The 46,978-nt window shown below is 45.0% G+C and carries 48 protein-coding genes and 1 pseudogene; 29 read left to right on the top strand and 20 right to left on the bottom strand.

The annotated features are described in order from the left end of the window. The 4 genes from rsxC to metG form a co-directional block, all read right to left on the bottom strand. Positions 1-1,644 (bottom strand): electron transport complex subunit RsxC (gene rsxC / locus A3739_RS12240; RefSeq protein WP_068501546.1); only part of this gene is annotated, 1,644 nt, incomplete at its 3' end. After that, positions 1,644-2,213 carry an electron transport complex subunit RsxB gene (rsxB, locus tag A3739_RS12235; protein ID WP_068482863.1) on the bottom strand — a complete coding sequence of 190 codons (570 nt, stop codon included), beginning with the start codon at positions 2,211-2,213 and terminating at the stop codon, positions 1,644-1,646. The genes rsxC and rsxB, both read right to left, overlap by 1 nt. Next, on the bottom strand, positions 2,213-2,794 hold the full coding sequence (gene rsxA / locus A3739_RS12230; RefSeq protein WP_068476022.1) for an electron transport complex subunit RsxA: 582 nt from the start codon (positions 2,792-2,794) through the stop codon (positions 2,213-2,215). Before rsxA ends, rsxB begins: the two co-directional genes overlap by 1 nt. Before the next feature lie 21 nt (positions 2,795-2,815). Continuing rightward, positions 2,816-4,849: a methionine--tRNA ligase gene (gene metG / locus A3739_RS12225; RefSeq protein WP_068482867.1), complete on the bottom strand. Its 2,034-nt coding sequence runs from the start codon at positions 4,847-4,849 to the stop codon at positions 2,816-2,818. Between the two features lie 231 nt (positions 4,850-5,080). Between metG and apbC the strand changes: the two genes are divergently transcribed. Continuing rightward, entirely contained in the window at positions 5,081-6,178 is a 1,098-nt protein-coding gene (gene apbC / locus A3739_RS12220; protein WP_068501543.1) for an iron-sulfur cluster carrier protein ApbC, read from the top strand. On the opposite strand, the gene A3739_RS12215 is transcribed toward apbC, so the two are convergent. Then, complete coding sequence (locus A3739_RS12215) at positions 6,175-8,211, bottom strand: bifunctional diguanylate cyclase/phosphodiesterase (protein ID WP_068483266.1); 2,037 nt, start codon at positions 8,209-8,211, stop codon at positions 6,175-6,177. The two genes, apbC and A3739_RS12215, sit on opposite strands and share 4 nt — an antisense overlap. A 168-nt stretch (positions 8,212-8,379) precedes the next feature. On the opposite strand from A3739_RS12215, the gene dcd reads away from it, so the two are divergent. Then, positions 8,380-8,946: a dCTP deaminase gene (dcd, locus tag A3739_RS12210; RefSeq protein WP_068479760.1), complete on the top strand. Its 567-nt coding sequence runs from the start codon at positions 8,380-8,382 to the stop codon at positions 8,944-8,946. Positions 8,947-9,028: 82 nt separating this feature from the next. On the opposite strand, the gene A3739_RS12205 is transcribed toward dcd, so the two are convergent. Further along, entirely contained in the window at positions 9,029-10,300 is a 1,272-nt protein-coding gene (locus A3739_RS12205) for an O-acetylhomoserine aminocarboxypropyltransferase/cysteine synthase family protein (protein WP_068483269.1), read from the bottom strand. A gap of 122 nt (positions 10,301-10,422) precedes the next feature. On the opposite strand from A3739_RS12205, the gene A3739_RS12200 reads away from it, so the two are divergent. Next, complete coding sequence (locus A3739_RS12200) at positions 10,423-11,040, top strand: DUF416 family protein (RefSeq protein WP_068483271.1); 618 nt, start codon at positions 10,423-10,425, stop codon at positions 11,038-11,040. Between the two features lie 6 nt (positions 11,041-11,046). Continuing rightward, entirely contained in the window at positions 11,047-11,934 is an 888-nt protein-coding gene (locus A3739_RS12195) for a TraB/GumN family protein (RefSeq protein ID WP_068483274.1), read from the top strand. Here the strand turns inward: A3739_RS12195 and A3739_RS12190 are convergent. After that, on the bottom strand, positions 11,918-12,715 hold the full coding sequence (locus A3739_RS12190) for a GGDEF domain-containing protein (protein WP_068483278.1): 798 nt from the start codon (positions 12,713-12,715) through the stop codon (positions 11,918-11,920). The two genes, A3739_RS12195 and A3739_RS12190, sit on opposite strands and share 17 nt — an antisense overlap. A gap of 160 nt (positions 12,716-12,875) precedes the next feature. Here A3739_RS12190 and A3739_RS12185 point away from each other — a divergent pair, with 160 nt between their 5' ends. Continuing rightward, positions 12,876-13,841, top strand: a complete 966-nt coding sequence (locus A3739_RS12185; protein ID WP_068483281.1) for a TAXI family TRAP transporter solute-binding subunit — start codon at positions 12,876-12,878, stop codon at positions 13,839-13,841. Positions 13,842-13,879: 38 nt separating this feature from the next. Here A3739_RS12185 and glyS read toward each other — a convergent pair whose 3' ends face one another. From glyS to A3739_RS12170, 3 genes are all read right to left on the bottom strand, one after another. Next, positions 13,880-15,949 (bottom strand): glycine--tRNA ligase subunit beta, encoded by a 2,070-nt coding sequence (glyS, locus tag A3739_RS12180; protein ID WP_068483285.1) that lies wholly within the window; start codon positions 15,947-15,949, stop codon positions 13,880-13,882. A 2-nt stretch (positions 15,950-15,951) separates the two neighbouring features. After that, positions 15,952-16,920, bottom strand: coding sequence for a glycine--tRNA ligase subunit alpha (glyQ, locus tag A3739_RS12175; protein ID WP_068475658.1), 969 nt, complete (start codon positions 16,918-16,920; stop codon positions 15,952-15,954). Between the two features lie 102 nt (positions 16,921-17,022). Then, positions 17,023-17,463, bottom strand: a complete 441-nt coding sequence (locus tag A3739_RS12170; RefSeq protein ID WP_068483288.1) for a YtoQ family protein — start codon at positions 17,461-17,463, stop codon at positions 17,023-17,025. Between the two features lie 128 nt (positions 17,464-17,591). Between A3739_RS12170 and A3739_RS12165 the strand changes: the two genes are divergently transcribed. Continuing rightward, the gene (locus tag A3739_RS12165) at positions 17,592-18,164 is read left to right on the top strand and encodes a hypothetical protein (protein ID WP_068483291.1); all 573 of its coding nucleotides are present in this window, start codon (positions 17,592-17,594) and stop codon (positions 18,162-18,164) included. Here the strand turns inward: A3739_RS12165 and A3739_RS12160 are convergent. From A3739_RS12160 to def, 5 genes are read right to left on the bottom strand one after another with little or no spacing between them, the layout of a single operon-like run. Further along, complete coding sequence (locus A3739_RS12160) at positions 18,161-19,609, bottom strand: TrkH family potassium uptake protein (RefSeq protein WP_068483295.1); 1,449 nt, start codon at positions 19,607-19,609, stop codon at positions 18,161-18,163. The two genes, A3739_RS12165 and A3739_RS12160, sit on opposite strands and share 4 nt — an antisense overlap. A gap of 18 nt (positions 19,610-19,627) precedes the next feature. After that, a complete protein-coding gene (gene trkA, locus A3739_RS12155) occupies positions 19,628-21,001 on the bottom strand; it encodes a Trk system potassium transporter TrkA (RefSeq protein ID WP_068483299.1) in 1,374 nt (457 codons plus the stop codon). A gap of 44 nt (positions 21,002-21,045) precedes the next feature. Then, positions 21,046-22,332, bottom strand: a complete 1,287-nt coding sequence (gene rsmB / locus A3739_RS12150) for a 16S rRNA (cytosine(967)-C(5))-methyltransferase RsmB (RefSeq protein ID WP_068483302.1) — start codon at positions 22,330-22,332, stop codon at positions 21,046-21,048. A gap of 19 nt (positions 22,333-22,351) precedes the next feature. Then, on the bottom strand, positions 22,352-23,281 hold the full coding sequence (gene fmt / locus A3739_RS12145) for a methionyl-tRNA formyltransferase (RefSeq protein WP_068483305.1): 930 nt from the start codon (positions 23,279-23,281) through the stop codon (positions 22,352-22,354). A gap of 22 nt (positions 23,282-23,303) precedes the next feature. After that, entirely contained in the window at positions 23,304-23,819 is a 516-nt protein-coding gene (def, locus tag A3739_RS12140; protein WP_068483225.1) for a peptide deformylase, read from the bottom strand. Between the two features lie 224 nt (positions 23,820-24,043). Here def and A3739_RS12135 point away from each other — a divergent pair, with 224 nt between their 5' ends. The 8 genes from A3739_RS12135 (at position 24,044) to A3739_RS12100 (ending at position 30,637) form a co-directional block, all read left to right on the top strand. Continuing rightward, positions 24,044-25,072 (top strand): LysM peptidoglycan-binding domain-containing protein, encoded by a 1,029-nt coding sequence (locus tag A3739_RS12135; RefSeq protein ID WP_068483308.1) that lies wholly within the window; start codon positions 24,044-24,046, stop codon positions 25,070-25,072. 74 nt (positions 25,073-25,146) lie between these two features. Beyond that, positions 25,147-26,265, top strand: coding sequence for a DNA-processing protein DprA (gene dprA, locus A3739_RS12130; RefSeq protein ID WP_197472291.1), 1,119 nt, complete (start codon positions 25,147-25,149; stop codon positions 26,263-26,265). A 79-nt stretch (positions 26,266-26,344) separates the two neighbouring features. After that, positions 26,345-26,911, top strand: a complete 567-nt coding sequence (locus A3739_RS12125) for an L-threonylcarbamoyladenylate synthase (RefSeq protein ID WP_068476815.1) — start codon at positions 26,345-26,347, stop codon at positions 26,909-26,911. Then, positions 26,908-27,819: an oxygen-dependent coproporphyrinogen oxidase gene (hemF, locus tag A3739_RS12120; protein ID WP_068483314.1), complete on the top strand. Its 912-nt coding sequence runs from the start codon at positions 26,908-26,910 to the stop codon at positions 27,817-27,819. Before A3739_RS12125 ends, hemF begins: the two co-directional genes overlap by 4 nt. Positions 27,820-27,826: 7 nt before the next feature. Further along, positions 27,827-28,654, top strand: coding sequence for a shikimate dehydrogenase (gene aroE / locus A3739_RS12115; protein ID WP_068483317.1), 828 nt, complete (start codon positions 27,827-27,829; stop codon positions 28,652-28,654). 30 nt (positions 28,655-28,684) lie between these two features. Next, positions 28,685-29,452 (top strand): MotA/TolQ/ExbB proton channel family protein, encoded by a 768-nt coding sequence (locus A3739_RS12110; protein WP_068483321.1) that lies wholly within the window; start codon positions 28,685-28,687, stop codon positions 29,450-29,452. Positions 29,453-29,461: 9 nt separating this feature from the next. Next, positions 29,462-30,304: a flagellar motor protein MotB gene (locus A3739_RS12105; RefSeq protein ID WP_068483324.1), complete on the top strand. Its 843-nt coding sequence runs from the start codon at positions 29,462-29,464 to the stop codon at positions 30,302-30,304. 33 nt (positions 30,305-30,337) lie between these two features. Continuing rightward, on the top strand, positions 30,338-30,637 hold the full coding sequence (locus A3739_RS12100; RefSeq protein ID WP_068483328.1) for a PA4642 family protein: 300 nt from the start codon (positions 30,338-30,340) through the stop codon (positions 30,635-30,637). Between the two features lie 44 nt (positions 30,638-30,681). Here the strand turns inward: A3739_RS12100 and A3739_RS12095 are convergent, their stop codons facing one another. Continuing rightward, positions 30,682-31,236, bottom strand: coding sequence for a gamma carbonic anhydrase family protein (locus A3739_RS12095; protein WP_068483331.1), 555 nt, complete (start codon positions 31,234-31,236; stop codon positions 30,682-30,684). A gap of 103 nt (positions 31,237-31,339) precedes the next feature. Here A3739_RS12095 and A3739_RS12090 point away from each other — a divergent pair, with 103 nt between their 5' ends. From A3739_RS12090 to A3739_RS12065, 6 genes are all read left to right on the top strand, one after another. Beyond that, a complete protein-coding gene (locus A3739_RS12090) occupies positions 31,340-33,361 on the top strand; it encodes a M3 family metallopeptidase (protein ID WP_068483334.1) in 2,022 nt (673 codons plus the stop codon). A gap of 3 nt (positions 33,362-33,364) precedes the next feature. Beyond that, on the top strand, positions 33,365-33,610 hold the full coding sequence (locus A3739_RS12085) for a YheV family putative zinc ribbon protein (protein ID WP_068475886.1): 246 nt from the start codon (positions 33,365-33,367) through the stop codon (positions 33,608-33,610). Positions 33,611-33,824: 214 nt separating this feature from the next. After that, positions 33,825-34,946 carry a cytochrome c oxidase subunit II gene (coxB, locus tag A3739_RS12080; protein WP_068483416.1) on the top strand — a complete coding sequence of 374 codons (1,122 nt, stop codon included), beginning with the start codon at positions 33,825-33,827 and terminating at the stop codon, positions 34,944-34,946. An 8-nt stretch (positions 34,947-34,954) separates the two neighbouring features. Then, positions 34,955-36,544, top strand: a complete 1,590-nt coding sequence (gene ctaD / locus A3739_RS12075; RefSeq protein ID WP_068483337.1) for a cytochrome c oxidase subunit I — start codon at positions 34,955-34,957, stop codon at positions 36,542-36,544. A gap of 19 nt (positions 36,545-36,563) precedes the next feature. Next, entirely contained in the window at positions 36,564-37,139 is a 576-nt protein-coding gene (locus A3739_RS12070; RefSeq protein ID WP_068483340.1) for a cytochrome c oxidase assembly protein, read from the top strand. Between the two features lie 59 nt (positions 37,140-37,198). Continuing rightward, a complete protein-coding gene (locus tag A3739_RS12065; protein ID WP_068483344.1) occupies positions 37,199-38,089 on the top strand; it encodes a cytochrome c oxidase subunit 3 in 891 nt (296 codons plus the stop codon). 8 nt (positions 38,090-38,097) lie between these two features. Here A3739_RS12065 and A3739_RS12060 read toward each other — a convergent pair whose 3' ends face one another. Beyond that, positions 38,098-38,304 carry a twin transmembrane helix small protein gene (locus A3739_RS12060; protein ID WP_068483347.1) on the bottom strand — a complete coding sequence of 69 codons (207 nt, stop codon included), beginning with the start codon at positions 38,302-38,304 and terminating at the stop codon, positions 38,098-38,100. 91 nt (positions 38,305-38,395) lie between these two features. On the opposite strand from A3739_RS12060, the gene A3739_RS12055 reads away from it, so the two are divergent. Genes A3739_RS12055 through cyoE form a run of 4 tightly spaced genes read left to right on the top strand, consistent with a single transcriptional unit; the run spans position 38,396 to position 41,782 of the window. Then, positions 38,396-39,172, top strand: coding sequence for an SURF1 family protein (locus A3739_RS12055; RefSeq protein WP_156493079.1), 777 nt, complete (start codon positions 38,396-38,398; stop codon positions 39,170-39,172). A 24-nt stretch (positions 39,173-39,196) separates the two neighbouring features. Beyond that, a complete protein-coding gene (locus A3739_RS12050) occupies positions 39,197-39,796 on the top strand; it encodes a hypothetical protein (RefSeq protein WP_068483353.1) in 600 nt (199 codons plus the stop codon). Positions 39,797-39,806: 10 nt separating this feature from the next. Then, the gene (locus A3739_RS12045; protein ID WP_156493078.1) at positions 39,807-40,850 is read left to right on the top strand and encodes a heme A synthase; all 1,044 of its coding nucleotides are present in this window, start codon (positions 39,807-39,809) and stop codon (positions 40,848-40,850) included. Positions 40,851-40,867: 17 nt separating this feature from the next. Next, on the top strand, positions 40,868-41,782 hold the full coding sequence (gene cyoE, locus A3739_RS12040) for a heme o synthase (RefSeq protein WP_068483358.1): 915 nt from the start codon (positions 40,868-40,870) through the stop codon (positions 41,780-41,782). Positions 41,783-41,843: 61 nt separating this feature from the next. On the opposite strand, the gene A3739_RS30870 is transcribed toward cyoE, so the two are convergent. The 3 genes from A3739_RS30870 to A3739_RS12025 all read right to left on the bottom strand — a co-directional run bounded on the left by A3739_RS30870 (position 41,844) and on the right by A3739_RS12025 (position 44,198). Continuing rightward, positions 41,844-42,062 carry a hypothetical protein gene (locus A3739_RS30870; protein WP_231876576.1) on the bottom strand — a complete coding sequence of 73 codons (219 nt, stop codon included), beginning with the start codon at positions 42,060-42,062 and terminating at the stop codon, positions 41,844-41,846. A 201-nt stretch (positions 42,063-42,263) separates the two neighbouring features. Beyond that, positions 42,264-43,592 carry a hypothetical protein gene (locus A3739_RS12030; RefSeq protein WP_068483362.1) on the bottom strand — a complete coding sequence of 443 codons (1,329 nt, stop codon included), beginning with the start codon at positions 43,590-43,592 and terminating at the stop codon, positions 42,264-42,266. A gap of 111 nt (positions 43,593-43,703) precedes the next feature. Beyond that, complete coding sequence (locus tag A3739_RS12025; RefSeq protein ID WP_197468887.1) at positions 43,704-44,198, bottom strand: exonuclease domain-containing protein; 495 nt, start codon at positions 44,196-44,198, stop codon at positions 43,704-43,706. A 172-nt stretch (positions 44,199-44,370) separates the two neighbouring features. Between A3739_RS12025 and queC the strand changes: the two genes are divergently transcribed. From queC to A3739_RS12000, 5 genes and pseudogenes are all read left to right on the top strand, one after another. Next, positions 44,371-45,027, top strand: a complete 657-nt coding sequence (queC, locus tag A3739_RS12020; RefSeq protein WP_068483367.1) for a 7-cyano-7-deazaguanine synthase QueC — start codon at positions 44,371-44,373, stop codon at positions 45,025-45,027. After that, entirely contained in the window at positions 45,027-45,830 is an 804-nt protein-coding gene (locus A3739_RS12015) for a symmetrical bis(5'-nucleosyl)-tetraphosphatase (protein ID WP_068483370.1), read from the top strand. The genes queC and A3739_RS12015 overlap by 1 nt, the downstream gene beginning before the upstream one ends. A gap of 35 nt (positions 45,831-45,865) precedes the next feature. Then, positions 45,866-46,276, top strand: coding sequence for a DUF423 domain-containing protein (locus A3739_RS12010; protein ID WP_068479599.1), 411 nt, complete (start codon positions 45,866-45,868; stop codon positions 46,274-46,276). A 7-nt stretch (positions 46,277-46,283) separates the two neighbouring features. Beyond that, positions 46,284-46,484 carry a sulfur carrier protein ThiS gene (gene thiS / locus A3739_RS12005; RefSeq protein ID WP_068479597.1) on the top strand — a complete coding sequence of 67 codons (201 nt, stop codon included), beginning with the start codon at positions 46,284-46,286 and terminating at the stop codon, positions 46,482-46,484. A 9-nt stretch (positions 46,485-46,493) separates the two neighbouring features. Continuing rightward, a pseudogene (locus A3739_RS12000) lies at positions 46,494-46,978 on the top strand (thiazole synthase); the annotation flags it as partial.

The following is a 46,978-nucleotide window of genomic DNA, read 5'->3' as shown; positions in this document are numbered from 1 at the left end:
TAAGTTGCCTTGTAATTCTTCAACGGAGACTTGTGCCGAAACGGTTTCTGCTTTGCTCGCGTTTTTGCGCGCTAATGCTGCTTCAATAGCGGCTTTTTTTGGATCAACAGATTCGGCATTGGCTGCCGCTGCTTTTTTCTCGGCTTGTAATTTCGCTGCTGCTTCTGCGCGTGCTTTTCGTTTCGCTTCTTTTTCTTGCGCTTCACGTTCTAAACGTTCTTGGCGTGCTTCAAAACGAATACGGGCTTTTTCTGATTTGTCTGTGTCCAGGCGTTTTGCTTTTATCTCACCTTTTGCGTGTCGGTAGTGCTGAACGAGTGGAATGGAACTAGGACAAACATAGGCACAGGCGCCACATTCGATGCAATCAAATAGATTGTGCTGTTCAGCTTTTTCATACTCGGCAGAACGAGAGAACCAATATAGTTGCTGAGGCAATAACTCTGCTGGGCAGGCTTCTGTACAAAGGCCACAACGGATGCAGGCTTGAGCTTGATCTTCAAATGGCAACTCTTTGGCAGACGGCGCAAGAATACAGTTTGTTGTTTTAACGACCGGCGTATCGAGCTGTTCGATGGTGTAACCCATCATTGGACCGCCAATGATTAAGCGCGCATCGCGACTATCTTGAAACTGAAATTCCTGGAGCAAGTGCGACATCGGTGTACCGATAAGCGATTCAACATTGCATGATTTTTTGAACTGATCACCGGTGAGCGTTGTGATGCGCGAGATCAATGGCTCTCCGTAGCGAACTGCGCGATACACTGCACGAGCCGTTGCGACATTTTGGCATACGACGCCGATATCGGCAGGGATGCCGCCGCTAGGCACTTCTTCACCTGTCAGAATATAGATAAGCTGTTTTTCACCACCAGATGGGTATTTAGTGGGGATGACTGCAAGTTCAATCGTGTATTGGCTGGCACTAGTATGGCCTTGATGTTCGGCAAGTGCTTCTTGAATTGCGGTATAAGCTTCAGCCTTGTTGTCTTCGATCGCTAATACGATATGTTGCGGCTCAAGTAGGCGCGCCATGATCTCTATGCCGCGTAGCATTTCGTCGGCATAGGTGCGCATTAACATGTCATCGGAGGTGATATACGGCTCGCACTCCACACCATTAATGACCAGTGTCTTGAGTTTCTTTTGGTTTGCTGGGTGGAGTTTTACTTCACTTGGAAAGCCAGCTCCGCCCATGCCAGCAACGCCCGCACGACGAATACACTTAAGGACTTTTTCGCGCTCAAGATTTAGATAATCTTCATGTGCTTCTAGTTCGCACCATTGATCTTCGCCGTCGGTATCAATGACAACACATGGAGCGCTTAATCCTGATGGGTGTGCAATGGCTTGATCGCTTATTTCTCGAACCACACCAGAGCTTGGTGCGTGCACACAGGCGCTGATTACACCATCTGCGTCTGCAATTAATTGGCCTTTCAGAACTCGGTCGCCAGCGTTCACAAGGACCTTTGCGGACTTCCCTACGTGTTGTTGAAGCGGAACGATGAGTGTCGAAGGTAGACTCGCTTTTTGTATACCTAGTTGGGTACTTTGTGTCTTGTTTTCTTCAGGGTGTATACCGCCGTGAAAATCATGCAGTGTGCGTGAATTATTATGCGCAATACGAAGCTTTGCCATTATGCTGCACCTTTATCTGTCGTTATGATCGACGACTGCGGTGCTGACCAGTGCCAACCTGCAATGCCATTGTCTACTTCAACCATGTCGATACAGTCGACTGGGCAAGGCTCAATACACAGATCACAGCCTGTGCATTCTGATGCGATGACCGTATGCATGTGCTTGGCTGCGCCTAATATCGCATCGACCGGACACGCCTGAATGCATTTGGTACAGCCAATGCATTCGTCTTCGCGAATGACGGCGACTTGCTTCGCTTTTTCTTCACCATGCTCTGCATCGAGTGGTAAAGGCTCGACATCTAAAAGATCTGCAAGAGCTTGGATCGTTGCTTCACCACCAGGCGGACACTTATTAATGTCTTCACCATTTGAGATGGCTTCAGCATATGGGCGGCATCCTGGGTGACCACATTGTCCACATTGAGTTTGGGGTAGTAGATCATCAATTTGATCAACGATAGGGTTGCCTTCTACACGAAAACGTATCGCTGCAAATCCTAAAATCGCACCAAAGACTACGGCTAAGCTTAATAAAACGATAATTGCGGTTACTGCAATGGACATTAGAACGCCACCAATCCGGTAAAGCCCATAAATGCTAATGACATAAGACCAGCGGTGATCATTCCGATAGCTGAGCCTTTAAATGCATTCGGAATATCAGCGAACGCAAGACGTTCTCGCATCGCCGAAAACAATATCATAACGAGAGAAAAACCAATCGCTGCGCCGAAGCCATACAGAATGGATTCGACAAATCCGTTTTGCTTTTTGATGTTGAGTAAAGCAACGCCAAGTACTGCGCAGTTTGTTGTGATCAACGGAAGGAAAATACCCAGTACGCGGTACAACAAAGGGCTTGTTTTGCGTACAACGAGTTCTGTGAATTGCACGACAACTGCAATAACTAGAATGAAAGAGATCGTCTGCAAATACGCAAGATCGAAAGGTTCTAGTAGATAGGTGTATACGAGATACGCACACACTGAAGACAAAGTAAGCACGAAGGTTGTCGCAAAGGACATCCCCATTGCCGTTTCAAGCTTATTCGATACACCCATGAATGGGCATAAACCGAGGAACTGCACGAGCACAAAGTTGTTGACCAAAATTGTGCTCACTAATATGAGTAGATATTCCGTCATGCTGCTTACTTCTCAGGCGTCTTACATAATTCGCATGCCAGGCTGAGCGCCTTCATGAGGTTCAAGAAGCCAAATGTCTTTGCCACCAGGGCCAGCTGCTAGAACCATACCTTCAGACATACCGAACTTCATTTTTCTTGGTTTGAGGTTGGCAACCATCACCGTATGCTTACCAACGAGATCTTCAGGCGCATAGGCAGACTTGATACCTGAGAACACTTGTTTTTCGGTGAAGCCTAAATCAAGCGTTAGCTTGAGTAGTTTTTTCGCACCATCAACGTGTTCAGCGTTTTTGATAAGGGCTACGCGTAAATCAACTTTGGCGAAGTCATCAAACTCAATTTCGTCTGCAATCGGCTCGGCATTATTTTCTTGTTTGGCCGGCGCATCGTATTTCTTACCTAATTGCGCTTCGGCAGCTGCCGCTTCTTTTGAAGCCTCAAGCATAGAATCGATTTTAGGCATTTCGACACGTGTCATAAGTGGCTTGAACTTCGTAATAGCATGCGCTGTCAGGAGAGTTTCTCGTGCATCCCACGATAATTCTGTATTAAGAAAGGCCTCTGATTTTTCACGCATGACAGGCAAAATTGGGCCAAGATACGTCATTAACTGGCGGAACATGTTGATGCCGTTGGAGCAGATTTCGTGCAGAAGCTCGCTCTGCTCAGGATCTTTTGCAACAACCCATGGTGCCTGTTCATCGATATATTGGTTTGCGATATCTGCAAGCTCCATAATTTTACGTACGGCTTTACCAAACTCTCGGCCTTCATAGAAATCAGCGATTTGATCACCGGCTTCGATGAATTGCTGCAGCAGCTCGTTGTTTGCTTGAGCAGCCAATTGTCCATCGAACTTTTTAGTGATAAATCCTGCGCAACGGCTCGCAATATTGACGACCTTGCCAACCAAATCCGAATTAACTCGCTGAGCAAAATCTTCGAGGTTTAAGTCGAGATCATCGACATTCGACGTTAATTTTGCCGCGAAGTAATAACGTAAGTACTCTGGATCTAGATGTTCAAGATAGGTGCTTGCTTTAATAAATGTCCCACGAGATTTCGACATTTTTTTGCCGTTAACAGTGACAAAACCGTGCGCATGAACGGCAGTAGGCGTTCTATAGTCAGCGCAGCTCAGCATTGCTGGCCAGAACAAAGCATGGAAGTTGATAATGTCTTTACCAATAAAGTGGTATAGCTCTGTGATTGAGTCTTTCTTCCAATATTCGTCAAAATCCAGATCGTCACGACGATCACAGAGATTTTTGAAACTCGCCATGTAACCGATCGGAGCATCTAGCCAAACGTAGAAGTACTTGCCTGGTTGCTCCGGAATTTCAAAACCGAAATATGGCGCATCACGCGAGATATCCCACTCTTGAAGTCCGGCATCTAACCATTCAGAAAGCTTATTTGCGATTTGATCTTGCAGCGTGCCACTGCGTGTCCATTCGCTTAAAAAGTCTTGGAATTCAGGAAGTTTGAAAAAGAAGTGTTCAGAGTCTTTTTCAATTGGTGTAGCACCAGAAATTACAGAAACAGGGTTGATCAACTCCATTGGTGAATAGGTTGCACTGCAGTTCTCGCAGTTATCACCATATTGATCTTCAGCGCCACATTTCGGGCAGGTTCCTTTAACAAAACGGTCTGCTAGGAACAGTTCTTTTTCAGGGTCGTATGCTTGCGTAATGCTACGACGGGCGATCTTTCCGTTTTTGTCTAGTGCGGTGTAGATTGATTCTGCGAGCGTTTGGTTTTCAGGTGAATGCGTTGAATAGTAGTTATCAAAACCGACTGAAAATCCAGCAAAGTCGCGCTGGTGCTCTTGGTTGATGCGATCAATTAGTTGTTCTGGTGTAATGCCTTCTTTTTCGGCGCGTAACATGATGGCAGTGCCATGCGCATCATCGGCACACACATAAGTACATTGTTCTCCGCGGCTCTTTTGAAAACGTACCCAAATATCCGTTTGAATATACTCAAGTAAATGGCCTAAGTGAATCGGGCCGTTCGCATAGGGTAGAGCACTAGTAACAAGAATTTTACGCACTGAATAAGTCTCTCAAACATTCAAAAGGAGGTTGTGATCGCACTGCTAAGCTGCATGAGCCTAGCACAGAAAAATGCGGCGCTATCATACCGATCTAAGCGATACTTTTCATCTTTCTTACGCTTATATGCTTAGATTCGCTTTATAAGCTTGAATTTTTTTTATCTGCCTCGATTTAGTGGAGGGGTGAAGCCAACTTTCAAGTCAGTGCTATGTATAAGGGGATAAGTTATGAGTCAGGTCAACGCTGAAGAATTAAAGGATGCGATTGCGCAATACATCGACCCTTATTTACAACAAAATTTGTATGACATTGGTGCAGTTAAATCGGTTGAGGAGATAGACGGAAAGGTCTCGGTTCGTATAGAACTGCCCTATGCAAGCTTAGGGTTACACGGCGCAGTGCAGCAACTGCTCAGTACTCAGATTGAATATTTAGATGGGGTAGCGAGTGTAGATGTCCAAGTGGGACAACGCGTGCTTGCGCACGAGGCCCAGAATAACTTGCCGAGTTTAAGCAATGTTAAAAACATTATTGCGGTTGCCTCTGGTAAAGGTGGGGTAGGTAAGAGTACTAGTGCTGTGAATCTAGCATTAGCGCTTGCACAGGAAGGTGCTAGTGTTGGCATCTTGGATGCGGACATTTACGGCCCGAGTGTTGGCATGATGTTAGGCATTGCTGAAGATGCACGCCCAGAAACCTACGAAGATAAAATGTTTGTGCCGATCGAAGCGCATGGTATTCAGTCGATGTCCATGGCTTACCTTGTGACAGATAAAACTCCAGTTGTATGGCGAGGACCAATGGTAAGTGGCGCGCTGATGCAATTATTAACGCAAACACGTTGGAACGATTTAGATTACCTGATCATTGATATGCCACCTGGAACGGGTGACATCCAGTTGACCTTGGCGCAAAAAGTACCCGTGACAGGATCGATTGTCGTAACGACGCCTCAAGATATAGCGTTGTTAGATTGTAAAAAAGGAATCGAAATGTTCCGCAAAGTGAACATTCCAGTCTTTGGCGTTATTGAAAATATGAGTATGCATATTTGCAGTGCGTGTGGTCATCATGAACCATTATTTGGTGAAGGTGGTGGTCGACGCATTGCGGAAGCTTATGACACAACTGTGTTGGGTGAAATGCCTCTGCATCAAACCATTCGTGCACATATGGATGCTGGTGCTCCGACAGTGACAGCAGAACCAGATAGTGAAGTCGCTCTGCTATATAAAGACATTGCGCGAAAAGTTGGGGCCGAAATCTCGAAACAAACGCAAGATGCTAAAGGAAACTTCCCCGAAATTATTGTATCGACCGATTAATAGCTACGAACGACACGTGGTGTTTTCAGCCATGTATCTAAAAACTCGGGAATATCATCAACGCCCAAGGGTTTTTCATAAATAAATCCTTGGGCGTAGTCGCAGCCTAATTGAATAAGTACGTCTTCTTGGCGACGAGACTCTACCCCTTCTGCTAATACTTCTATATTCAAGCTTTTAGCAAGCGTCACGATACTTTGCACTAATGCGCGGTCAGAGCTGTGATTGATGATTTCGTGCACGAATAAGCGATCAATTTTGATCTTCGACAAAATATGACTGAACTTTTTGATGTAACCGAGTGATGAGTAGCCTGTCCCAAAGTCATCAATACTGAAGCTGATACCAAGTTTCAGTAGTTCCTCCAAACCTTGTATTACGTTGTCATCGTAATTAAGAACCAGACGTTCGGTTACTTCTAATTCGACCCACTCAAGCCCGCTTTCTTGGGCGAGATCGTTATGAATCCAAGGCATCATCTCACGATGATGGAAGTTCGTTGGGCTGAAGTTTACGGATAAATTGAAGGGTCGATCGAATTTGTCGCGCCAGATTTTGACTTGCTTTGATGCGGTCCTTAATACCCAGCGATCGAGATGGAATATCAATCCAGTTTGTTCAGCAATGGGAATAAAAAGATCGGGTCTCACTTCTCCTAAGTCTTCATCTTCCCAGCGCAATAATGCCTCAAAGCCACTAATCGACATGTCTCTGAGATTAATCAGTGGCTGATAATAAATTTCGAGCTTTTCGTCGCGTAGCGCATTTTGGAGTTTGTTCTTGATCGTGTTTTTGAGCATGACGTCTTGCAACATGCTGGGTTCAAAAAAGGCGAAAGTATTACGTCCTGAGTTTTTGGCGTGATACATCGCGGTATCTGCTTTGCGAATCAATTCTTCTGTTGTTACACCATCATCAGGGAAAAACACTGTACCTAAACTACACCCGAGCTGCAGTTGTGCATTGTTATGCGCAAAGTTTTCACGAAATGAATGAATGATTGATTCCGCAATATCTTCGGCTTCGCGCTTTGTATTGCAGGAGCATGTAGCGATGAATTCATCGCCCCCAAAACGCGCGACGTAGCCATTGTTATTATTGGCAATAAGTTCTTTTAAACGTTTCGCACTTGCTTGAAGAACGCGGTCGCCAACACTGTGGCCTAGACTGTCATTCACTTCTTTGAATCCATCTAAGTCAATAAAGAATAAGGCTAAGCGATTTGCTCCTGTTTGTTTCGAGATTTTTTCCATTTCATTGGTGAGATGTTTTTCGATATGACGTCGATTAGGCAAATGAGTGAGAGCGTCATTACTTGCCTGATATTCCAATTGATTCTCATATGACTCGCGTGCTTGGCGGAATTCAATCGCTTGCTGCTGTGCCTGATTCAATGCCTGAACTAGATCGGTTAATTCATCGTTGATCGGGGAACGATTCAGCTTAATAGGCGTATATTGATTTTGTTTCGTTCGCTCTATATCTCGTGTGGCGGTACTAATTGTGACCAAGTGATCGGTCACAAGTCGACGAACGATGATTTGAAGAAAGCATGCGAATAAGCCGATAAAAATTGCGGCTGCGATGCCTAGCAGTTTAATTCTGTCGACAAACTCGTGGTTTAAATAGGAATTGCTTGTTTGTACTTGAAGGGTGCCTAGGTATTGTTGTTCGTAGTAAAGGACTTGCTCAAGGTCGGCGTCAGTATCTTCAAAATTACCTGAACGTTTTGCAAAACCATTTTCGTCTGTTAATTGAACTCCGGTAATTGCTGGAGATCTAGATAAACCATCAAGAAGTGTTTGAACGCCTTCATCGTCGACATTCCATAAGTTGCGTTCTAATTGCGCTTTGATTGCGCCGACGGCTTCTTTACTGCTACTTTGGCTTTTTTCGGTATGTATTCGGTTTTCGTATTCAATGAGGGTAATGAAGACGGCGAGTGTGAAAATTAAACCGATGGAAATGAAGTACCACGCTAAACGGTCACCTAGCTTTTGAGGGCGTAGTAGTTTGATGCCTTTTTTGTCCATTATATCGCCTTTGGCATGAGCATTGACGTGTCTCGAATACATCCTGTTCCGTATCACTGATTATTGCGCGTTTTTTGAGCAAGTTCCAGTTTTGTGCACGGCGGGAGTCTTTTTTCTCGCATGCTCTCGCTGTATGATTGCTCGCAATTTGAATAGTGGGGAAAACCGATGGCGATTAAGTCTGATAAGTGGATTCGTCGAATGGCTGAGCAAGAGGGCATGATTGAACCTTTTGAGCCGAGACAAGTACGTGAAGGAAATGATGGTCGTATCATTTCTTATGGCACATCTAGCTACGGGTATGATGTACGTTGCTCGAGCGAATTTAAGATCTTTACGAACGTACATTCTGCAACGGTAGATCCGAAGAATTTCGATGAAACGAGCTTTGTTGATATCGATAGTGACGTTTGTATTATCCCTCCGAACTCTTTTGCATTAGCGCGTACCGTGGAATATTTTCGTATTCCAAGAAGCGTGCTGACTGTTTGTCTTGGCAAATCAACGTACGCACGTTGTGGCATTATCGTAAATGTCACGCCTTTGGAGCCAGAATGGGAAGGGCATGTAACGCTTGAGTTTTCGAACACTACGAATTTGCCTGCAAAAATTTATGCAAACGAAGGCGTTGCACAAATGTTGTTCTTTGAGTCGGACGAAGTGTGTGAGACTAGCTATCGTGATCGCGGTGGTAAGTATCAAGGCCAGACTGGGGTGACCTTGCCGAAAACCTAAGTCAAATGAGAGCTTAGATTCAAAAAAGGGAGTGTAATAACGCTCCCTTTTCGTTTCTAAAGTTTGGTATTAAGCAATCGAGTTATGCTTGCTCGAGCGCCTGATCTATATCGGCGATAATATCGTCAATATGTTCTATCCCTACAGAAATTCGTACTAGATCTTCACTCACTCCTGCCGCAGCTAGTTCTTCTGCATCAAGTTGACGGTGAGTCGTTGAAGCTGGATGACAAGCAAGAGATTTCGCATCGCCAATATTTACGAGGCGAAGAATCATCTGCAAGGCATCGATAAATCGTGTACCGGCTTCTTTGCCTCCTTTGATGCCAAAGCTGAGTATGCCTGAGGCGCGTCCGCCACATAAGGTTTTACAGTTTTCATAGTAAGGACTGGTCGGCAAACCTGCATAGTTAACCCAAGTTACTTTGGGATGGCTTGCAAGATGTTCAGCCACACGCTCGGCATTGTTGCAGTGACGTTCCATACGAAGGCCTAAGGTCTCCAAGCCCTGGAGAATCAAGAAGGCATTATGCGGCGATAATGCGGCACCGGTATTACGAAGAGGAACGACGCGACAGCGGCCAATAAAGGCAGCAGGACCCATTACCTCGGTATAGACCACACCATGGTATGACGGATCAGGTTCATTAAATAGAGGGAAGCGCTCTTTGTTTGCCGCCCAATCAAAATTCCCTGAGTCAACAATGGCGCCGCCGATCGCTAGGCCGTGGCCGCCAATGTATTTTGTTAGAGAGTGAACAACGATATCGGCGCCAAGTTTGAAAGGCTGGCAGATGTAAGGTGTTGCAACGGTATTGTCGACGATAACTGGAATGCCATGACGATGCGCTATCTCAGATAGCTTTTTGATATCAACAATGTTGCCGGCGGGATTTCCAATCGATTCACAGAACAGTGCGCGAGTTTTATCATCAATCAAGGATTCCATTTTCTCGAAATCTCGATGGTCACACATTTTTACTTCTATTCCTTGTTGCGGAAAAGTATGAGCAAACAGATTGTAAGTGCCACCATATAATTGACTCGTGCTCACTATGTTATCTCCAGCACGAGTTAAGCATTGAATAGAGTATGTGATGGCCGACATGCCAGATGAAACCGCCAACGCACCGATGCCACCCTCCATTTCCGCGATTCGTTGCTCTAACACGCCTGTGGTTGGGTTCATGATTCGCGTATAGATATTTCCGGGTACTTTCAGGTCAAACAGATCTGCGCCGTGTTGGGTGTTGTCGAAGGTAAATGATGTGGTTTGATAGATCGGTACAGCAGCAGATTTGGTAGTAGCTTCGGATTCGTAGCCATGATGTAATGCTAGTGATTCTAATTTCATTGTTACTCTCTTTATTCTCTTGATGAAGCGATTTTCAACTTCTTTTTATAATGGCTTTTTATGCAGCATTGCAATAGACATGTGCCGCGTATTGGTAAAGTTTTGTTTAGGAACAAACAACTATGAACCCTAAAAAATTAATGAAATCGGTAAAGGCTTTGTCTGGATGGAGAGAGACGGCTTTTCTATTGGCTCTGGTAGAGCGCTCTTTACCAAATATTCGTTTGTTTTTAGAGAGTACTGATCGTCTCGATGTTGATCCTGAATTTTTTCCTAAGGGCTTTTCCTCTTTACTTGATTCGAGTTGGCAGTCTGGAGTCATGGCGCCCAATGATGAAAGTTTGGTCTTGTGCCTTGATACGGTGGCCGCGCACTTTGTCGAAGATGCAGAAACTGCATTCGGAGCCATTCCTTGCAATCTTGGCTTAAGTCTATGGGAGCTCGCGCTTCTCTCTGCTTTGAATCGAGATAAGAAGAGAGCAGAGGAAGGCAGTCAATTATCTATTACGAGCGTGACAGAGTTTCTCGAATTCTCTGAAGGCGAAGGCTTAGATGAAAATGATTTGATTCGTCTTTTTGAGAAGCATGATTTGATGGCGAGAGAGTTTTCTTTTCAGCAGGAGTTATGCGACATACTGCGCAGCGCCGATAAACTTTCAAAAGATCTGATGATACAAATTCGAACTTTGGCTCATGATAACGATGTTAGTAATTTGGGTATTAGTCTGGAAGAGGAATAGCCAGTTATGAAAGCGCCTTTGTTGGCTTTGATTGTTCTCGTCTTTTCTTGCTCTGTTCTGGCGCGAGAGTCTTATGTTGGTTTGAGCTGGGATGTAAAAAAAGATTCTGACAAGTATGCAAGTGCTTACTTGATAGGGGCGGTTCACATGGCAAATAGCAGCTTTTATCCATTCGACAAGAAGATTCTTGATCGTTTTACAAAGTCAGATGTTCTCTTGGTGGAAGCGGATGAAAGTCGCGTTTCAGAGGCTGATATGAATGCATTGATGTCAAAATATGCTCTATATCCAGAAGGCGTGCATTATCGCGATGAACTTTCTGCACCCTTGGTTGAACGTATTGAAATGATGTTTCGTGCTTTGGGTATCAGTGAGCCTGACGCTTTGTTTGGATCATACCGGCCTGGTTTTCTTGGACTGAGCTTAGCCGCTCTCCAAGCTCAGTCGCTCGGCTATGAAGCGAGTTATGGCATTGACCGTTATTTCCTTGATCGAGCGCAGTATAAAAAACCGGTCGAAGAGTTAGAGGGGCTTGCCTTTCAAATGGAATTGCTTGAAAACTTGCCGATAAATGAAGCAGTGTTTGGGCAATCATTACTCGCGATGGCGGACTACCAAGAACAATGGCAAGCGATAGAAGCGGCATGGAAAAACTCGGATGGAGTTGCTCTTTATAACATGGTTATTGCTGAACCAATGCGTGATTTTCCCGAATTGAAACCTTATTTTGAAAAACTGTTTTTTGAGCGAAATCGCACGATGGCCGATAAAATTGTTGCATGTATGCAAACGCGTGTGTGTTTCGTTGTGGTGGGCGCTGGCCACTTAGATGGGCCAGCAGGTGTTGTTGAGTTGTTGCGTGAACGAGGACTATCGCTTACGCAACTTCAGTAGCTCTGGAGCTAGTGCTTTCATTGTGGATGAAGGTCAGGTCGCGACCGTGTTTCTTAGCTTGGTATAGTGCTTTGTCGGCGCGTTCATATAGCTGCCATTTAGTAAGAACATTTGGACTTGCTTGAGCAATACCAAATGAGGCGCTGATTCGAATTTCCTCTCCATTCCATTGAAGACGTAGTTCTTTGATCCTTTTTCTTAAACGTTCTGCTAACTGAAAGGCTTCGTTAGACTGAGAATTACAGACAATAATGCAGACTTCCTCGCCCCCAATGCGTGCGGCAATCTCACCCGTTCGTAAATTATCAAGTATGAGTTTAGAAACTTCTTTAAGAACCATGTCGCCGGCTTGATGACCCCAAGTATCGTTGACACGTTTGAAATGATCTAAGTCTATTTGAATTAAAGACATTGGTGTGTTGTAGCGTTGATAGCGCTCGAACTCTTGATCGAGCCGAGTTTGGAAATAACGTTTGTTATACAAGCCGGTCAGACCATCGCTTAATGCTAGGTCTGTCATTGTTTGTTCACGTTTTCCAATGATGTAACCAAACCCCGCGAAAACGATTGCGCTCATGCATGTAATGTAGCCATACAAAAGAATATCGAACGAGACATTAGAGAAAGGGTTTCGACCTGCTATCCATTGTAAAACAACCCATCCGATTGGGAACATGATTGCTAAGCCGATGCCATAACATGCGCGTAAAGTCGGAAGGGAAAAGTGCCGCATGAGCGTGCTGTTCGCAAATTGAATGGAACGGTTTTGGATTATTGTCATGTTATCGAGCCTCCTTGGCAGGTGCGCTTTATTCTTTTGTGCGCAGATGAATCCTGTATATAGGCGAGATTTTTAGTTCATGCCAATAAATTCTTGCATGAGGGTTTGAGTTTCTATTAAATCTTGAATGCTTGAACAATAAAAAATAAATGATATTTACATGATAAAAAGAGCCTTCCCCTTATTCCTCTTGTTTGTTTCTTCGTTGTTGAGTGCTGAAGAAGCCCATTTAGTGATGGCAACAGGTGGAGTCACCGGAGTGTATTACCCAGCAGGTGGCGCGATTTGTCAGATGCTCAATACGCAAAAGCAGAACAAAGGTGTCCGTTGTTTTGTAGAGAGTTCAGAAGGGTCACTTGAAAATTTAAAGCGCTTACGTAGCGGCGATATTGATCTCGCCATTGTGCAAAGTGATTGGATGATGCACGACTGGAGTGGGGCAGAGGAGTTTAAGTTTTATGGCCCGCATACAGGTTTGAGACATGTGATCAAACTATATGATGAACCTTTTACCATTGTGGCGAGAGCTGACTCAAACATTCGAAAGTTAGAAGATTTGAAGGGTAAGCGCGTTAATATCGGAAGCGAAGGTTCTGGGCAGAGAGCTACGATGGAATGGTTGATGAAATCATTAGCTTGGTGGCACTCTGATTTTTCTGAAGTGCATTTTGTTGGGGCAGATGAGCAAGCCACGGCGCTTTGTCAGGACAAGTTTGATGCGATGGTGTATATCGCTGGCACGCCGAATAGCTCAGTTAAGTCGGCAACTACCGATTGCGATAGCGTATTAGTCCCTGTTCGTTCAAAAAAACTAGATAGAGCGATAGCTCAATCTGAAATTTATGCGCCCGCGGAAATACCTCGGGGGAGTTACCGAGGCATGGACGAAGATGTTAAAACCTTTGGCGTGTCGGCTCACTTAGTAAGTGCTGAGCGCGTTGATGCGGGCTTAGTGCAAGCTTTAGTCACTTCGATTACGCGAGATTTGAACGGCTTCAAACGATTGCATCCGGCTCTTAAGAATGTGGGGCGCGCTCAAATGTTCAGTGATGATGTTGGCTTACCACCGCATCAGGGTGTTAAAGCGATCAAGAAAGAGTTTTTAGAATTAAGCGTTTCGGAATAAAAAACGGGCCATAAGGCCCGTTTTTAGTTTTGCTTTTACTAGCGCGAGAGTAATGAAATATCTGCAGCTTGTAGGAAGAGCTCTCTAAGTTGTTTTAACAGAGCAATTCGATTGTTGCGTACCGCAATGTCATCCGCCATAACCATGACGTCGTCGAAGAAAGCGTCGACGCTCGCCTGAAGCTCGGCCAGTTCTTTCAAGGCCTGTGTATAATCACCGGCTTTGAACAAAGGCTCTACCTTGCTTGTTAATGCACTTACTTGGTCCGCAAGTTGTTTCTCGGCCGCTTCACTCAAGAGTGATGCATTGAGTTCAGACGACGCTTCTGCTTCGTTTTTCGCAAGAATATTCGATACACGCTTGTTGGCAGCGGCAAGTGCCTCAGCTTGAGGTAGCGCGCTGAATGCTGCGACAGCGCGAATACGGTTGTCGAAATCGACTGGTTTTGTCGGCTTACGTGCACTAACCGCTAAGAATACTTCCGCAGAAATGCCTTCGTCATCGAACCAAGCTCTGAATCGATCTAGCAAGTAATCGAGAAGTTGCGTGTCTAGTTCTTTATTTTCGAGCGCGCTGTGCTGTTCTGCAGCCCAAGCGATTAGATCGCGCAGATCTAGATCAAGTCCTTTCTCGACAATGATACGAAGTACGCCGAGTGATGCGCGACGCAGAGCAAACGGATCTTTCGTACCGGTTGGTGGCTGGTTAATACCGAACAAACCAACAAGCGAGTCTAGCTTTTCTGCTAAGGCAAGTGCGCAACCCGTATGTGTGCTTGGCAATTCACCACCAGCTTGTTTTGGCATGTATTGCTCGTTCAGTGCGAGAGCGACCTCTTCTTCTTCGCCATCAAAGAGTGCGTAGTGGTATGCCATCAAACCTTGAAGATCCGTGAACTCGAGTACCATTTCACTAACAAGGTCTGATTTTGCTAGTTCGCCAGCACGTAGTGCATAAGCTTCATTGCTACCAATTGCTTGTGCAATGCGTTGCGCCAACTTGGCAACACGTTCTGTTTTTTCGTATACGGTGCCCAATTTAGTTTGAAAAACGATGTTTTTCAGCGACTCACGTTTCGACTCAAGGCTTGTTTTCTTATCGGTTTCAAAGAAGAACGCAGCATCTGCAAGACGAGGGCGAATAACACGTTCGTTACCTGAGATAACCTGCGCAGGATCTTTACTCTCAATATTTGAGATCGTAATGAAGTGCGGCATGATTTTTTGGTTAGCATCTAATACGTGGAAGTATTTTTGATGCTCAGCCATCGATGAAATCAACGCTTCTGCAGGGACGCTTAAGAAATCGTGATCGAAGTTACCAAGTAAAGGTGTTGGCCACTCATTCAGTGAGTTTACTTCATCTAGTAAATCATCATCGATAATCGCGATACCATTTACTGTGAGTGCTATTTTTTCTACGCCAGATTTGATCAAGGCTTTACGCTCTTCGTAATTAACCATGACCTTGCCTTCAGTTTTGAGCTTACTTTCGTACTCAGACGGCGTATTAATTTGAATTTCACCAGTGCTCATGAAGCGGTGTCCACGACTCATGTTGCCATGCGTGATCCCCATAGTTTCGCCAGACACAACTTCTTCTCCAAGAAGCATGACGACCCATTGTACTGGGCGAACGAATTCTTCTTTCTTTGCTCCCCAACGCATACGCTTTGGAATTGGCAGTTTCGCAAGAGATTGGGCCACAATGTCGCTGATTAAATCTTTTGTTGCTTTGCCTGATTCCGTCGAGCGATAAATCAACCATGTGCCCTTAGGGGTTTCCATCTCTTCTAAGTCACTTGGCTCAATGCCTAGTGATTTTGTGAAGCCAAGTAGAGCTCGGCTTGGCTCGCCAGCGTCGTCAAAAGCGGCTTTCTTTGATGGGCCGCGTTTTTCAATTTCTTTGTCCGCTTGTTGCAGTGCTAGATCTGAAATCTCTAGGGCAAGGCGGCGAGGCGCTGCATAGCTTTTATGATCCTTGTATGAAATGCCAGCTTCATCTAAACCGCTTAAAATGCCTTGGCTGAACGCATCTGAGAGTTTTTTAAGTGCTTTTGGTGGGAGTTCTTCCGTACCAAGTTCAATCAGGAAATCTTTGCTAGACACGATTACTTACTCCCTTTGTCTGCATTGGCGGCTTCGGTTTTTGCGATCACTTCATCACGCAGCTCATCTGACGCGAGAGGGAAACCAAGCTTCATTCTGGTATCGAAATAAGATTGTGCAACGGCGCGTGCAAGACTGCGAACACGAAGGATAAAGCGTTGACGTTCGGTCACAGAAATAGCATGACGTGCATCTAGCATGTTGAACGTGTGTGACGCCTTCAAAACAAGTTCGTATGCTGGAAGTGGAAGGCCTAGTTCAATCAAACGTTGGCTTTCAGACTCATAAGTGTCGAAGTTCTTGAACAAAGATGGAACGTCAGCTTGTTCAAAGTTGTATGTCGACATTTCTACTTCGTTTTGATGGAATACGTCACCGTATGTGACGTCGCCGTCAGGGCCATGTGCCCATACTAAGTCGTATACGCTGTCGACGCCTTGCAAATACATTGCAATACGTTCTAGTCCGTAGGTGATTTCGCCGGTGACTGGATAGCATTCAATGCCGCCAACCTGTTGGAAGTAGGTGAACTGAGTAACTTCCATGCCGTTGAGCCAAACTTCCCAACCAAGACCCCACGCACCTAGTGTTGGTGATTCCCAGTTATCTTCGACAAAGCGAATGTCGTGAACGAGTGTGTCAATCCCCATGGCTTTTAATGACTCAAGATACAACTCTTGAATATTGAGAGGAGATGGCTTCATCACAACTTGGAATTGATAGTAGTGCTGAAGGCGATTTGGGTTTTCGCCATAGCGACCATCAGTTGGACGACGACTTGGTTGAACATAGGCTGCATTCCAAGTTTCAGGGCCAATCGCTCGTAGGAATGTAGCAGGGTGAAATGTGCCTGCGCCGACTTCCATATCGAGGGGCTGAAGAACAACACAGCCCTTACTCGCCCAAAAATTTTGTAAGGCTAAAATTAGCCCCTGAAAGGTTTTTACATCTGGATTGGATTGTTCAGCCACAACTCAAGCACCCGTAGTTAATTCATTATATTTTCGTTGCTTTGACAAAAAAGCGAGAAAAAGGAGCGGCATTATACACTAAGCTATTCGCCGCTCGCTCACTTATTGCTTGATATATTTCAAAATTTCAACCACTTGCTCGGGTGTTTCTGCGACAGCCATCGCGGCACCGTCAACTTCTTTGAGTGGGTGCGTTAATTCTGGGTCATGAATCACAACGATTGGCTTGCCTTTGCCAATAGCAATGCCTGCTTCAAATGCAGCATTCCATTGCTTGTATTTTGGTCCGAAACGTACCACGGTAAGATCAGCCTTTTCGATTGCATTCATTGCGCGCAATGAATTGATCTTTGCTGCTTTATGATCCTTCCAGAAGTTGTTTTCTTCTTCACCAAGAATCCGGACACCAACTTCGTCACTGGCTTCATGATTAGTTACTGGACTTAGTGTCTCGATGTCCAGATTGGCTTCTTTGATGCCATTTTCAATACGCTCACGCCAATCGGTATGAATCTCACCTGAAAGATAAATGCTGTAGCTCATATTAGGTTTATGTCCCTAGAATTTATTGATAAAACTGTATGTAAGGTGAGCGGATTCTAATAAACAGAATTGAGGATGCAAGCATCGCTCATGCTTGGATTCACATATTTATACAATGGAGGTATAGGGTGCCTATCTATGACCATAAGTATGGTGGTTTAGACTATTTTCGAGTTTATCGTTCTTGGGGCGGACAAGAGTTTCAAGAATATGTGCGAATCGGAGAAGATAAAGACGCTGCACGCAAAGAGGCTGAGGCGATCGAAACACGTTTTACGCGGGAATATGAAGTTTATCAGCGAGAGCGTGCTGCACAACCAGAATTTCATGTGAGAGATGATGGCTCAATTCGAGGTCTACGGCGTGTTAGTGTTGAGCGAGGTAGTAGAGCGACAGTTGAGGTCTTGGAGCTCCGTATCAACGTGCCTTGGTTAAAAAGCATCAAGCGAACGACGGTATCAATTAGCACACATGGATTTGAGTCAGCTTTTCAGCAGTCAGTTGAAAAAATATGCGAATGGTATGAATTAGATAAACAAAGCCCCGCTGCGAAAGCGATGCGTACTTGTGATGCTTATTATGCAAATGGTGATGAGATCAGCGCTTTACGTAGTGTTAGCCACAAGGCGCGCCATGAGCTGGACAACATAACGCAAGGTGTGTTCAAAGGTTTACGTAAGCTCGGTATTTCTGGCGCTTAAGAGCGCCAGAAGGCTGGCGTGAATAGAATCAATAGCGTAAAAATTTCTAGACGCCCCATTAGCATTGCTACGCAAAGAACCCATTTCGCAAAAGTCGGTAAATCGCCATAGTGTGCTGCGACATCTCCCAGACCTGGTCCAAGGTTATTGATGCAGGCACCAACTGCCGACCATGCAGTTACTTGATCTAAACCGCTTGCGAGAAGCAGTAACAAAAGCACAACGAATGAGAATACGTACAGGGAGAAGAAACCCCATACGGCTTCGATAACCCGATCAGGTACGGCTTTCTTGCCTACTTTTACAGGAATCACCGCATTAGGGTGAATCAAGCGCTTTATCTCGCGCATGCCCTGTTTGAATATCAGCATCACGCGAATGGCTTTCATGCCCCCGCCAGTTGATCCTGCGCAGCCGCCGATGAAAGCGACAACGAAGAGTAAAAACGGTAATACAAAAGGCCAGTTGGCAAAATCAGCCGTTGAGAAACCCGTTGTAGTGGCAATGGATACCACCTCGAATAAACCTTTTACGAATGATGTGCCAGGGTCGTAGGTGCTAGTGTGGTAGAGCGTCGCAATCGTGATGATGGAAACTAAGAAAATGACACCGGTGTAAAATCTGAATTCTGCATCTTTCCAATAGATGATCGGGCTATTGGAACGAAGCGCCGCAAAATGCAGTGCGAAGTTGATGCCAGAAATGAACATGAAAAAGATCGCAACAAGTTCGATATGTACGTTGTTGTAATAGCCGATACTTAGGTCATGTGTTGAGTAGCCACCAATCGCAATGGTTGAGAAACTGTGGGCAACGGCATCGAATACTTCCATGCCTGCACTCCAATAAGCGAGAGCGCACAACACGGTTAATCCTAGGTAGATATACCATAGCGCTTTTGCTGTTTCGGTAATTCTAGGAGTGAGTTTGCTGTCTTTCACAGGGCCGGGTGCCTCTGCACGGTAGAGCTGCATACCACCGATGCCGAGCATTGGCAGTACAGCGACGGCTAGAACGATCAAACCCATACCGCCAAACCATTGTAACTGTTGGCGATACCATAAGATTGATTTTGGTAGTGAGTCGAGGCCTGTAATAACGGTTGCCCCTGTCGTCGTTAATCCAGAAAGCGACTCAAAATACGCATCTGTGTAGGAGAGATCAGGCATATCAGACAGATATAGTGGGATGGACCCACTAAAGCTAAGAACGACCCAGAACATCACAGTAATTAAGAAACCATCGTGAACACGTAATTCTTTTCTGTGTTGCCGACAGGGTAGCCAGACTAGAAAACCTAAGCCAAGTGTGATGGCAAATGCGTCCAAGAAGGCATGGAGTTGCCCATCGATGTAGTAGAGTGAGACGGCAATGGGGGGCAGCATCGTGACACTGAATAGCATCAACAAAATCCCCAGCATTCGGCCAATAGTTAAAATTTGCATTAGAAGATCTCGATCACTCTAGAAAAACGTTAGGCCGACCTGGAAGAGTTTCTCAACTTCCCTGATCCTTCCTTTATCGATCAAGAACAAGATGACGTGGTCATCAGGTTCGATACGGATATGGTCATGCGCGATCAATACTTCTTTTTTACGCACAATCGCTCCGATCGTTGTGCCAGGCGGCAGATTGATTTCATCGAGTCGTTTCCCGACTACTTTCGAAGAGCGATGGTCTCCATGCGCAATCGCTTCGATTGCCTCTGCTGCACCGCGACGCAGAGAGTGAACATTGACTACGTCTCCACGACGAATGTGCGTTAACAGACTGCCAATCGTTGTTTGTTGTGGGGATACAGCAATGTCGATTTCTCCACCTTGAATCAGATCCACATAGTTTGGATTGCTGATTAGCGTAATGACTTTGCGTGCACCAATTCGTTTTGCCAGCATCGATGCCATGATATTCGCTTCGTCATCGTTAGTGACTGCGATAAACACGTCTGTATTCTCGATGTTCTCATCGATAAGCATGTCTTTGTCGGCGCAGTTCCCATTTAGTACAGTGGAACGTTCTAGATGTTCGGAGAGTGATTTACAACGCGAGGCCGACGATTCGATGATTTTCACGCGGTAGCGGCGCTCTAATTTTTCTGCCAAGCGCTGACCAATATTGCCACCCCCTGCAATCATCACGCGTTTGTAGCTTTTTTCTAAAGGTTGGAGCTCACTCATTACCGCTCGAATATGATCACGTGCAGCAATGAAAAACACTTCGTCTCCTTCATTGATAACGGTGTTACCGCTTGGGATGATTGGTTTTCCATCTCTAAATATGGCCGCAACTCGCGTGTCGATATTAGGCATATGCTGCCGAATTGCCGCAAGTTCATGACCGATCAATGGGCCACCTTCACAGGCACGAATAGCAACCAGACTAACTTCGCCTTCAGCAAAATCTAGCGCTTGAAGAGCGCCTGGATACTCGAGCAAGCGTTTTATATGTTTCGTGACAACTTGTTCGGGACTGATCAGTACATCGACCGGTACGGCATCGTTTCGGAACAAAGATTTTTGCTTGAGGTATGCATTTGCTCTTACACGACTTATCTTTGTGGGCGTCTTGAATAAGGAGTACGCGATTTGGCATGCCAGCATGTTGACTTCGTCACTGTTGGTGACGGCGATTAGCATGTCGGCGTCTTCAGCGCCAGCTTGCTCGAGTACTTCTGGGTAAGAGCCCAAGCCCTCAATTGTTCTAATATCAATACGGTCGCTTAATTCAGATAAACGTTGATTGTCAGGGTCAATCACGGTGATATCGTTGGCTTCAATCGCAAGGTTTTCAGCAAGCGTTCCGCCTACTTGTCCTGCGCCCACAATAATGATTTTCATAAACAGTGCATGCCTAAATTGCGTATGCTGCGTGTAAAACGCCGTTACTTAGTATCTTTTGTTAACAAAGCGTAGAAGAACCCATCGTGTCCTTGCTCTGAGGGAAATAGCTGTTTGCCATATCCAGTGTCTTCTCCCCAATCGCTTTCAATGGGAAGTAAGGTCGTACTCGGTTCTGAAGCTAAAAAGCGTTCTATGATGCGTGCATTTTCCTGCGGGAAAATTGAGCATGTTGCATAGACCAGCTTGCCACCAGGTTTGAGCGTTTTCCAAAGACTTGTTAGTAAGTGTAGCTGCAGTTCTGCGAGTTTCTTGAGGTCTGATGGATCTCTCAGTAATTTAATGTCAGGGTGCCTACGAATCACACCTGTTGCACTACATGGCGCATCGAGAAGAATACGATCGAAGGGTTGATTATCATACCAACGCGTTAAATCTTCAGCAGAACTTGCAATCGTGTTGGCCTTCAATCCCAAGCGAGCAAGATTTTCTTCGACTCGCACTAAGCGTTTCGCATCTTGGTCTAAGGCAGTGACGTCTAATGACGGTTCAGCTTCGAGCATGGCGCATGTTTTTCCGCCGGGAGCAGAGCATGCATCGAGAACGCGTAAGTTTGGCGCTAAGTCTAATAGCTTTGTTGAAAGCTGTGCAGCCTCGTCTTGAACACTCACTAAACCTTCATCAAATCCAGGCAGTTTGTCGACGTCTTGCGCTTCTTCCAAAAGAATGCCTTTTTCTGAAAAGCTAGTTTCTGTAGCCAGAATTTGATTGGTGTGCAGCGTTTTTAGGTAGTCTTCTCGACTTACTTTGCTTGTATTGACGCGCAAAAACATAGGAGGGTGAGCATTGGATGCGCGCATTGTATCCATGGCTTGATTAGGCCAATTGTTTTCGATTTTTGCTGAAAACCAGTCTGGGAAACTAGCCTTAATATCATCATCTGAGATTTCAGGTTTTGGGTCGCGAGAAATGCTTCGTAAAACCGCATTGATCAAACCGCGCGTTTTCAAGAGCTTCAGTTCTTTGGCTGCTTCGACTGTTTCATGTATGGCTGCGTGGTCTGGAATGCGAGTAAACAATAACTGATACGCGCCTATTACTAGCAGCGTGCGAGTTTCTTCATCTCTTCTCGACAAAGGGCGTTGTAAATAGGTGTTCACAAGATCATCAAGATAAAAAAACCAACGGCAACTGCCAAACACGAGCTCTTGAAGTAATGCTCTATCAACCGGCCGCGCCTCGCGGGAGACTTTTGGCAAAGCGGTATTCAGAGAGCGTTTTTGAATACGCACCTCATCGATTGCTTTGGCTGCAAGAAAACGCACGTTCATATAAAAGTATCCGGGCGAGTTAGTTGAGAGTCGTTCCAACTTCTAAAATGGCTTTGCCGCCATTAAAAAAGTCAGCAGCTGAAACAGCTTTGCTACCAGCTAACTGTAGTTGAGTGATTAGAAGTGCTCCATTGCCGCATTGCACGAGCACGCCATTTTTTGACTTCTCAACGATCTCGCCAACAGGCGCGTTTGACTGAGAGTCCAAAGCTTTTGCGCTTAACACACGAATACGTTGGCCGTCTTGTTCTGCGTAGGAGACAGGCCAAGGGTTGAATGCACGTACACTTCTCTCGATTTCTAAAGAGGATAAGGACCAGTCAATATGAGCTTCGGCCTTACTTAATTTATGTGCATAGTTAGCTAGCGCGTCATCTTGCTTTTCTGGAATGAGATCTTCTGGTTCGTTTAGATAGCGTAAAATAGACTTCGCACCCATCGCCGCAAGTTCATCATGAAGCTCTCCACCGGTGACAGTGTCAGAGATATCGCAGCGCTCTTTGAGCAACATATCGCCGGTATCTAAACCTACATCCATCTGCATGATAGTGATGCCAGTTTCTGAATCACCTGCTTGGATTGCGCGTTGAATAGGCGCGGCTCCGCGCCAACGGGGTAGCAGCGATGCATGAATATTAATGCAACCGAGCTTTGGCGTATCGAGAACCTCTTTTGGCAAGATTAAGCCGTAAGCCGCGACGATCATTAAATCAGCGTCAAGCTCTGCTAATTCCTGACGTGCTTCTGGCTCTTTAAAATTAAGAGGTTGAAAGACCTTTATATCGTGTTCGAGTGCTGTTTTTTTTACTGGGCTTGGCATTAATTTCTTGCCTCGCCCCGCAGGTCTATCGGGTTGCGTATAAACCGCAATAATATTGTGACCTGCATTTATAAGAGCGGCGAGACTGCTAGCCGCAAAATCGGGCGTGCCCGCAAAGATAATTTTCAATGGTGTTCTCGGCTTGTTCGATTTACGAGGCAGAGGCTTGCGCTTTCTGCTGCTTTTCTAGCTTTTTCTTGATGCGCGTGCGTTTAAGTTTGCTTAAGTAATCAATGAATAGCTTGCCATTCAAATGATCCATTTCATGTTGGATGCAAACCGCAAGTAAGCCAGTTGCTTCGAGTTCGAAAGCTTCGCCCTCACGATTTAAAGCCTTGATTAGCACATGCTCGATGCGCTCCACATCTTCATAATATCCTGGCACAGACAAACAGCCTTCCTGCATTTTTTCAGGGTCACCCTCTAATACGGTGACTTCAGGATTAATAAAAACATGTGGCTCAGATTTATCTTCAGAAAGATCCATCACGATAAGCTGAATGTGTTGATCGACCTGAGTCGCCGCTAAGCCAATTCCTGGTGCGTCGTACATTGTTTCAAACATATCGTCGATCAGAGTTTGAATCTCTGGAGTCACTTGTTCAACCGGCGCCGCGATCTTGCGTAATCGAGGGTCCGGATATTCTAATATTTCGAGTAATGCCATAGGTTTATGTATGCTTCTTAAAGATGAATGCTCAAATTGTGGTGTATATCACGAATACGCTGCTAGTATTATCTAATAGAAAGCTAATTTAGTACAAATTGCTCAAGCCTCATCTATAGTTTTTTAATGAAGTAGAGCGAAGTAACTGTATTGGCAGTGAAATAGTGTGCGAGTAGAAACGCGTGCTCTACGTATTTGTGAATGATAATAGTTATAGGCAAATCATGATTTCTAAGTTTTTTGTTCGCTGTGCAGCGGTTTTCTTTTTAAGTTTCCAGCTTGCGGCGGCGCCAGAGTTTACGGAAGACTATCCAGAACGCTATACCGTTGTGAAGGGTGATACCCTTTGGGATATATCAGAACGATTCTTGAAGTCTCCGTGGTTATGGCCTGAGGTATGGCATGCGAATCCTCAGGTAGCGAATCCACATCTTATTTATCCTGGCGATGTGATTGGCTTGATTTATATCGATGGTCAGCCGCGCATAACTACTTTGAAAGAAGGTCCTAATAATGGGGTTAAAAAATTAAGCCCTCAGGTTCGTTCGACGCCAATTGAAACGGCTATCCCTACTATTCCGCTTGATGCGATAGCGAGCTTTCTTTCGACAAATCGTATTGTGACAGCGGAAGAGCTAGAAGCGGCGCCATATATCTTGTCAGGTAAAGAAGACCACTTAATTACTGGCGCCGGTGACCAAGTGTTTGCGCGTGGTGATGTGAAAGGTGAAAACTCAGTTGGTGTTTTTCGTAAGAGTGAGCAATATGTTGATCCAGACTCTAAAGAATTTTTGGGTTTAGAGGCGAAGTCAATTGCGACGGCAGAAGTGGATGCGGTGCAAGGTGAAGTAATTACTTTGACCGTTCAGCGCTCAAGCGAAGAGTTACGTATTGGTGATCGCGTATTGCCGACGGATGATCGCGTGATCAATTCTACATTTACTCCGAGCAAGCCAGATGGTGATATTCGTGGCAAGATGATTGCTGTTGAATCTGGCGTGGGCAACATCGGTCAGTATAACGTTGTTGTAGTAAACCGTGGCGCAAGAGAAGGCATCAAAGAGGGCAACGTACTCGCTGTGTATAAGTCTGGCGGTATAGTACGAGACCCTTACACTCAAGAACGCATTGAACTGCCTTCAGAACGAGCGGGTTTGATGATGATTTTCAGAGTCTTTGATAAGCTTAGTTACGGCTTGATACTACGCGCAAATCGTCCATTGAAAATTATGGATGAAGTTCGTACTCCGTAAGATAGTATCTGGAAATACAATAAATGATGAAGCCACCTCTTAGGTGGCTTTTTTGATCAAGGATGATCGAAAAAATGTCTATCTCTTCTGAGGCACGCTTGTGTCTCGCACTCTCTCAAATTCAAGGCTTTGGCCTGAAGCAATTTCATTTGCTGCGTGAGCAGTATGGTAATCCTTCATCATGGCGAAAGTTAAGCTTCGATGCGTTGAACCAATGTATCAGTAAGCCCAAGGTTTCTAGCGCAGTGCTAGATTGTCTCGCTCAGGCTGACCATTCTTTAAATCATGTTAGTGATTGGTTGAAGCAAGACGGTTGTTCCGTTGTTTGCTATTTCGATAGTCCTTACCCTGAAGTATTGCGCCAGATACACTTAGCGCCTGCATTACTCTATTTGAAAGGAAATATAGGCTTACTAAATCATCAAAATATTGCGGTGGTCGGTTCACGGAAGCCTAGTCTGCAGTATGCAGACATTGCACAAGAATATGCGTTTCATTTGGCTAAATCAGGCATGTCGATCGTCAGTGGTTTGGCTCTCGGCGTAGATACAAAAGCACATCTTGGGGCGCTTGCGGCGCAAGGGAATACGATTGCTGTACTAGCGACAGGAATAGATCGTTGCTACCCCGCTAAAAATAAAGATTTATATGAGTTGATTGCCCAGGAGGGATTGCTTGTTTCAGAAATGCCAATGGGTAGTGCGCCTCTTCGTCATAACTTTCCCAGGCGAAATCGTATTGTGTCCGGCTTATCACGTGCGGTCTTAGTTGTCGAAGCGGGCATAAAAAGCGGTTCGTTGATCACTGCGCGTTATGCGATTGAGCAGAACAGAGATGTTTATGCTGTACCGGGCTCTCCTAAGTCACTAAATAGCCAAGGCTGTAATTATTTGATTAGAGAAGGTGCGCGATTAGTTGGATCTATTGAAGACCTGATCATTGACTTACATAAAGACTTGAACGTGAGTGGCCTTACATTAAAAGGGGTTGCGGATTCGGCCCACGATGAGGCGCAAAATGTGAGCGATGCAGCGCAATTGGTTCTCAGTGCAGTAGGGAGTGATACGATCAGCTTTGATGATTTATTTGAGCGTTTAGAGATGAGTTTTGAACACTTATCCGAGCACTTATTAGAGCTAGAGTTAGCTGGGCTGATCAGTTCCGTTTCTGGTGGTTATCAGCTAGGTTCTTAAGTAGAATGCCCCTCGTTTTTAGATCGACTGTTTCGTTCATGCAACAGCATTAATGATTGATATTTAAAGAGGGATCCTCATGCAAAGAGCATTTGATTGGAAAGCTAGTCTAGCCGCCGAGGTCATGCAATTGGGAGGCGTTGTGGCTTATCCTACCGAGGCTGTTTGGGGCTTAGGTACTGATCCATATCAAGAACGAGCTGTTAAAAGGATTCTTACATTAAAGCAGCGACCACAAGAGAAAGGCTTAATTCTAATTTCAGGCCAAGCAGAGCATTTTCTTCCGTATCTTGAAGGCTTGCCAGAAGAGTTAGTTCGACGTTTCTTTACACAGCAAGACCGACCAACGACTTGGCTCGTGCCAGATATCCATAATCGGGTTCCACCATGGGTGAAAGGCGAACATTCATCAGTAGCAATGCGGTTAACAACGCACCCTCCATGTGTTGCCTTATCGAAACATTTTGGCGGGGTAGTTGTGTCAACTTCAGCTAATCCAGCAAGCAAACTTTCCGCGATGAGTTTAAGTGAGGTTCACAATTACTTTCGCGGTCGTCTAGAGTTTTGTTATCAAGCGTCACTTGGTGGTGGACAAAGTGCTTCTCAGATCAAGGATCTTGAGTCAGGAAAGGTGTTGCGCGTATGAATATGTTAGAGCAAGTAAAAGCGTATCTATTGGATTTACAAGATCGCATTTGTGCCGACCTTGAGAGAGCGGATGGCCAAGCACGTTTCGTTGAAGATGCATGGACACGTGAAGGTCGCCTCGGGGGCGGTGGTCGAACGCGAGTAATGAATGATGGCGCTGTTATTGAGAAAGGTGGTGTGAACTTTTCTCATGTACAGGGTGATCAGCTGCCTCCCGCGGCAACGGCCTCTCGACCCGAACTAGCAGGTTGTTCTTACCACGCAATGGGTGTCTCGTTAGTGATTCACCCTCACAACCCTTATATTCCCACCTCTCACGCGAATGTTCGGTTCTTTATTGCGGAGAAGGAAGGGGCAGAACCTATTTGGTGGTTTGGTGGTGGCTATGATCTGACGCCGTACTATCCATTCGAAGAAGATTGCATCCATTGGCACGAAACCGCAAAGGCAGCTGCTGACCCTTTTGGCGAAAACGTATACGACGAACATAAGCGCTGGTGTGATGAGTATTTTTATTTAAAACATCGTGAGGAAACACGCGGTGTTGGCGGTTTATTTTTCGATGATTTGAACGAATGGGGCTTTGAGCGTTCTTTTGCTTATATGCAAGCGGTAGGTGATAGCTACACAAAAGCTTATGTCCCAATTATTCAGAAACGAAAAGACCATGAATATGGTGAGCGCCAACGTGACTTTCAATTATATCGCCGCGGTCGCTATGTTGAGTTCAATTTAGTGTTTGATCGTGGGACATTGTTTGGTTTGCAGTCGGGCGGACGAACAGAATCAATTTTGATGTCACTACCTCCGCTTGTTAAGTGGGGATACAACTGGCAAGCAGAAGAGGGCTCAGAAGAAGCGCGACTTAATGCATTTTTATCGCCACGAGATTGGTTGAAGGGGTAGTACAAATATGGATCGTTATGCGGTGATTGGAAATCCAATTGAACACAGTAAATCCCCATTTATTCATGCCCAGTTTGCGAATAAAACTGGCGAACAGCTTGTATATGAGCGAATCTTGGGCCGTATCGATGCTTTTGAGGAAGACGTAAAAGACTTCTTTTCAGACGCTAATAACAAAGGTTTAAACGTAACTGTTCCATTCAAAGAAAAAGCCTTTGCAATGTGTGACGTTCTCAGTCCTCGGGCTCAAATTGCCGAAGCGGTAAATACGCTCTACATGAAAGATGGCAAACTTTATGGCGACAATACCGATGGGTGCGGGCTAGTACGAGATATTCAAGAGAATTTTCAGGTCTCGTTGGCAGGAAAGCGCGTCTTACTGATTGGTGCAGGGGGGGCATCTAAGGGTGTTTTACTCCCGATTCTTGAGGCAGCTCCAAGTCAGTTGGTAGTTAGCAACAGAACTTTTTCTAAAGCTGAACAGCTTGTCGGCCGATACAAACAAAGACCTGAAATTGTTGCATGCGGTGCAGAGTTAACAGCAGAGAGTTTTGACGATTTATCGAGTGCATTTGATCTGGTGATCAATGGAACTTCTGCTAGCCTTTCAGGAGAGCTTCCGAAAATTTCTTCTGAGATCTTTTCAAGCGAAACGCATGTTTACGACATGATGTACGGGGACCAAGAGACGGTCTTCAATTGTTGGGCCAAAGACAGCGGCGCAACAATGACCATGGATGGTTTAGGTATGCTTGTAGAACAGGCGGCGGAAGCATTTCGTGTGTGGCGAAATGTTCAACCTAATACCGCGCATTGTATTGCAGCACTACGATAACGATCGGCATAAAACGAAAGCAGGTAAAGTATGGATTTAGCGACCCTGATAGGGATGCTAGCTGGTGCGGCAGTTATTATCGGCGCAATTTTGCTGAACTCCAGCATTTTGGATTTCGTCAATATCCCAGGTCTAGGGATAGTGATTGTTGGCACACTGTTTATCACCTTGATCAAGTTCCGTTTAAGTACGATTGGCGATGCTTTTAAGCTCGCATTTTCGACTGTCTTTATGGATAAAACGGAAAACCCAGTAGTCTTGATTGGGCAGGTGCGCGAATTAGCAACTGTTGTTCGTAAAGAGGGCATTCTCGGTCTTGAAAACGTAGAGATCGAAGATGAATTCTTGAAGAAAGGTATAAGCCTTTGTATTGACGGTCACCCACCAGAGTTTATCGAAGAGATTCTGATTCAAGATCTGAGTCAGCGTACTGAGCGTTACGAGACGGCTGAAAAAGTATTTAAAGGAATGGCGGAAACTGCGCCAGGAATGGGGATGCTTGGAACGCTAGTGGGTCTCGTTCAGATGTTGAATGCGATGTCTGACCCGTCTTCTGTTGGTCCTGCGATGGCTGTGGCCTTGTTAACAACCTTCTATGGGGCATTTATTGCACAGTTGATTGCTATTCCATGCGCCGAAAAATTAGGCATGAAAGCGACCGAAGAAGAGCGCAATATGTTGCTCGTCGTCACGAGCGTACAAAACATTTTGAAAGGCCAGAATCCGAAAGTGATTGCAGAGGTCTTATCTTCGTTCTTGTCTCAAAAGCAGCGTGAAGCTGTGTCTGAGGAAGAGTAAGCTCGAGCAATGGCTGCGCTACCTCAGAAAAAGAAAAAGCAAGAGAGCTCTGGGGGTTGGATAGTCACCTTTGCCGATCTCATGTCATTGCTGCTCACCTTTTTTATCTTGCTGCTCAGTTTTTCCAAAATGGATCTTCATAAGTATGAAATGATGGCGCAATCGATGGCTGAATCGTTTGGTGTGTCGTTCCTTGATGGTTCGGGTAAAGCCGGGGGCGAGATTATCTTTGCTGAAGAGCCGCCGATTTCACCTCCAGTGGAGGAATTAAACCAAATAGAACAAGATTTTGAAGAATTCGAAGAAGAGTCAGGTACGGAAGAGCTTGAGATGCTGGATCGCTCTGAAGGAGACTCTGAGGTTGTCAGTATTGACCCCAATATTGAACAACTCACAGAAACACTTGTTGAAGAACTTGAAACAGAAATTGTTTCGAATGCTCTGAACGTTAGCTTTGATTCTGAAAAGGTGGTTGTTCGGTTCTCTGAAGAAGCGACGTTTACCTCGGGTAGTGAAGAAATCAAAGACGATATGTTTCCGATTCTCGAGAAAATTGAGAATGTTTTGGCCGCTTGCCAAGGGCAGATTCTGGTTTCTGGTTATACCGACGACTTACCTGTGACATCAAATCGCTTCCGTTCAAACTGGGATCTGTCAGCTGGGCGTGCAGTGAGTGTTGTACATCAGCTTATATTTAATAATAAAATTGACGCTAACAGAGTGATTGCGGCGGGTCGTGCCGAAACGAACCCTCTAGTACCTAATGATTCACCTGAAAACCGTGCGAAGAATCGCCGTGTCGAAATTAGTATTTATGATCCAGAGTGCCAGTCGTTAGGTATCGACTTCTAGCTTTGGATATAGCAGTAGTTTTAGGAGAAAGTTATGAGTGGTGGTCCAAGCCAACCAAAAGTTGAAGGCGAGCAGTGGGACGATGAGCGTATCAAAGGGTTTCTTGCCTTAGAGCCTAGAGATGAAATGAACGCAGACTATCATGTATTGAAAGAAGCATATCAGTATATGACGCCAGAATTTTTTGCGCGCTTTGTTCCGTTTTTTGTGGAAGCAGGCCGTGATATCAATGCTAAGAATCCAGAGCAAAAATCACTACTTCAGCGCATCCAGAGCTATGGTAAGGCTGCACCATATAAAGCAGTCCTAGAAGCAAATGGAGCCGTGTACTAAGCGCCTCCCCGTGAAGTTAAAAAGCGACCAATTGGTCGCTTTTTTTATATGAGTTTCTGTGACTTTAAGTCGTCTAGGTGTTTGTTTTTGAGATTGACGTAGTTATTAGCGCTGTAGGTAAAAAACTTGCGCTCTTTTTCTGAAATTTCGCGTACCTTTTTGGCGGGGCTTCCTCGATAGACAAACCCAGATTCAAGCGTCTTTCCTGGTGCAACGATGCTTCCAGCGGCCACCACAACATCATCTTCGACAGTTGCGCCGTCCATAATAATGGCCCCCATACCAACGAGTACTCGATCGCCTATGGTGCAGCCATGTAAAAGCGCTTTGTGACCGATAGTCACATCCTCTCCGATAGTTAAGGGGTAGCCATCTGGATTGAATGGGCCGGCATGTGTGATATGTAATACAGAGCCATCTTGCACACTGGTTCGAGCGCCTATTCGAATACGATGCATATCTCCTCTAATCACAGCCATAGGCCATACCGAGCAATCATCACCGAGGTGAACATCTCCAAGTACAAGTGCACTAGGGTCGACAAATACATCATTGCCAAGCTTGGGGGAGTGTTCTACATAACTACGGACTGATTTCATGGCTTTCTTCTATACTTTGTGAATTGTTACAGAGAAGATTGTTGCGATTATGTTTCAATTGCTCTTCTCATCATTCCGTCAATATTGTTCTAGGCCGACCTGAATGTCTACAGCCCTTTTGCAGGAACAACAGCTTCCAGCTTTTGAAACGTATTCCGTTTCAGATTTCCGCCCCGCATTAGAAGCGTTAATGTCACAATTCAATAATCTGCTTGAGAAAGTATGTGCTCAACAAGAATCTAGTTGGGATGAAACGGTCGCTCCGCTCAGTGATTTGAGTCGCAAGATTGATCACGTTTGGTCGATCGCTTCGCATCTAAAAGCGGTCGCCGATAGCGAAGAATTGCGTGCGGTTTATAAAACGCTGTCAGAGGAATTGAGTGCTTTTTATTCCGCTGTTGCCCAGAACAAAGAATTGTACTCTCGTTATCTTGCTGTCTCAGAACAAAGTGGTCTTAATGCCTCTCAGAAAAAAGTCTTAGAAAATAAGTTGCGTAGCTTTCGCTTGAGTGGTGTTGCATTAGAAGATGATGCCAAAGCTGAATTCAAAGCACTTAATCAGAAACTTGTAGGCCTTAGTAATCGTTTTTCTGAAAATGTACTCGATTCATCGCAAGCGTGGTCATTACATATCGTTGATGCAGAGCGATTAGCAGGTGTGCCTTCATCAGTCATTTCTCGTTTAGAAGAAAGAGCTAGAGATAAGGGCTATGAAACTGGTTACCTCTTGGGTTTGGATCTCACTCTTTATTTGCCCGTGATGCAGTATTGCGAGGATAGAGATCTCAGAAAAGTTTTGTATGAAGCGTTTATTACCAGAGCTTCAAATCAAGGGCCGCATGATCTCTCTCACGCGAATGAAGAACTAATGCGTGACATTATGGATGCACGTTTACGTAAATCTGAATTATTAGATTTGGCTTCGTATGCAGACTTATCGGTGCAAACGAAGATGGCTGAATCGCCGCAGCAGGTCCTCGATTTTTTATACGATCTTCATGAGAAAGCTAAGCCTCTTGCGGAGAAGGAGTTTGTTGAGCTGACAGCTTATGCAAAACAGAAATTCGGATTGGCTGAGCTAGCTGCATGGGATGTACCGTTTGTGACGGAGACCTTGCGTAAGGAACGATTTGATGTCGATCAGGAATTACTACGCCAATATTTCCCTTTGCCAACGGTTTTAAGTGGCTTGTTTGAAGTACTAAAGCGCGTTTTCGGTGTTGAGCTTGAAGAGCAAGAAGGGGTAAGTACGCCAGTCCCCGATGCGCGCTGTTTTAAAGTTTTGCAAAATGGTCAAGCCTTGGCGTATATCTACATGGATTTGTATTCGCGTGATGGAAAACGTGGCGGCGCATGGGTAGGTACATGTCATAAATTGACAGAGTTCGACAAAGAAGAGCCTTTATTACCTGTTGCGTATTTGGTCTGTAATTTTGCTGCGCCGAGTGACGGAAAGCCAAGTTTGCTGACACATTCCGACGTCGTAACCTTATTCCATGAATGCGGTCATGCAATGCACCATTGCTTGACTAAGATTTCTTATCCTGAGATTTCTGGGATCGCTGGTGTGCCTTGGGACGCTGTTGAGTTGCCGAGTCAATTTCTGGAAAACTGGTGCTGGCAGCCCGAAGCGCTCGAGTTTTTGTCGTCACATGTCGATGACAAGGAGAGCTTGCCTGACGCATTGATTGAAAAGATGATGAAAGCCAAGAGCTTTATGGCTGGAATGCAGACTGTTCGTCAATTGGAATTTGGCTTGTTTGATTTCTGTTTACATCATGAATATCAAAAGGATAAAACCGATATACAAGGGCTACTAGAACGCACGCAAGCAGATATATCCGTTGTGCCTGTTCCATCATTCGCACGTTTTGCTAACGCGTTTACGCATATTTTCGCAGGCGGTTATGCGGCGGGTTATTACAGTTATAAGTGGGCAGAGCTGTTGTCTGCGGATGCTTTCTCAGCCTTTGAGGAAGAGGGCGTGTTCAATCAGCAGACTGGCCTGCGCTTTAGAAACGAAATACTAGAATGTGGTGGTTCGCGTGATGTAGGCGAGATGTTTGAGTCGTTTAGAGGTAGAATGCCTAGCTCTGAAGCTTTGCTCAAACAAATGGGTGCTTAAACCATGACAAAACGTTTTATAGCGGGTGCAGTTTGTCCGCGTTGCGGAGAAATGGACCGCCTCGTATCTTTTCAAGAAAATGGCAAAACGGTTCGCGAGTGTGTGGCTTGTGGTTTTACAGAAGCACTCGTTGCAAATGTTTCGCCGGATGAATTAAAAACACGCGTTAATCAATTTGAAGAACCTACCGAACAAGAAGAAGTGAGCGTTGTAAAATTGCTCGACCCTCAAGATTTGATCAAAAAGTAAACAAAACTTTCGTGTCGCAAAGCACTGTTCGAAAAAAAAGCTCAAAAAAAGAACAAAAAAGGCCTAAAAGGCGTTGCGATTTCAAAATGCAGCTCGCTATACTCAAAGGGCAATAAAAATAAATCCAACTGTTACTTGAGCTTCTTTGAAGTAGTTAAGTAGTTAGTAGTAGGAAGCCTCACAGGAACAAAAATAATAATCTGTGGAGACCCGTATGCGATCACGCCTAGTAAAGGCGCTGAGTCTGCTGCTGTCTGCAATTTATGCAGCGGATGTAAGCGCAGAGTATGGATTGAATATGCCTCGCGGAGTGACGGACATTAGTCACTCAGTCTATGACTTGCACATGACCATTTTTTGGATTTGTGTGGCAATTGGTGTCGTAGTGTTTGGGGTGATGTTCTATTCGATCTTTAAGCACCGTAAGAGTAAAGGCGCGGTAGCTTCGAATTTTCATGAAAATACCACGATAGAAATTATTTGGACGATCGTTCCTGTAATTATTCTGGTTGTCATGGCAATTCCAGCGACCAAAACACTTGTTGAAATGTACGACACTAGTGATGCTGATGTGGATATCAAAATCACTGGCTACCAATGGAAATGGCGTTACGAGTATTTGGGCTCAGGGGTCGATTTCTTCAGCAACATGTCCACACCCAAAGAAGAAATCTATAACGCACAAGAGAAAAACGAAAATTATCTATTAGAAGTAGATAACGAGCTCGTTGTGCCGGTTGGTAAAAAAATTCGCTTCTTAATTACGGCAAATGACGTGATTCACTCATGGTGGATTCCTGATTTTGCGGTTAAAAAAGATGCCATTCCTGGTTTTATTAATGAGAGCTGGACACGTATTAATGAGCCGGGAGTATATCGCGGTCAATGTACAGAGCTCTGCGGTAAAGATCACGGCTTTATGCCTGTTGTCGTGCGTGCAGTCGAACAATCCGAATACGATGATTGGCTTGCACAAAAACAAGAAGAAGCAAAAGCGGCAGCAGAACTTGCCAAACTCACCTTCACCTTAGAAGAACAGATGGAACGCGGAGAAAAAGTATACGCGACCAACTGCGCAGCGTGTCACCAACCGAATGGGCAGGGTATTCCTCCGGCGTTCCCAAGCCTTGTAGGAACAGAGATCGCTACAAAACTGCTGGATAAGCATATTGAGGTTGTTGTTGATGGTGTTGCTGGCTCGGCTATGCAAGCTTATGGTGGGCAATTGAGTGAGGTTGATATTGCTGCAGTTATTACTTACGAGCGCAATGCGTGGGGTAATGACACCGGCGACAATGTTTCTGCCAAAGACATCGTTGACTATAAAAATAAATAGGAGGGCTTATGAGCGCTGTAATCGACAATCCGTCTCATGACGATCATGAGCACCATGGTCCAACGAAAGGTATTGCGCGTTGGCTATTTACTACCAACCATAAAGATATTGGTTCGATGTACTTGTGGTTCAGTTTTGCGATGTTTCTTGTGGGCGGTTGTATGGCACTCACTATCCGAGCAGAACTCTTTCAACCAGGTTTGCAATTAGTCGAACCCGAGTTTTTCAATCAGATGACCACGATGCACGGTCTGATCATGGTGTTCGGCGCCGTTATGCCTGCTTTCGTAGGTTTGGCGAACTGGATGATCCCAATGATGGTTGGTGCGCCTGATATGGCGCTGCCTCGCATGAACAACTGGAGCTTCTGGATTCTACCTTTTGCTTTTGGCTTATTGTTAAGCACGTTATTCATGGAGGGCGGTGCGCCAAACTTTGGTTGGACATTCTATGCGCCCTTATCGACGACTTATGCTCCAGATACCGTGACATATTTTATTTTTGGCGTTCATATGATGGGTATCTCATCCATTATGGGGGCGATTAACGTGATTGCGACCATTTTGAATATGCGCGCCCCAGGTATGACCTTAATGAAAATGCCATTGTTTGTATGGACATGGTTGATTACCGCATTCTTGCTGATTGCTGTCATGCCGGTCTTGGCAGGTGTTGTGACAATGATGCTGATGGATGTTCACTTCGGAACTAGCTTCTTTGATGCGGCTGGCGGTGGTGACCCCGTATTGTTCCAGCATATTTTCTGGTTCTTCGGTCATCCTGAGGTATACATCATGATTCTCCCTGCGTTCGGAGTCGTGAGTCAGATTATTCCTACATTTTCGCGTAAGCCACTTTTTGGTTATCATTCCATGGTTTATGCGGTCGCTTCAATTGCGATTTTGTCGTTCGTTGTATGGGCTCACCATATGTTCACTGTGGGGATGCCTCTCGCGGGTGAACTGTTCTTTATGTATGCAACGATGTTGATCGCAGTGCCGACGGGTGTGAAGGTCTTTAACTGGATCACGACGATGTTCCGAGGTTCACTCACCTTTGAAGCGCCGATGTTATTTTCAGTCGCATTTGTTGTGCTGTTTACCATTGGTGGTTTTTCGGGATTGATGTTGGCGATAGCGCCGTCTGACTTCCAGTACCACGATACTTACTTTGTGGTCGCGCATTTCCATTATGTGTTAGTTCCCGGGGCAATCTTTGGGATATTTGCCGCAGTCTACTATTGGCTTCCTAAATGGTGTGGGCGTATGTATAGCGAGCCACTCGCTAAAGCACATTTTTGGTTGTCGTTTATTGGTATGAACTTGGCGTTCTTCCCGATGCACTTCCTTGGGCTCGCTGGTATGCCTCGACGTATTCCCGATTATGCACTTCAGTTTGCTGACTTTAATAGTATCTCTTCTGTTGGCGCATTTATTTTCGGGGCGACGCAGTTGCTGTTCTTGTATTTGGTGATTAAAGCCATCCGCAGTGGTGAACCTGCAACGGATCAAGTATGGGAAGGGGCTGAGGGGCTAGAGTGGACAGTGCCGTCACCAGCGCCATACCACACTTTCTCAACTCCACCTGAGGTGAAGTAAGTCATTAGGGAGCCTTCATATGCAAAATCAAAATACAAAAAGAACAGTAGTGAAGTCCGTATTCGCGGTTGTCGCGATGTTTGGTTTTGGTTTTGCCTTGGTTCCTTTGTATGACGTGTTCTGTGACATTACAGGATTGAACGGAAAAACGTCTGGTCCTTATTCGGAAGCGAAAGCTCAAGCTCAAGAGAGGGACGAATCGCGTCAGGTGCGTGTGCAGTTCATTACTCAAAACAACGAGAGTATGCCGTGGGAGTTTAAGCCCGTGGATTATCAAGTTGAGGTGCATCCAGGTGAAATCATAGAAGTCGATTTCTATGCAAGAAACCCAACATCTAATCCAATGGTTGCTCAAGCTGTTCCGAGCTTGTCCCCGTCCGAGGGAACAGACTATTTTCATAAAACCGAGTGTTTTTGTTTTACACGACAATTACTCAAAGCAGGCGAAGAAGTTTTGATGCCTTTACGTTTCGTCGTCGACGAGGCCTTGCCCGATCATTTAGGTACATTGACTTTGTCTTACACCTTATTTGATCAAACAGAGACGCTCGACCCAGAAGAATTAGAAGAAACAACAACACAAGCAGCACTATAAAAATTTATCAGACGTCCGCGAGCGGTTAAGCGCGTCTTTATGAGATAAGGAGTCTAAGAATGAGTGCAGAAACAAGCTATTACGTTCCAGCGCAGAGTCGCTGGCCTATTGTTGCAACAGTAGGACTTTTCTTAACGGTCGTTGGTGCTGGCAGCGTGATGAACGCGAGCTCTGCTGGTGAATCGACCGGTATGTCTTGGCTAACCTTTATGATAGGCGCATTGATCATGGCCTATATGCTTTTTGGTTGGTTTGGGCACGTCATCCAAGAGAGTCAACAAGGTCTTTACAGTGAGCAAATGGATCGATCTTTCCGCTGGGGGATGAGTTGGTTTATCTTCTCAGAAGTGATGTTTTTTGCGGCCTTTTTTGGCGCTTTGTTTTATATCCGAGTATTGGCTGTCCCATGGATCGGCGGAGAGGGCGCGAATACCTCAACAGGCGAGTTGTTATGGCCTGAGTTTGAGGCGACTTGGCCATTAATGGTGAACCCAAATAACGAGTTATATCCAGGGCCGAGCGCATTGATTAGTCCTTGGGGAATTCCGTTACTTAATACTGCTTTATTGGTGGCTTCGAGTGTCACGATCACGATTGCGCATCATGCGTTAAAAGATGGGGATCGTGGCAAATTAACCTTGTGGTTGGGTGCGACCATTGCCCTAGGCGTCGTGTTCTTATACTTCCAAGGTTATGAATATGTGCATGCCTATAATGACCTCGATCTGACCTTGTCTTCTGGGATTTATGGCACGACCTTCTTCTTATTGACGGGTTTTCACGGTGCACACGTAACGCTTGGGACTCTAATGTTGATCATTATGTTTTTCAGAGTGCGTAAAGGCCACTTCGATAAAGCAAATCACTTTGGCTTCGAAGCGACAGCATGGTACTGGCACTTCGTCGACGTGGTGTGGTTAGGTTTATTTTTCTTGGTTTATATTCTGTAGCAAGAGACTTAAACAGGGGATGGGTTGAGCTGAAGCTCACCCGTCCATAAAGCAATAGCAACAACAATAACAAGTAATACAGCAAGCCCAACTCGAACAGTTAAGGAGTTGGCTAAACGTTTTGATTTGCCATCGTCTTTAATCAAAAAGACTAGACCGCTGAACAAGCTAATGATGGCGCCGAGCAATATGAGTCCGATAAGAATTTTAAGCATTTGGTTTCTTCTTATTGTATGAGTGCATTGAGTTTAACGCGCTCAGATTAGGAATCAAAGCTGTTATAAATCTGAGGTAGTGGTGAAGGTAATGGCGATTGCGGAGAGTCTCCCAGAGACCACCAAGGGGCAGCAGTTTAAAGCTAAGCGACCGCTTATATTTATTTGGTTGTTTGTAGCGGTGTTTCTTCCGCTTATGCTGTCTTTAGGACATTGGCAATTAGATCGTGCAGATCAAAAACAGCAAAGAGCAGAGATACTGACACTACAATCTCAACTTCCTCTGCGAACTTATCCCTCTAACGATCCTATCAAATTATTCGAACCTAGATTGATTCAGGGCCATTTTACTGGGCAACACTTTTTGCTTGATAACCGCCAATATCAAGGAAAAGTGGGGTATGAACTGGCCAGTGTTTTCGCTTTAGATTCGGGCGGATCTTTATTGGTGAATCAGGGGTGGATAGCGGCACCAAAATATAGAGACAAGCTGCCAAAAGTTAGCAGTATTGTAACTCCTCAGTCTTTGACAGGATATTTCTACTGGACAGAAAAATCGTTGCCCGTTTGGAATGAAGATGCCGAGTTTGGAGAGAAAAGTATATGGCGTGTTCAGTCACTGAACATGGAAAAAATACGAGAACTGAGTGCCGCTGATTTAGTGGAGAATTCCGAATTTAGGCTACTACATCGAGTCCCATTCGCGTCCGACATTGGCGCGACAATAGATGCGCCAGATTTGTATTGGAATTACCAGTCGCAAACACCCGATAAACACACTGGTTATGCGTTTCAGTGGTTCGCGATGTCGTTTGCTTTAGTGATACTGGCACTATGGGCGACATACAAATTAATACCAAGAACATAACAACAAGAAGTAGGGAGTATAAGAATGAGTGAATCGTCGGTATCGTTTGAACAAACTAGAAGAAAAAGCCAACTTAAATTGATTGGTATTTTTTGTGTGGCCGGAGTGCCAGTCATGCTCGCAATGCTCATGTATTTTGGCAGTGTCGCTATTCCGACAGGCAAAACAAATAAAGGCCAATTATTAACCCCGACCTTAAATCTCAATAGCTTTGGATATCAACAAAATGCCAAAGGGTTTTATCCCGAAACAGATGGTAAGTGGTTGATCGTACAAACAGGCTCGGGAGAGTGCACTTTGGAGTGTCAGGATCTTGCGCATACCGCAAGACAAGTGAATATATTGATGGCGCGCGAACAAGAGCGTGTGGCACGAGTGTTGTTATCCACCCAAGCAGAGCAAACGCAAGACTTACTCGCGGCAGATTATCCACAGTTGTCAGTGAAGAGTGTTGATGAGTCAGCGCTAATTGAGCTCTATAAACAGGCAGACACAAGCAAAACGTGGAACTTATGGGTGAGTGATCCGCTGGGTAATGTCATTCTTCGCTACGACTCAACTAATAGTGGCTACGATCTCAAAGACGATTTGAAGAAGTTATTGAAACTCTCAAACATTGGTTAATGGGAGAGAGATGATGTACCGCAGAGTCATTAATAGAGTTGCTATTGGCGCGACGTTTTTAGCTAGTGTTGTGGTTATGCTGGGCGCTTGGACTCGTCTGGTTGATGCAGGTCTTGGTTGCCCAGACTGGCCGGGTTGTTATGGTTTTCTTACTGTGCCAGAGACGCCTGAAAAAATTGCGATCGCCGAAATGCGCTTTCCTGATGCGCCAGTAGAGGTCGATAAAGGCTGGCCTGAAATGATTCATCGTTATTTTGCGAGTCTCTTGGGGTTCGTCCTTCTATGTTTGTCTGTGTACGCTATTAGTGTGCGCGCCAAAATTTCAGGAACGGCGAAAGAAGAGGCTTTACCATATGGGCATATTTTTGGTTTGCTAGCGCTCGTCATCTGCCAGGGCATGTTTGGTATGTGGACGGTCACACTAAAGTTATGGCCGCAAGTTGTAAGTGCGCATTTATTAGGAGGGTTTGCGACCCTATCACTGCTCTTTTTATTGGTGTTGAGAACGAGGCGTGAGCGCGGTGACTCGGATACTGAGCTAAAGAAAAAAGGAACTTCTGTTGGGAAGAAAGCTGCACTTATAGGGCTAATACTGGTCGTTATACAAATATTTTTAGGTGCGTGGACCGCATCGAATTACGCCGCGCTCGCGTGTGGGGATGAACTACCGACATGTCAGGGTAGTTTTTGGCCGGATATGGATTTCGGGAAAGGCTTTGATTTAACGCAAGAAGTCGGCCCCAATTATTTGGGAGGAACGATGGACAATGAGAGTCGTGTCGCGATACAGGTTACACATCGTGTTGGGGCGATTGTCTTGTCAGTGTATTTGATATGGATGGTGTTTGTGCTTTGGCGCCAGAATCACGCATCTTCCATTCGTAATGCCTTATTGCTGATGTCTGCAGTGCTCGTCGTGCAGTTTGGTTTAGGTTTAAGTAATGTGATCTTATTGGTTCCATTGGCTATTGCAGTTGCGCATAATGCTGTAGGTGCTTTGTTGTTGTTAAGCATGATGAACCTCAATTATCAGATATATCGCCTACAAAAATAATAAGGCGGGAGGACGTAATGAAAACAACAGTGTCAGTAAGCACGAGTTCAGCGAGTGCTTCTTGGAAAGACTATCTAGAACTCTGCAAACCTAAAGTGGTTGCCCTCATGCTGCTAACTAGCGTCGTGGGTATGCTCCTAGCGACATATAGCTTGCCATCGTGGGAAGCTCTTATATTGGGTAATCTAGGGATTGCGTTGATGGCGGGATCCGCTGCGGCAATCAATCATGTCGTTGATCAACGCATTGACGTGCACATGTCGCGTACCAAGAAACGCCCGATCGTGCAGGGGAAAGTAGATAGTGCATCTGCACTTATCTTTGCGGCATTAATTGGCAGCATCGGGATGCTGGTATTAATGGTCTGGGTGAATGCCCTGACGGCCTGGTTAACCTTAGCTTCATTAATCGGCTATGCATTAATTTATACGATGTATCTCAAGCGTGCTACTCCCCAGAATATTGTGATTGGTGGTTTGGCAGGCGCTGCGCCTCCTCTGTTAGGTTGGACTGCTTCAACAGGTTATTTGGATCCTCATGCCTTATTGCTCGTGCTCATTATCTTCGCGTGGACGCCCCCGCATTTTTGGGCCTTAGCGATTCATAGAAAAGAAGAATATGCACAGGTTGGCATACCTATGCTCCCAGTCACGCATGGAGAGTCATACACTAAGTTGCACATTTTGCTATACAGCGTGATCTTGTTGTTAGTAACTATTCTTCCGTACTTGACGGGTATGTGCGGAGAGATTTATTTAGTTTCTGCAGTGTTACTTGGCTTGCGCTTTATTCAGTGGTCTGTGCGCATGATTCGAAATCATCATAAGCATGATGCGATCAATACTTTTAAATTCTCGATCACTTATTTGATGCTGTTGTTTGTTGCGTTATTAGTTGATCACTATACATGGCCAATGATGGTCGCCATGTAATTTGGTTTGTGTGGAGGGCCGAGGGTTTCATTGCCATCTCTGTCCTCCACCAAAGATTCCTCTAAAACTCGTTTTGAGCTTCCAGGATTACCAAAATATTCGACAGGATGTCGCGCATATCTATGAGCGTTTTTGTTCTCGGAATTAAGTTGCTTAAACGTTGTTCTAGCTCCTCTACCTTCGGCACGATGCGACGAATTCCTTCAGTGATAAATTCATAGGGGTAGTGATGGTCTTGTATGCTGAGCTTATTAAGTTCGCCAATCTCTAACAAGAACATGCTGTGTATATCGTAAATGAAGTCTTTGTCTGTGATCGATGAGGCTTCTCAGTAAGCGTCATCTAGTAACTCACTAAAGCTCATGAATTCATTAATGGTATGGGCAATGGATGGGGTCGACACGGAATTCTTCCTCTTAGTTAGCCTTGGCCTCGCTAGATTAACTATAGCAGAGGCCAGAAGAAGCATTGCGTTAGATGATTATGGGATGGCGGATGCCGTGCCCTGATATGTATATAGTGGGGTTGGTTCGCTATCGATAATTTGTAAACCGTTTTCATCAAGAACCGGTTGGCCGTCAGCATCGGTTTGGTAGGTGATGTCGTAATTGGTGTCAGGCACAAATGTTAAGCGCACGCCTTCTGCCGCCGTTTTATCTGGATCGATCAAAGCTAAAGCATCGAGTACAGCTTGTTTCTCGCAATCCGTTGGGTTCTCAATAACCGTTGTGCCATCGGAAGCATAGATCGCTTCGTTATAGGTAGAGCCGTAAATGCGGACCTCTCCTTTAAACATGTCTCTAAGATCTACCTCAACACGCAAACGACGCAGTCCCGTGTGTGTGCTGTTTAGATCAAAACTATAGTCGGAGAACTTATTATTTTCTGACGCGCCACACTCTGCTGCCACTTCAGGCACAGTGGATGGAACTCGTGTTGGAATGCCTACAGCACAATCATCATAGGTTGTCGATGACACGTTATTTTCGTCAGCGACGGTCGTTGGATCGGTATCACAGTAGTCATTCTGATAATCGATCAATAGTTGACTCAGTTCTGTATCGGTCGCTTCATCAAATGAAAATCTAGCAAATTCTTTGTCATCGTCAGGGTGGTTGACGATCGCTTGTCGAACTTCTGGTTTGATGTAGTTGACGGCATCGTAGTCGCTTCCTTTTACTTGGAAGAATCCGCTGTATTGCGCGCGGTCACGTGTCTGGATGTCATCGAGTAAGGTTTCGCTGGTGTCGAAAATGACAGACTGTCTCACGAGTTGCGTAAACGGACTGTATTCAATTGTGACTTCGCCAAAACCAATTTCCTTGAGTTCTGGATCGTCACTGTCGATAAAACGAATATTGCGGTTCGTGAATGTACAAAAGTCATCATCATCAATCGTGGCTTGTTTCACTCTCTGACGAATGCTATCAAATGCCGCTTCGGTAAGTACTAATTGCTCAAAGAAATCGAGTTGGTTGGTTGCGCTCGTGACTACTGAACCATCGTCTTCGTAATTGAGAAATTCATTAACGAGTCTTTTTATTTCAGTCAGTGCATCGCTCTCTTCCGCAGTTAATGTTTCCATTGGATCGGCGAACATCGTATTGATTGCGGTGTTTAAATAGAGTTGGTATGCGTTGGGGTCAGTATTGGCATCGACTTTATAGCGGTCTGCTCTAGGAACTGGAAAAGCAATATCTAGAGCTTGCCCTTCGGCACATTTTTGAGCAGTAGTTTGGAACGCTGGATCACAGGCGCTTAACAATAAAGCTGAACAGAGTGTTGCACTCAGCTTAAAGACTTGTTGCATATAGGGTACTCACGCACTTCATTTAGATTTTAAAGACTGCGCGAGTGTACCATCTTATACACGCATATTCTGCGTGTGATGGGTGATATTTGAATTGAAATGTGCGCTAGATCAGCTCTGAATCAAACGCTTGAAGGTCTCGTGTAAGATCAGTGCATCATTTGATGCGCGATGACGTAATAAATCCATGTCATTGATGGCTTGGTTATGGACGTCTTGCCACTTCGAAACTTGGTCTGCATCAAGCAAGGCGCTAATAGATTCAATTTGAAAGCTGTGTTTGATCCCTGAAGCTTTAAACAAGCGGTGAAGCCAAAAGCTATCAAAGGTCCACGCGTCACAATAAACAAAGTGATCACCTAAGAGCTCATTGAGTTCTTGCGCTACTTGATCGCAGTCTTGTCCGTTTTTTTCGAGCTCATCTCGACTGATCCCATGAATCTTAGCCGCTTTGCCAGACCAATCCTTCCAAAGTACATGAGGCTTAATGAGCCATGAGTGAGTGTCACCGTTAGGCATGCAAATGCCCACTTCAATTGGGTAGCTCGCAATAAGATCAAGGCTGGAGGCCTCAAAGTCGATAAATATAGGATTAACTGCTGTCATAATGGGCTGCGCTTAAAAAACTTTTGCTATGGTAGCCAGTGTTTAACATGCTCGCAATTGATCGTAGAAGATATATTCGAAAACTGCGAAGTGAACGCATCGGTATAGTAAGTTTTGATTGCGGAACAATATTCACAAGCTAGAATGCAGACCGAGCAATAAGGAGTGAACTATGAGTGATAAAATTGTCGTGATTTATTCTGGTGGAATGGATTCGTTTACCGTTCTCCATGACGCAGTAAGGACGGGTAAACAAGTTTATGCGGTTTCGTTTAATTATGGGCAAAAACATTCAAAAGAGCTGCATTACGCGCAAAAGGTGTGTGATGAGTTAGCTATCCCTCACAAAATCGTCGACATCACGGCTATCCATCAATTATTACTCGGATCTTCACTCACAGATGATATTGAAATTCCTGACGGGCATTATGAAGAAGAGAGTATGAAATCTACCATGGTGCCGAATCGGAACATGATCATGATTTCTCTCGCTGTCGGTTATGCAGTATCAATCGGTGCCGGTTTTGTTTACTACGGTGCGCATAGTGGTGATCATGCGATTTATCCTGATTGTCGTCCTGAGTTTGTCCAAAAAATGGCAGATGTGGCGCGTATTGCTAATTATGAGCCAGTCGAGATTGTTGCGCCGTTTCTTAACTCGTCTAAAGGAGAGATTTTAGCGCAAGGCCTCAAATATGATTTGGACTATGGCAAGACTTGGACTTGCTACAAAGGCAAAGAGAAAGCGTGTGGAAAATGTGGCGCATGCCAAGAACGTTTGGAAGCTTTTGAACTTAATAATGCGATTGACCCATTGAGTTATGAGTAATGACTAGATATGCAATGGGGGATCTACAAGGCTGCTACATTCAGTTTCAGGCTTTATTAGATAAGCTTGCGTATAGTCCTTCGCGCGATGAGTTATGGCTGGCCGGGGATCTCGTCAATAGAGGGCCTGACTCCCTATCCTGTTTGCGATTGGCGAGAGACCTCGAAGCGAGAATTGTTTTAGGGAACCATGACTTACATCTTTTAGCTTGTTACTATAGTGAGCACTTACTAAAGCGAAAAGATACTTTGCGCGAGATATTTGAGGCTAATGACTGTGACGATTTAATGGAATGGTTGCGCAAACAGCCCCTTGTACAAGTAGACGACGATAAAAAGCTTTTCATGAGTCATGCTGGCTTGCCGCATATTTGGAAAGTAAAAAAAGCAAGAAAATACGCCCAAGAAGTGCATGAAATATTAGCTGGCAATGATAAGAAAGCCTTGAGCTCTTACTTCAGTGAAATGTATGGCAACGACCCTGATGTTTGGGATAGAACTCTTACAGGGCAAACCCGACTGAGGGTGATTACAAACTACTTAACGCGCATGCGCTTTGTTGATCAAAATGGTCGTTTAGATTTTTCAGTAAAAGAAGGTGTCGATAAAACACCTCATGATTTTAAACCTTGGTTTGCATACCCAGTTACGCATAAGTGGGTAACAATTTTTGGTCATTGGGCTGCGCTAGAGGGGCATACTGGAAGCCGACAGTTTCAAGCGATTGATACAGGCTGTGTCTGGGGTGGCAGTCTAACTGCATTAAATATCGATACGTTTGAGCGTGTCAGTGTCGAGGCTTGAAGTAAGCCAAATACGGATAAGAATTACAACGAAACATGAATCGTCTTTCATCAACTTTGCTAGCGATTAGCTTTCTGTCAGCAGGTTTGTCTGTAGCTTTAGGTGCGTTTGCCGCACATGCTTTAAAGTCCAGATTAAGTGAACGCATGTTAGAAGTGTTTCAAACTGGTGTTGAGTATCAGTTTAATCATTCGCTTGGGCTTATGGTGTTGGCGCTTTTGTTGACGCAGACGTCTGACTCGCTTGCTGGGAAAGCGCTGCAAAGAGCATCGGCATTAATGATCGCTGGTGTATGTCTATTTAGCGGAAGTTTATATGTATTGGCTGTTTCGGGAGTAAGATCTTGGGGCATGGTAACGCCAGTTGGTGGCGTTTTGTTGATAGCTTCTTGGCTTGTTGCGGCTTATGCAATGTATCGGATGAAGACTAAGAAACTCGGAGAGTGATTCTTTAATGGAAATTATGCTGAATGGTGAAGCTTTCCAATGTGATGATAACGCAACACTTCAAGATATCGCGAAAGCCATGTCGTTAGTTGGAAAACGTTACGCCATAGAGTTGAATAAAGAAATTGTGCCTAAAACTGAACATGAACACACGACGTTAAGTACGGGTGACATCGTTGAAGTGGTGCAAGCAATTGGTGGGGGTTAATCAGTGACAATGAATCAAATAGATACGGGTGTTCTGGAGGTTGCTGGCAAACGTTACGGAAGTCGTTTGTTGGTAGGAACAGGAAAGTATAAAGACCTTGAAGAAACACGTATTGCAATCGAAGCAAGTGGCGCAGAGATCGTTACGGTAGCGGTTCGAAGAACGAATATCGGCCAGAATCCTGATGAACCCAATCTATTAGAAGTTATATCTCCTGAGAAATATACGATCCTTCCCAATACGGCTGGCTGCTATAACGCGGAAGATGCCGTACGGACTTGCAGATTAGCGCGTGAGCTTCTTGATGGACATGATCTAGTGAAGCTTGAGGTGCTTGGCGATCAGAAGACGCTTTACCCAAATGTGGTCGAAACATTGTCGGCGGCAAAGACCTTGGTCAAAGATGGCTTTAAGGTCATGGTCTACACAACAGATGATCCTTTGATCGCTAAAGAGCTAGAAGAGATTGGTTGTGTGGCGGTGATGCCACTAGG

The organism is Oleiphilus sp. HI0067 (genome assembly GCF_001635735.1).
Note: the sequence above shows the minus strand (reverse complement) of the source record. Positions and strands in the feature narration are given on the sequence as shown.

Coding starts and splice junctions, on each gene's coding strand:
- A3739_RS12195 (WP_068483274.1), top strand. CDS start 11,047: ATGAAAGCGCCTTTGTTGGCTTTGATTGTTCTCGTCTTTTCTTGCTCT.
- A3739_RS12125 (WP_068476815.1), top strand. CDS start 26,345: ATGCAAAGAGCATTTGATTGGAAAGCTAGTCTAGCCGCCGAGGTCATG.
- A3739_RS12050 (WP_068483353.1), top strand. CDS start 39,197: ATGAGTGAATCGTCGGTATCGTTTGAACAAACTAGAAGAAAAAGCCAA.
- A3739_RS12025 (WP_197468887.1), bottom strand. CDS start 44,198: ATGACAGCAGTTAATCCTATATTTATCGACTTTGAGGCCTCCAGCCTT.
- A3739_RS12160 (WP_068483295.1), bottom strand. CDS start 19,609: ATGCAAATTTTAACTATTGGCCGAATGCTGGGGATTTTGTTGATGCTA.
- A3739_RS12070 (WP_068483340.1), top strand. CDS start 36,564: ATGCAAAATCAAAATACAAAAAGAACAGTAGTGAAGTCCGTATTCGCG.
- A3739_RS12010 (WP_068479599.1), top strand. CDS start 45,866: ATGAATCGTCTTTCATCAACTTTGCTAGCGATTAGCTTTCTGTCAGCA.
- A3739_RS12200 (WP_068483271.1), top strand. CDS start 10,423: ATGAACCCTAAAAAATTAATGAAATCGGTAAAGGCTTTGTCTGGATGG.
- A3739_RS12015 (WP_068483370.1), top strand. CDS start 45,027: ATGACTAGATATGCAATGGGGGATCTACAAGGCTGCTACATTCAGTTT.
- rsmB (WP_068483302.1), bottom strand. CDS start 22,332: ATGAACGTGCGTTTTCTTGCAGCCAAAGCAATCGATGAGGTGCGTATT.
- trkA (WP_068483299.1), bottom strand. CDS start 21,001: ATGAAAATCATTATTGTGGGCGCAGGACAAGTAGGCGGAACGCTTGCT.
- A3739_RS30870 (WP_231876576.1), bottom strand. CDS start 42,062: ATGTTCTTGTTAGAGATTGGCGAACTTAATAAGCTCAGCATACAAGAC.
- A3739_RS12135 (WP_068483308.1), top strand. CDS start 24,044: ATGATTTCTAAGTTTTTTGTTCGCTGTGCAGCGGTTTTCTTTTTAAGT.
- A3739_RS12185 (WP_068483281.1), top strand. CDS start 12,876: ATGATAAAAAGAGCCTTCCCCTTATTCCTCTTGTTTGTTTCTTCGTTG.
- A3739_RS12045 (WP_156493078.1), top strand. CDS start 39,807: ATGATGTACCGCAGAGTCATTAATAGAGTTGCTATTGGCGCGACGTTT.
- A3739_RS12110 (WP_068483321.1), top strand. CDS start 28,685: ATGGATTTAGCGACCCTGATAGGGATGCTAGCTGGTGCGGCAGTTATT.
- rsxB (WP_068482863.1), bottom strand. CDS start 2,213: ATGTCCATTGCAGTAACCGCAATTATCGTTTTATTAAGCTTAGCCGTA.
- thiS (WP_068479597.1), top strand. CDS start 46,284: ATGGAAATTATGCTGAATGGTGAAGCTTTCCAATGTGATGATAACGCA.
- def (WP_068483225.1), bottom strand. CDS start 23,819: ATGGCATTACTCGAAATATTAGAATATCCGGACCCTCGATTACGCAAG.
- A3739_RS12190 (WP_068483278.1), bottom strand. CDS start 12,715: ATGACAATAATCCAAAACCGTTCCATTCAATTTGCGAACAGCACGCTC.
- queC (WP_068483367.1), top strand. CDS start 44,371: ATGAGTGATAAAATTGTCGTGATTTATTCTGGTGGAATGGATTCGTTT.
- A3739_RS12105 (WP_068483324.1), top strand. CDS start 29,462: ATGGCTGCGCTACCTCAGAAAAAGAAAAAGCAAGAGAGCTCTGGGGGT.
- A3739_RS12100 (WP_068483328.1), top strand. CDS start 30,338: ATGAGTGGTGGTCCAAGCCAACCAAAAGTTGAAGGCGAGCAGTGGGAC.
- dcd (WP_068479760.1), top strand. CDS start 8,380: ATGGCGATTAAGTCTGATAAGTGGATTCGTCGAATGGCTGAGCAAGAG.
- A3739_RS12205 (WP_068483269.1), bottom strand. CDS start 10,300: ATGAAATTAGAATCACTAGCATTACATCATGGCTACGAATCCGAAGCT.
- A3739_RS12170 (WP_068483288.1), bottom strand. CDS start 17,463: ATGAGCTACAGCATTTATCTTTCAGGTGAGATTCATACCGATTGGCGT.
- hemF (WP_068483314.1), top strand. CDS start 26,908: ATGAATATGTTAGAGCAAGTAAAAGCGTATCTATTGGATTTACAAGAT.
- A3739_RS12065 (WP_068483344.1), top strand. CDS start 37,199: ATGAGTGCAGAAACAAGCTATTACGTTCCAGCGCAGAGTCGCTGGCCT.
- A3739_RS12060 (WP_068483347.1), bottom strand. CDS start 38,304: ATGCTTAAAATTCTTATCGGACTCATATTGCTCGGCGCCATCATTAGC.
- dprA (WP_197472291.1), top strand. CDS start 25,147: ATGTCTATCTCTTCTGAGGCACGCTTGTGTCTCGCACTCTCTCAAATT.
- aroE (WP_068483317.1), top strand. CDS start 27,827: ATGGATCGTTATGCGGTGATTGGAAATCCAATTGAACACAGTAAATCC.
- A3739_RS12095 (WP_068483331.1), bottom strand. CDS start 31,236: ATGAAATCAGTCCGTAGTTATGTAGAACACTCCCCCAAGCTTGGCAAT.
- ctaD (WP_068483337.1), top strand. CDS start 34,955: ATGAGCGCTGTAATCGACAATCCGTCTCATGACGATCATGAGCACCAT.
- A3739_RS12085 (WP_068475886.1), top strand. CDS start 33,365: ATGACAAAACGTTTTATAGCGGGTGCAGTTTGTCCGCGTTGCGGAGAA.
- apbC (WP_068501543.1), top strand. CDS start 5,081: ATGAGTCAGGTCAACGCTGAAGAATTAAAGGATGCGATTGCGCAATAC.
- A3739_RS12055 (WP_156493079.1), top strand. CDS start 38,396: ATGGCGATTGCGGAGAGTCTCCCAGAGACCACCAAGGGGCAGCAGTTT.
- cyoE (WP_068483358.1), top strand. CDS start 40,868: ATGAAAACAACAGTGTCAGTAAGCACGAGTTCAGCGAGTGCTTCTTGG.
- A3739_RS12030 (WP_068483362.1), bottom strand. CDS start 43,592: ATGCAACAAGTCTTTAAGCTGAGTGCAACACTCTGTTCAGCTTTATTG.
- A3739_RS12215 (WP_068483266.1), bottom strand. CDS start 8,211: ATGGACAAAAAAGGCATCAAACTACTACGCCCTCAAAAGCTAGGTGAC.
- rsxA (WP_068476022.1), bottom strand. CDS start 2,794: ATGACGGAATATCTACTCATATTAGTGAGCACAATTTTGGTCAACAAC.
- A3739_RS12090 (WP_068483334.1), top strand. CDS start 31,340: ATGTCTACAGCCCTTTTGCAGGAACAACAGCTTCCAGCTTTTGAAACG.
- coxB (WP_068483416.1), top strand. CDS start 33,825: ATGCGATCACGCCTAGTAAAGGCGCTGAGTCTGCTGCTGTCTGCAATT.